Origin of the sequence: Halomonas sp. (assembly GCF_033549285.1) — a bacterium.
Lineage (GTDB): Bacteria > Pseudomonadota > Gammaproteobacteria > Pseudomonadales > Halomonadaceae > Halomonas.
Window position 1 is genome coordinate 1 of the sequence record NZ_JAWSUJ010000014.1, and the last position, 57,011, is coordinate 57,011.

Below are 57,011 nucleotides of genomic sequence, written 5' to 3' on the forward strand. Positions count from 1 at the left end.
GCCGCCGCCATGCTCCCGACCCGGACCTCTCGTCATGCTTCGCTATGCACTGCGCCGCCTGCTGCTGACCCTGCCGGTGCTGCTCGGGCTCTCGGTGATCGTGTTTCTGATCATGTCGTTGATCCCCGGCGATCCGGCGCAGGCCATCCTCGGCTCCTACGCGACCCCCGAGAACCTCGAACGCCTGCGGTCCGACCTGGGCCTCGACCTGCCGCTACCCCAGCAATACCTGGTATGGCTCGGCAACATCCTGCAGGGCGACCTGGGACGCTCCTATGCCCTCAACCGCCCGGTACTCGACGAAGTGCTCGAGCGCTTCGGTGCCACCCTGCTGCTGGCCGGGACCTCCCTGGTGCTGTGCACCCTGGTCGGGGTGGTGGCCGGCATCATCTCCGCGGTTCGCCAGTACGGCTGGGGCGACCGGCTGATCACCCTGCTCGTGCTGGTCGGCATATCGGTGCCGGCCTTCTGGCTGGGCATGCTGATGATCATGGTCTTCGCCGTGGACCTGCGCTGGTTTCCGGCCAGCGGCATGACCGCCCCCTACGGCGGTGGCGGCGTCCTCGACATCCTGCACCACCTGGTGCTGCCGGCCATTGCCCTGGCGGTGGTCGCTGCCGGGGTCATCGCCCGCTTGACGCGCTCCAACATGCTCGAGGTGCTGCGCCAGGACTACATCCGCACGGCGCGCGCCAAGCGCCTCGGCGAGCACCGCGTGGTGCTGCGCCACGCCTTCAAGGTCGCACTGGTCAACCTGATTCCGGTGATCGGTGTCCAGGCCGGCTTCGTCATCGGGGGCGCCGTCTATATCGAGACGGTGTTCCAGTGGCCCGGGATCGGCCGGATGCTGGTCAATGCCATCGCTACCCGTGACCTGCTGCTCGTCCAGGGCGGGGTGCTGGTGGTGGCGGCCGCCTATGTGCTGTTCAACCTGCTCGCCGACCTGCTCCAGCACTGGCTCGACCCGAGGATCGCTGCATGATGGCCTTCGTCACCCAGATCGCCCGTAACCGCCTGGCCGCCTTCGGCGGCGTGATGCTGGTGCTGCTTTTGCTGCTGTGCCTGATCACGCCCTGGCTGCCGCTGGTCGACCCCAACATCACCGAGACCGCCAACCGCCTGCAGCCGCCGCTCTCCGAGGGGCACCTGCTGGGCACCGACGCCCTGGGCCGCGACATCCTCTCGCGGCTGCTGTGGGGCACGCGCATCAGCCTGGCGGTGGGCATCGCCGCCTCCCTGGTGGCCGCCTTCCTGGGCTCGCTGATCGGCATCGTCGCCGGCTACTACGGCGGGCGCACCGACAACACCCTGATGCGCGGCATCGACATGCTGATGGCCTTTCCCTACATCCTGCTGGCCCTGGCCATCGTGGCGGTGCTGGGGCCGGGGCTGATGAATGCGCTCTACGCCATCGCCATCGTCAACATCCCCTTCTTTGCCCGTAACATCCGCGGCGTCACCGTGGGCATCGCCCACCGCGAGTTCGTCGACGCCGCGCGTCTCTCGGGGAAGGGGCACCTGCGCATCCTGGCAAGCGAGATCCTGCCCAACGTGCTGCCGGTGATCGTCATCACCCTGTCGACCACCGTCGGCTGGATGATCCTGGAGACCGCCGGGCTGAGTTTCCTGGGCCTCGGCGCCCAGCCCCCACAGGCCGACCTGGGCTCGATGCTCGGCGAGGGACGCAAGATGATGCTCAATGCCCCGCACGTGGCGACGCTGCCCGGCCTGGTGATCTTCCTGCTGGTGATGAGCATCAACCTGCTGGGCGACGGCATTCGCGACGCCCTCGACCCGAGGCTCAAGTCCGGGGCCCTGTCACGCCCCGCGCCCTTCACGCGCATCCGTCGTCGTCGCCCCCCGCCCGCGGGACCAGCGGACGACCAGGCGCTGCTCGCCGTCGAGGACCTGCACACCGACTTCGAGGTCGGGCGCACCACCTACCGTGCGGTCAACGGGGTCAGCTTCTCGATCCGGCCCAACGAGTGCCTGGGCCTGGTGGGCGAATCGGGCTCGGGCAAGTCGGTCACCGCGCTGTCGCTGCTGGGCCTGGTCGCCTCGCCGCCGGGCATGATCACCGGCGGGCGCATCGCCCTGGCAGGCCGTGACCTGCTCGACATGCCCCACCGCGAGATCCGCCGGATTCGCGGCAAGGACGTCGCCTATGTCTTCCAGGACCCCCTCTCCACCCTGCACCCGCTGTTCCGGGTCGGCAACCAGCTCGTCGAGGCCATCCAGCAGCATCAGCCGCTCAACCAGAGCGCGGCCCGCGAACGGGCCGTCTCGCTGCTCGGCCAGGTGCGCATTCCCAACCCCGCTCAGCGGGCCGAGCAGTACCCGCACCAGCTCTCCGGAGGGATGCGCCAGCGGGTGGGTATCGCCATGGCACTGGCCAACGATCCCCGGCTGATCGTCGCCGATGAGCCGACCACGGCGCTGGACGTCACCGTCCAGGCGCAGATCCTGTCGCTGATCCAGAGCCTGCGCGAGGAAAAAGGCAGTGCCGTGCTGTTCATCACCCACGACTTCGGGGTGGTCTCGCAGGTCTGCGATCGCGTGGCGGTGATGTATGCCGGGCGCATCGTCGAGATCGGCCCGACCGCCGAGATCCTCGACCATCCGCGCCATCCCTACACGCGCCGGCTGATCGACTGCGTGCCGCGGCTGGGCGAGCCCGACAACGAGCCCGCGGCGATCCCCGGCCTGCCGCCGGCAGCCAACGCGCTGCCCGAGGGCTGCGCCTTCGCCCCGCGCTGCGACCTGGCCGAGGACGCCTGTCGCCGGGGCGAGATCGACCTCATCGCCACCGACGCCGACCGCGAGGTGCGCTGCATCAAACCACTGGGCCTCGAGGCCCGCCAGGGAGCGATGCCATGAGTGAACCCCTGCTGGAGATCCGGGGCCTGACCCGCACCTTCGGGGGCGGCACGCGATGGTTCGGGCCCGACCGCCCCGGCGTGCATGCCGTCCAGGGCATCGACCTCGATGTCGCCCGCGGCGAGACACTGGGCATCGTCGGGGAATCGGGCTGCGGCAAGTCGACCCTGGCGCGCCTGCTGGTGGGCCTGGACACCCCGACCGAGGGCAGCATCCGCTTCGCCGGCGATGACCTCCAGGCGCTGCGCGCGCAGGACCGTCATGCCCTGTCGCGGCGCCTGCAGTATGTCTTCCAGGACCCGCTGAGCTCGCTCAACCCGCGCAAGCGGATCCGCGATATCCTGGCCGCTCCCCTGCGCTACCTGCGCGGCCTCGACGGCGACGCCCTGGAGCGCCGCCTGGGCGAGCTGATGGAGGTGGTCAACCTGCGTCCCGAGTTCATCTCGCGCTTTCCCCATGAGTTCTCCGGAGGGCAGGCGCAGCGCATCGGTATCGCCCGGGCACTGGCCGCCGAGCCCAAGCTTCTGGTGCTCGACGAGCCCGTCTCGGCGCTCGATGTCTCCATCCAGGCCCAGGTACTCAAGCTGCTGCGCCGCCTCAAGGGCGAGTTCGACCTGACCTACCTGTTCATCAGTCATGACCTGTCGGTAGTAGAGACCATCAGCGACCGCATTGCGGTGATGTACTTCGGTCGGGTGGTCGAGCAGGCGCCCTCTCGCCGGCTGTTCCACGCCCCGGCGCACCCCTACACCCGGCTGCTGCTGGAGAGTGCCCCGGTGCCGGGCGGGCCGCCGATTCGCGCCGAGTCCGGCGAGGCCGAGCTGCCCGACCCGCTGGCTCCGCCACCGGGGTGCGCCTTCGCGCCGCGCTGTCCCCGCGCTCGCGACGACTGCCGAGGCGCGATCCCCGCACTGGACAGGCCCGGCGAGAGTCGCGACCATCTTGCGGCCTGTATCCATCCCCTGCAGGGCACCTGGCAACGCCAGGCACCCCGTGACACCGAGATCCGCACGGAATGACGCGTTCGAGCCCACGCCGCAAGCGCCCCGAAGCGATCGGGGAGGCCATCAAGGACTATATCGCCGCCCACGGCCTGCAGCCCGGCGACCGCCTGCCCCAGGAAAGCCACCTGATCGAGGCGCTGGACGCCGCCAAGGGCACCATCCGCGAGGCCATGCGCGGCCTCGAGTCCCAGGGCCTGATCCACACCCGCACCGGCCCGGGTGGCGGGGCATTCCTGTCGGAGGTCAGCGACGACCGCGCCATGGAGCTGATGGGCAACTACTTCTTCTTTCGACCGCCGACCATCCACGATATCTACGAGGTGCGAAAGCAGCTGGAACCCTCCCTGGTCGCGAGTCTCGCGGGCGAGCTCAGCGACACGGATTTCCAACGGCTGGAGACGGTGATGGCCTTCTACGACCATCCCTCAGAGTCACTGGACGAGGAGCGCCAGCAGCGCATCAAGGAACTGGAGTTCCACCTGCTGCTGGTCGATCACTGCCCCAACCCGCTGCTCGCGCTGATGTGCCGCTTCCCCATTCGCCTGCTGATGAGCATGACCACCTGCCAGCGCATCTACGACCAGCCCTACCCGGAGCTGCGTCGCCGTGGCCACGACTATCAACGCCGGCTGATCGAGGCACTACGCCGCCAGGACACCGCGGCGGCGCGCGAGATCATGGCCGAGCACATGCACGCCGCCCAGGGACTGATGGAAGCCCGGGAAGCCATGCTCGAACGCACCTTCTTCAAGGCCGGCACCAGCGATATGGAGGGCCCCAGCCGCGACTATCTGGCGCTCAGCGCACACCTCGCCAACCAGCCTCAGTCGTGATCGGCAAGCCAAGAGGCCACCAGCCGCGCCAAGGCGACCAGCGAGTCACGGTGGACCCGCTCCCAGCCATGTGAGGCATCGGCACCGAAGCACGCCAGCGCGTTGCGCACGTCCATGCCGGCGCGGCTGGCCGCATCACCGTCACAGTAGTAGTAGGGAAAGCAATCCCGCGTGAAGGGGATGTCATGTCGCTCGCACAGCGCGACGAGCCGGCGAGTGGCCATGGGGTGCAAGGGGCCGAGGCTGTCCATCATGGCGATCGTCACCCCGTGCGGGCACGAGTGCTGCCCCTCGCCCTGTGCGGCAATATCCAGGTTCAGGACCTCCTTCACACCGGCCAGCAGCGGCTGGCTCATGCCCACGCCGAGCTCCTCGGCGCACGAGAACACCAGTCGGGTCCCGGTCACCTCGCTGCCGGTGCGAAGAGCCGCCAGCACACAGGCGATGGCGGCCTTGTTGTCCAGGTGGCGGGCATTGATGAAGCCGGTCTCGGTGACCACCGGCTGGCTCTCGACGCTGACCAGTGAGCCCACGCCGATCCCCATCGCCGCCAACACGACCGGTGAGGTATCGACCAGGTCGAGACGCAGGGCGATGTGTGCCCAGTCGCTCGGCTGGTGATCGACCGCTTCGTTGAATACGTGCCCCGAGGCCTTCTCCGGCAACAGGGTCCCGCTCGCGGCCACATTGCCGTCATAACCGTGCACCCGCACCCTCGCACCGCCGGCGAAGCGCGCATTCCAGTGACCGATCGGGCGCACGGCCAGGCGGCCATCACTGCGCCGGCGCACCACCATGGCCCCCAGGGTATCGAGGTGGGCCGTGACCGCGCGAGATGGCGTATCACCCGGCCGCTGGGCATACAGGTCACCGCGGGCCGTCGTCGCCACTGTCAGCCCGGCCGCCTCCAGCCGGGGCACTAGCCAGTCGACCATGGGCTGGCCATGCAGGGAGGGCGACGGGATCGCCAGCATGGCCAGCAGATCTGCCACCAGGGCATCAGTATCGATGGCAAACATCTTGCGCTCCTGTGAGGCGGGGGATTGCTCGCCTAGCGTAGGTCGCCATGGGGCCACGCCGCCACCGGATCGAGCCAGTGCCGGCATGGCACCGGCGGCAAATCTCTCCTGCTGTTCCTCTGGCTTGCAGCGCCGCACTGTGACAATCGGGGGTCTAGCCTTGGATTGGCAGTAAAGCGCGACCCTCTGGCACGCATAGCTTTTTGACGTTCACCAGCCCAACCAGCTATAATTAAAATTAATTGCAAACCACCCTCCGATTAACCGTTGGCGCATCTATGACTATCCCTCCAATCAATCGACATGCCTATCCAGAGCTCGATGCCATTCTTTGGGATCGTGCAGAGGATTATGTCGATCCCGAGATAGCGTTTCGCCTCTATGAAGAAAGATGGCGTTTTATTGATCAAAAACGGTTGAACGAGGATGAAGTCGCATTAATTAAAAAACTGGCCCGCATCTACGGTCACGGCCATCTTCTCGTGGCTTGATGACGTAATGTATAGCCGCCCTCATCATAAAGCGATCAGCAATATCCTCGCGAGCTTTGATCCTGACTTCCTTTATGAAAACAACATTTTATTCGGGGGAGGAACCCGCATCGCTCTCGAACTTGATGAGTTTCGTGAATCTGTCGACATCGATCTATTCTGTATCGGTAAAGAGGCTTACCGAGCCGCTCGCTCAACCGTCACCAACATCAGCTTTGGCAGGCTACTTCGTAAAGGCCATACGCTGACGCGCTTCGGTGATCGGGAAATTCGCGCTGACCGTGATGCTATTCGTGCCCTCCTCGAAGGACCAGGGAGGCCCATAAAACTCGAAATCATTAATTTTTCCAATGATCGATTAAAACCCGACACTCAGCAGAGACTTTTCCCCATTCCCTGTGTAAGCCGAGAGGGCTGCTTTGCCACTAAATTAACGGCCAACGCCGACAGATATCAAACCCATATCAAAGATATTCTCGACCTCTGCATGATGCGACGTGCCTGGGGACCCATACCAAAATCGTCATGGGACATCGCATGTGATGAATACGGCAGTAATGTGATATCCACCGCCTTAGGGGAAGCCTTAAGGGACCTTAAAACTCGGCAACAGATCCATATAAAGCACGCCACAGAATCGCTACACATGTCAGGCGTATTGGCAAAAACACTCATCGAAGAGCAAGCACCTGAGTGGCTCGATGAACTGATCTTGGCACAAATGGCCCAATAGCCGATGACATGACTCGGTTAACTCGGAAGCCCCCTCCGAACCAATCGGGTGGTCAATCACACGGGACCCGATAAAATAGGATCTCGGATGATCGTATCGATTCAGTGCCGACATTGTGTCGGCCGCGAGTCTCGCCTCCTCTCCTCTTCGAAAAATTTCCAGTGCCCGCGTCCGGATGGCCAGGCCCCTGCGATGCTCGCGCCAGCACGGTATGCTGATGCCGTCCATGTGACGCGTTGCTTCCCTTTCCATCTCTGTGACACGAGGCACTGCGGTCGATGCTCAACACCCGCGCCCTCTCCTACCTGAGCGAAGTGATTCGTCGCGGCTCTCTGCGTAAAGCGGCCACCTACCTTGGCATCGATGTCTCGGCGATCAGCCGGCAGATTCGCTATCTCGAGGAACAGCTCGACACCCGGCTGCTGGAACGCAATGCCGGTGGCATCAAGGTGACCGAGGCGGGGCGCCTGCTCGTCGATCATTATCATAGCCAGCAGGCGGCAGAGGACGCCGTGATCTCCCGCCTGTCGGCGCTGCAGGGACTGGTCAGCGGCCAGGTCCGGATTGCGGTGGGCGAAGGCTTCATCGCCGACCTGATCTCCGCTCCCTTGCAATCCTTCATGACCACCTACCCGGGAATCGAGCTGGAGGTGGTGATGGCCGGAGTCAACGAGGCCATGGCACTGGTCAAGGATCGCGAGGTCGAGCTCGCCCTCCTCTACGCGCCCCCCGTCGATCCACAGCTGACCTGCCATGTCGAAACACGCCAGCCACTGGACCTGATCGTCCCCACCGACCATGAACTGGCCCATTTCCCGCGGCCGGTCGCCCTGCAGGACCTGGTGCGCTGGCCGATCGGCCTGATGGACAACCCCTTCGGCATGCGCCAGATGGTCAATGCCGTGGCCCACCAGGAGCGAATCTTCCTGCAGGCGCGCCTGCACACCAACTCGGTGGCCGTATTGAAGAATTTCGTACGCTCAGGCATCGGCGTGACCTTCATGCCCGAGTTGACCGTGGCCGAGGAGATCCAGCAAGGGGATATCACCGTCCTGCCCATGGCCTATCCTGTGCTCAGCGATGCACGGGCCCAGATCGTGAGCCTCACCGGCCGCGAGCTCACGGTAGCGGCGAAGGCCTGTCTGGAGCACCTCTGCCGGGGGATGCGCTTCTTCAATGCCGATGCCCCGCGCCTGCTGGGCGCCAAGCGTTGAGGTAAAAGCAACGCTTAAGGGTTTGATTAGTCAACACATCAACGCCTAGTCTGCTCATATACCGGCCGACAGGCCGGCCGTTCCGCCAACAACAACGCCCGGAGTCCCAACATGAATCCCACTCGATCGTTTGCCATGTCCTCCCTCACCGCCGCCGTCCTGGCCGCGGGCACCCTGGCCGGCCAGGCGCATGCCGCCACGACCGTGGACCTGAGCTACAACGGCGCCCCGGATCCCGACAAGAACGCCGTGCATGTCTTCGCCACCAACCTCAAGGAGCTGGTCGAAGAAAAGACCGACGGCGACATCGAGCTCAAGCTCTACCCCAACAGCATGCTGGGGGAGGAACAGGAGCGCATGGAGCAGACGATGAACAGCCCCAGCCTGAACATCGCCTCCTTCGCCGGCATGTCTCCCCTTGTGCCGGAAGTGTTCGTGAGCGCCATTCCTTTCCTCTTCGATGACTTCGAGTCGGCACGCACCTTCTTCGACGAAGGCCAGTACTGGCAGGCCGTCGAGAACGCCCTGCGTGAGCGCACCGGCGTGGAGCTGCTGGCCGTGGTCGAGGAAGGCGGCTTTCTGGCCTTCACCAACGACGAGAAGCCCATCTCCTCGCCCAGCGACTTCGAGGGGCTGCGCTTTCGCGCCATGGACCCCAGCCAGGTCGCGCTCTACGAAGCCTTCGGGGCCTCCGGCACGCCGATCCCCTGGACCGAGGTCTACATGGCGCTGAAGACGGGCGTCGCCGATGGCCAGATGAACCCGCCGATGTACATCATCATGGGCAGCCTCTATGAGGTGCAGGACTACCTGACGCTGGCCAACATCCAGTACTCGGACCAGTTCCTGGTCGGCAACGGTGCCATGATCGACGGCTGGGACGAGGCGACACGCAAGGCCTTCATGGAGGCCGTCGAGGAGGCCAACCAGATGGCCCGCGAGCACAACGAGACCCGGGTCGACGAGCGCATCGCCTACCTCGAGGAGCAGGGCATGGAGGTGATCCGGCCCTCCGAGGACGAGCTGGCCGCCTTCCGCGAGCAGGGTCAGCCGGCCTATCTGGACTGGCTCGGCGAGCAGGACATTGATCCGTCCTTCATCGACATGGCGCTCGAGGATGCCGGGATGACACATCTGGCCGAGTAAGCCACACCGTCCCAGAGACATCCGCAGTTCGGGCAGGGGGCCACCCCCTGCCCCATGACAAATGGCAACCCTCCATGACGTTATCGAACTCTCGCGTACTGGCGATCAGCCGGTCCGTGTCACTGACTGTTGCCAGCAGCCTGCTGCTCATCGATCTGGCGGTGATCCTCTACGGCGTGTTCATGCGCTACGTGGCCGGCGGGGCCCCCATCTGGACAGACGAGTTGGCCCGCTTCCTGATCATCGGCAGCGTGCTGCTCGGGGCCGGTGCCGTCTGGGTGGAGGGCGGCCACATGCGCGTCGCGCTGATCGAGCGCCTGCTTCCAGCGCCGCTGTGCCGCCTCCTTAACCTCTACCAGTGGCTCCTTACGCTGGGCATTGCCGTCGGCGCCGCCATCATCAGTTATCGCTACGCCATGTCTGTCTCGATGTTCACCAGCCAGGGGCTGGGCATCAGCAGGACGATTCCCATGCTGTCGGTGCCGATCGGTTTCGCGCTGCTGGCCTGGCATGCCCTGTGGCATGGTCCGGCACCCCTCAAGACGCTCACGGAGGATCCCGCATGACCTTGACCATGCTGGCCATCTTCCTCGTGCACGTCCTGCTGGGGTTACCGCTGTTTATCTCACTACTTGCCACGGCAGTGGTGGGCTTCATGTTCGTCGATCCCGCGATGATCCCGCGCATGATGCCCCAGCAGTTCTTCGGCGGCATCAACGCCTTCTCGCTGATGGCCATTCCACTGTTCATCCTGGCCGGCAACCTGATGAACGTGACGCGGCTGACGGACCGTCTCATGGCCTTCGCCAAGCTGCTGGTCGGCCACCTGCGCGGCGGCATGGGCCATGTCAATGTGGTCTCCAGCATTTTCTTCGCCGGCGTGAATGGCTCCGCGGTGGCCGACACCTCGGCGCTGGGCTCGCTGCTCGTGCCGCCCATGCGCAAGGAAGGCTACTCCACCGCCTTCGCCGCGGGCCTCACGGCCGGCAGCTCGCTGATCGGGCCGATCATCCCGCCCAGCATCTTCATGATCCTCTACGCCTCGCTGACCAATACCTCGGTGGGTGACCTATTTCTCGCCGGCGTGATCCCGGGCTTGCTGCTGGGCCTGGCGTTCATGACCATGAACGCCTGGTATGCCTGGCACAAGGGGCTGGAAAAGCGTGGCGGACTCCCCTCTCGCCGGGAGCTGGTGGTCACGGCCCTGGGCGCCCTGCCCGCGCTGGTGGCACCCTTCATCATCGTCTCGGGGATCGTCATGGGCTTCGTAACGCCCACCGAATCCGGGGCGCTCACGGCGCTCTACGTGGCACTGTGCGGCCTGGCGCAGGGCAATCTGCGCCTCGCCGACTTCTGGAAGGCCATGGTCGACACCACGCGCCTGACCTCCGCGATCTTCCTGATCATGGCCGCCTCGGCCACCATCAGCTGGCTGCTCTCCTATGCCCAGGTACCCAACGAGTTCGTGGCGCTGCTGGCTCCCTACATCGAGCAGCCAGTGGTAATCCTGCTGCTGCTGAGCCTGATCACCTTCGTCACCGGCATGTTCATGGAGGAGGTCTCGGCCCTGATGCTGCTGACGCCGATCTTCTCTCCCGTGGCCATGATGGCAGGCATCGACCCGGTGCATCTGGGCATCATCATCACCTTGAACATCACGATTGCTCTGATCACCCCGCCGATGGGCGCCTGTGTGTTCGTCGCGGCCGCGGTAAGTCGGCTCGAGATCACCTCGCTGTTTCGCACCATCTGGCCGTTCGTGGTGACGGCGATCCTGGTACTGATCCTGCTCATCCTCTTCCCTTCCCTGACCCTCTGGCTACCGACCCAGCTTGGTTGACCTCATGGAGACCGTCGTGAACCGCTTCCTGTCATCGCCCATCGACCGCCACCCCGACCCCGACTGGTCGGTGGTGAGCCGCATCCCCATCACGGGAAGTGACGAGCCACTGGTTCCCTTGAGCCTGGCACCGTCGCCGATCAAGATCTTCCCGGTCTATGCCAAGCAGGACCTTCCCGGGGCAGTCAACGAATGCTATGTCCGTGAAGGGGTCTACCGGCGGCTGCTGAAGGTGGCCCGCTCCCTGCCCGCCGAGTATGGGCTGGTGGTCCTGGACGGCTGGCGCCCCTGGCGCGTGCAGCAGTACCTCTTCGATACGCTGCAGGAGGCTATCCGCTCTCACCATCCCGAACTCAGCGACGAGACACTGCTGGAGCGAACGCGGGAATTCATTTCCGTGCCCAGTCGCGAGGCGAGCTCGCCGAGCCCCCACCTTACCGGCGGTGCCGTGGATGTGACCCTGAGCGATGCCGACGGGCTGCCGCTGGACATGGGCACCCTGTTCGACGAGGCCGTGCCGGCCTCCCACTCTGTCGCGCTGGAAGAGATTCCTCGCCCGGACGCTCGACAGCGACAGGCACGCGACAACAGACGCCGCCTCTATGGCGCGATGCGGGAACAGGGCTTCACCAACTTGCCGAGCGAGTGGTGGCACTACGATGCGGGGGACCAGCTATGGGCCCATTACAGCGGCCATGCCCAGGCCCTCTATGGGCCCGCAGAGCTGGAGACCATCGAAAGCCGCTGGCGGCGACAGCTGTGAGCCATGGGCCTGCTGCGCCGCTGGCCAGACACGCGGGCAAGGGACCCATGAGGCTCAGGACTGGCGCACGTAGCTGCCCGGGGCGTCTTCGAGGGGCGGAAAGCGCTCGCTGCCCGTCGGGGGCGGCGAGATCTGGCCGGACGAATGCGAGACCAGCCAATCCTGAAAGGCCGGCCACCAGGAGCCTTCGTGTTCCGGGGCAATCTGCTGCCAGGTTTCCGGGTCCAGGTAGGGCTCGCCCTGACGCTGGGTTCGCATCTGGTAACGCCGGTGTGGGTGCTGTGGCTCGCTGACGATGCCCGCGTTATGTCCGCCGTTGGTGAGCAGGAAGGTCACCTCCTCGGCATCGGTCAGCAGATGAATCTTGTAGACCGACTCCCAAGGGGCGACGTGATCCTTGGTCGTCCCCACCGCCAACACGGGCACCCGGATGTCCTGAATCGCAATGGGTCGATGATCCACCTGATAGCGACCACTGGCCAGGTCGTTGTTCAGGAACAGGGAGCGCAGGTAGTCGGAATGCATGCGATAAGGCATGCGCGTGATATCGGCGTTCCAGGCCATGAGTGCGTTCATCGGCTGCCGCTTGCCCAGCAGGTAGTCATGCACCATGCGCGACCAGACCAGGTCGTTGGAACGCAGGATCTGGAAGGCGCCGGCCATCTGGTAGCCGTCCAGATACCCCTGGTCCCACATCATGTTCTCGAGATAGGACACCTGGCTCTCGCCGACGAATAGCATCAGCTCGCCCGCCTCGGTGAAGTCCACCTGGGTGGCCAGGGTGGTGAGCGAGGCTAGTCGCTCGTCACCGTCACGCGCCATGCCCGCCGCGGCAATCGACAGCAGGGTCCCGCCCAGACAGTAGCCCAGGCCATGCACCCTGGGCTGGCCGGTAATCGCGGTCACCACGTCCAGTGCCGCCATGGGGCCAAGCCGGCGGTAGTCTTCCAGGCTCAGGTCGCGATCCTCCGAGTCCGGATTGCGCCAGGAGATCATGAATACCGTATGACCCTGATCCACCAGGTATTCCACCAGCGACTTGCCGGGGGCCAGGTCGAGCACGTAGTACTTCATGATCCAGGCCGGCACGATCAGCACCGGCTCGGCATGGACCTGTGACGTCGTGGGCGAGTACTGGATCAACTCGATCAACCGATTACGATAGACCACCTTGCCGGGAGTGACGGCCAGGTTCTCGCCGATAGAAAATCGCTCGGCGCCTATCGGCGGCTTGCCCGAGATGTTGCGTTCCCCGTCCTCGAGGAGGTTCTGCCAGCCATCCACCAGGTTCATGCCGCCTGACTGCAGCGTGGCCGAGATCACCTCCGGATTCAGCCAGGGCAGGTTGGATGGCGACCAGTGGTCCAGCAGCTGACGGGTCATGAAGTTGACCACCCGTTCGCGAGGCGGGGACAGGCCCTCGACATCGGTCGTGGCGTTGTGCCACCACTGCTGGGTCAGCAGAAAGGACTGATAGATGACGTTGTACGGCCACTGCTGCCACGCCTCATCCGCGAAACGCTTGTCCTGCGCCATGGGCTGGATACAGGGGCTGGCCGCCGGGTCGCTGGCGACACGACTGACGTAATGGCCCAGACGCAGGCTCTTGCGCAGGGCCTTCTCGCTGAGCTCTACCTGCTTGCCCGGCGACAGTGCGAGGTGCGCCAGCCATTCGAAGTAGACGCTGACGACCCCCGCCGGGGTGATGCCCGCGGTCATCCGCGCCAGGTTCGCCTTGAAGGCGCGGTCGAGGGCATGGGTGGGATAGAACCCCGGATTCGGCCGTTCCTGCTCGGGCGGGGGTGGCGGACACGCAAGGTCTTCTGCGCCGCGGGATATCGTCCGACTCTCTTCGGTCATCGCCCTGCCCCCCTTCAACAACGAAAATGGCCAACAGCAGCGCCGTGGCTACCCTTCATGGCACTGATGCCCTGCAGCCTAGCAGATACTGCACCGCATCATGACACCTTGTCGCCGTCCAGAGCGACTCCCCTACTCCCCCGCGGAAACCGGTTGGGTGGCGTCGAGGAATTCGATCAGGCGCTCCAGGGGCATGGGACGCGCAAGGTAAAAGCCCTGGAAGAGATCGCAGCCATGGGTCATCAGCCAGTCGTGCTGCTCCTCATGCTCGATGCCTTCGGCGACCACCTTCAGCCCCAGGTGGTGTGCCATGGAGATGATGCCCTGGATGATCGCGGCGTCCTCCTCGCTGTGGGTGACCTCACTGACGAAGCTGCGGTCGATCTTCACCGTGTCGATGGGCAGGTGCTTGAGGTAGCTGAGGCTGGAAAAGCCGGTCCCGAAGTCGTCGATCGCGACGCACACGCCCATGTCCCTGAGGGCATGCAGGATGTCGATGGCACCCTCGGTATCGTTCATCAGCACACCTTCGGTCAGCTCCAACGACAGTTTCGGTGCCGGTAACCCGGTAACGGCCAGGGTCTGACGCAGGTTGCCCAGAAAGCTCGAGCGATGGAACTGCAGCGGCGAGAGATTGATGGCGACGTTCAGGATGCCCTGCCCTGCCTCGTCGAGCATTCGCAGGTCATGGCAGGCTCTCGAGAGTACCCACTCGCTGATCGGGATGATCTGGCCGGTCTCCTCGGCCAGGGGAATGAACTGAGCGGGCGAGACATAGCCGCGCAGGGGGTTTGGCCAGCGCAACAGTGCCTCCACGCCCACGACCCGCCCCTGGCGATCGATCAGCGGCTGATAGTGCAGCTCGAAGGCCTGCACATCGATCGCCTCCTGGAGCTCATTGCGCAGCGCGACGCGATCGCCCAGCCGATGGGTGATCTCGGGCGTGAACCAATGGTAGGCATTGCGCCCTTGCTGCTTGGCGAGGTACATGGCCATGTCCGCCTGCTGGATGAGCTCGTTGGGCTGGGAGAGCTCCGCATTGCTGATGGCGATGCCGATGCTGCAGGAGAGCGAAAGCTCATGCTCGCCGACCCGATAGGGCCGTGCAATGAGCGCCAGGAGCCGCTCTGCCACCTGCAGCGCCTGCTCCTCATCGTGCAGATCCGGCAGCAGCACCACGAACTCGTCGCCGCCCAGGCGCGCCAGGGTGTCACCCGCGCGCATCGCCGCGGAGAGACGCTGCGAGACCCCCAGCAGCAGCTGGTCCCCGATGGCATGCCCCAGGCTGTCGTTGATCGGCTTGAACTCGTCGAGGTCGACGAAGAGCACCGCCAGCCGATGCCCCTGACGCCTGGCCAGCTCGAAATCATGGACCAGCCGATCCTCGCGCAGCGCGCGGTTGGCCAATCCGGTCAGGGCATCGTGGCTGGCGTGGTAGGCCAGGCGGGCCTCATAGGCCTTGCGTTCGGAGATATCATGCTGGATGCCCACATAGTGGGTGACCTGCCCCTCCTCGTCGCGCACCGGGGCAATGTAGAGATCGTTCCAGAAGGAGGTGCCATCCTTGCGATAATTGCACAGGGTGACATGCACCTCGCGCTGTTGCGCCAGCTGCTGGCGAACCTGCTGCACCACCGCCATGTCGGTCTCGGTACCCTGCAGGAAGCGACAATTGCGGCCGATGATCTCGTCGCGCGTGTAGCCGGTCATGCGCTGGAAGGCGTCGTTGGCATAGATGATCGGCAGGTCGGGCTCGCCTGCGTCGGCGATCAGCACCCCGTTGACGCTGGCCTCCACGCCACGCTCGAGGATCCGCAGACGGGTCTCGTGTTCCCGGCGCTGGGTCACGTCCTTGGCGATGCCGTAGACTCCCTGGATGCGCTCGTCGACCACGATCGGCAGGTTGGTGATATCCAGGCGGCGGACCTTGCCATCCCGATGAGGAATCTGCAGTTCGTAGCGGCAGGGGTCGCCGGCCGCGGTGATCTCGAATTTCTGCTGAATATGCGCCAGGTCGTCAGGCCTCAGGAATTGCGAAAAGTGCGCGCCCAGGATCTGATCGACGGGGAAGCCGGTCAGCGCAGCGCAATGCTCATTGGCCGTGACGAAGTGTCCCCGCAGATCCAGTGAAAACACCGCATCCGGGTTATAGGCGAAGAGCGAGCGGTAGCGCTGCTCGCTCTCCCATAACGAACGCCGGTCCTGCTCGCGCTCCACCGCCAGCGCCACCAGATCCACGGCCTGACGCGTCATTTCCAGTTCGGCAGCGTCCGGCCTGGCCGGCCGCCGATAGTAGGTCGCAAAGGTACCCAGCAACCGGCCATCACTGGCGATCACCGGAAAGGACCAGCAGGCCCTGAGTCCCTCCTTCGTGGCCAGGGTCCTGAATCCCTTCCAGCGGGGGTCATGGGCGAGGTCCTCACAAACCACCACTTCACGGCCATGGGCCGAGCTGCCACAGGCGCCCATGCCGGCGCCGATGGGAATCGCGCCGATCGACTCCCGGTAGCCCACCGGCAGACTCTTCCCCGCCACCAGGCGCAGCTCTCGGCCTTCGCCGTCGGCCAGCATGATCGAGCATAACCTTTCGTGCAGCTGACCCTCGAGCATGAGGCAGATGGCGTCGAGGGTCTCACTGAGCGGGACTTCCTCGGCAATCATCGCCTGGATGGATTGCTGTTGTTCGAGTTGGACCCGCGCCGCCATCAGCTGCCGGGAGTGCCCCAGGACCAGGCGGACCATCCCCAGGCTGAAGACCAGCAGATAGGTCAGCGTCAACCCGCCAAGACCAACGGCTGAGGGCACGATAGCGGCCTGCAGCCAACTCGCCTGGGACGCGGGGTGCACGGAGGGGCTGAGCATCGGTCCGCCCGGCAGACCGATGTGGCGTGCCGCAAAGGGTGGGGATTGCGTCACATCACGTGGGACCCTGCCCGGTGCCGCCAGGGAGAGGAGCACCTCGTCATCACGGGAGAGATTGACCTGGAAGCCGCCCAGTTGAAGGCGCAGCCCACGGGCCAGGAGCGTCGCCATGTCCAGCACAACGACCAGCTGCTGGTTGCGACGCGGTACCGCGATCGCCATGATCGCCAGACCCGGGGCGCTGTTATCGGGCACGATCATGCGAGGCTGGGGAAAGGGCATGTCCAGCCAGTCGCTTACGCGCGTGGCATCCAGCCATTGCGCCAGCCAGCGCCGTGCCTCGTCGCTGCGCGCCCGATGCCAGAGCATGTCCTGGTCGCTGCCCAGCAGGCCGATGACCTCGAGGCTGGGGGTATCACGCAGGTAGTTGTCCGCATCGCGATTCAGCACGGCGGGTTCCAGGCCAAGAACGGAGGCATCCAGCCGCTCCGCCATGCGCTGCATCAGCATCAGGTGCGACCTCATCACCTGCTCGGCATTGAGACGAACGTTGTCGAGCAGATGCTCCGCCTGCTGGTCGAGCCGCTGTTGCTGCTGCCAGCCAAGCAGGTACCACGCCAGACTGCTGGCCATCACCCCGGCCAGGCCTGCCATGACGGCCGCCCTTCCCAGCTTGAGCTGTCGCTTCACCGTCCTGGCACTCGCCGCCAGCATGGCGCTGCCAAACATCAGCGCGAACAGGGCCACCACCAGCGGAGATGAGGTCATCGCCATCCACCCCGAACCATGCGCCGAGACGATGAGCATCATCCCCAGCACGACGAGCCCTAAGAGCAGCAGCAGGCACCCGCACACCTGCCACAGCCGGCGCAGCGCCTTCCGCTCGCACGCCGCCAATAGACAGGCGGCCACCACCACCAGCAGGAAGGCCAGGAGGGAGGAAACCCGCGGCTCCCCGGAGAGCCAGGAGACGCCCGCCTGGCTCCCACCGAATACGGCATTGTGCAGCAGGGTATAGCCCATCAAGGCCAGCAAGCCGCTACCTGCCAGAAGGCGCGTGCGCTGCCAGCGCTGCACCACGGCCAGCAGGCCAACACCGGACAACATGGCGGCCAGCGAGGCATCAGGGGCCAGCAGCGTTTGCGGGGGGAAGTGTACCCACTCCAGCATCCCGGCCAGCCCCATCAGCACAAAGGCCACCGACACCATCAGCAGCCAGCTATCCAGGGCGATATCGCGGGTCTTGAACGGCATGAACGGGGTGCTCCCTGCGCGTGGTCAACGAGGTATCTGGAACAGCCCGCTCCAGTGGCCTCCTTGTCGCGGTGCTCAAGATGGTGCGGTGCTACGCTTGGGAACACCAGCATCTAGTCTCATCCAATAGGCTGAGAGTCCTCAGCTTACCACTCCCGAGCCATGCTGTTGTCGGCATCCGTCCGGTCGGGCAGGGGCGATTGCCAACCGGAAGGATGTGTCGGCAGCTGCCCACTCGACTAATAACCAAAGGCTATTGGAAAAACGCTTTCTTATTCTCTAGTGTATTTTCCCAAAGACATCACGAACCCCGTGACGTCTTCCCTCATTTCAGCGAAACCACAGGAGCAACCTTATGCTCAAGCGCATAGCCCTTACCGCCCTGGCCGCGGGCCTGATGACCGCCGGCGGCCTGGCCCAGGCCGATGAGCACGCCATCAAGGTCGGCATGTCCGGCGGCTACTTCCCCTTCACCTTCGTCGAGCAGGACAAGCTCCAGGGCTTCGAGGTGGATGTCATGGAGGCCGTGGCCAAGGAGTTGGACGTCGAGGTCGAGTTCGTCACGGCGAACTTCTCGGGGCTGTTCGGCATGCTAGAGTCCGGCCGGATCGACACCATCGCCAACCAGATCACCATCACCGAAGAGCGGGCCGCCAAGTACGCCTTCACCGAGCCCTACGTCTACGACGGCGCCCAGGTCGTGGTCCGGGAAGGCAACGAGGAGATCGAGGGCGTCGAGGACCTGAAGGGCAGGACCGTTGCCGTCAACCTCGGCTCCAACTACGAGCAGTTGCTGCGCGAGCTGCCCTACGCCGACGAGATCGACATCCGCACCTACGAGAGCAACATCGAGCAGGACACCGCCCTGGGCCGCGTCGATGCCTTCGTCATGGACAGAGTGAGTGCCAGCCAGGTGATCAAGGAGAAGCCGCTGCCCCTGGCGCTGGCCGGCCAGCCCTTCTCCGAGATCCGCAATGCCCTGCCCTTCCGCGACACCGAGGAGGACCGCGCCCTGCGTGACCGCGTCGACGCCGCGCTTTCCAGCCTGCGCGAGTCGGGCGAACTCACGGCCATCTCGGAAGCGTGGTTCGGCACCGACATCACTCGCCCGTAAGGCGCTGCCATGCGCGTGCTCGACCTCGACTACATGCTGGGGCTGGTGCCCATCCTGCTGCGCTACCTGCCGCTGACCCTGCAGATGGCCGCCGTGGGAATGGCGCTGGCCCTGGTGCTGGCCTGCGGCCTCGCCGTGATCCGCGTGCTGCGCATCCCGGGCCTGAACGCCGCCACCCTGCTGTTCATCTCCTTCTTCCGCGGCACGCCGCTGCTGGTGCAGCTGTTCCTGTTCTACTACGGCTTGCCCCAGCTGCTGGCCTTCCTGACCCAGATCAACGGCATCACCGCCACCATCATGGGCCTGACCCTGCACTTCTCGGCCTACATGGCGGAATCCATCCGCGCCGCCATCGTCGGGGTCGATCGCAGCCAGACGGAGGCGGCACTCTCCATCGGCATGACCAACGGCCAGCTGATGCGGCGCATCGTGCTGCCCCAGGCCACGCGCGTGGCGGTGCCGACGCTGATGAACTACTTCATCGACATGATCAAGGCCACCTCCCTGGCCTTCACCCTGGGGGTCACCGAGCTGATGGGCGCCACCCAGAAGGAGGCCGCCGGCAGCTTCCTCTACTTCGAGGCCTTCATCACCGTGGCGATCTTCTACTGGGTGATCGTCGAGCTGCTGGCCTGGTTCCAGCGGCGCCTGGAAACCCGACTCAACGAGGCCTATCGCCGATGATCAAGGTAGAGGGACTCATCAAGCGCTTCGGCGGGACCGCCGTGCTCGACGGCATCGACCTGGCCATCGAGCAGGGCGAGATCATCGTGGTGATCGGCCCGTCAGGGACCGGCAAGTCGACACTGCTGCGCTGCCTGAACTTCCTCGAGCGGCCGGATGCGGGGCGGCTGACCATCGGCGACCTGGACGTCGACGTCACCCGGGCCAGCCGGGCCGACATCCTGACGGCACGGCGGCGCACGGCCTTCGTGTTCCAGAACTATGCGCTGTTCGCCAACAAGACGGCGCTGGAGAACATCGCCGAGGGACTGATCGTGGTCAATCGCTGGCCGAAGGCGAAGGCCCATGCGCGGGCCAGGGAGATCCTGGAGCGCATTGGCCTCGCCGACAAGGCCGATGCCTACCCCGCTTCCCTGTCCGGTGGCCAGCAGCAGCGAGTGGGCATCGGCCGCGCCATGGCGGCCCAGGCCGAGGTGATCCTCTTCGACGAGCCGACCTCCTCGCTGGACCCGGAGTGGGTCGAGGAGGTCCTGGGCCTGATGAAGCAGCTCGCCCGTGAGCGCCAGACCATGCTGGTGGTCACCCACGAGATGAGCTTCGCCCGGGACGTGGCGGACCGGGTGATCTTCATGGAAGGCGGTCGCATCGTCGAGCAGGGGCCGCCCGGCCAGCTCTTCGGCTCGCCCAAGGATCCCCGCACCCGGGACTTCCTGCGCAAGGTGCTGGCGACACAGGTATCACTGGACACACCTTCCTAATCCGAATGCCTGATGGCCGCGTTGTGGGCCCCGGCGGGCTTCCCGTATAGTGTTCGTACACTCTTCCAGGCCCACGCCCTCCTCGATGCCACAGCCACGCGTCCAGATCCGCCCTCGCCGCCGCCCTCCCCTGCACTTCCTGCCGCTGGGCGGCTGCGGCGAGATCGGCATGAACCTCAGCCTCTATGGCCTGGGTCGTGAAGAGAGGGGGCATGGAGAGAGGGGCCACGAGGCTGACTGGATCGCCGTGGACTGCGGCATGATGATCCGCCAGGACCTCCCGGATAACCCGCTCCAGGTCCCGGACCTCTCCACCCTGGAGACGCTGTCGATCCGTCCTCGGGCGCTGATCATCACCCACGGCCACGAGGACCATATCGGGGCCGCGGCCTGGCTGTGGCCGAGGTGGGGCTGTCCGATCCACGCCACCCCGCTGGCTGCCGGCCTGCTGCGGGCCAAGTTCGCCGAGCGCGGGCTGGCCACGGACGCCATACAGGTCATCGAGCCCGGCGAGGCACTGGAAACCGGCCCCTTCACCCTGCGCTTCCTGCCGCTGACCCACTCGATTCCGGAGAGCTGCGCGCTGCTGATCGCCGCCGGCGAGCATCGGGTGCTGCACACCGGGGACTGGAAGCTCGATCCCGAGCCGCTGATCGGGCCGCCGATCTCGGCCGCGACCTTCCGCGCCATTGCGCCCGTGGACCTGGTGGTGGGCGACTCCACCAATGCGCCGCTGCCCGGCCACTCGCGCAGCGAGGGCGAGGTGGCCGAGGCGCTGACCCACGCCATCGCCCGCTGCGAGGGACGCGTGGTGGTGAGCTGCTTCGCCAGCAACCTGGCACGGGTGCTGGCCATCGGCCGCGCGGCCGAGCGCTGCGGGCGCCGGGTCAGCCTGATGGGGCGCTCCATGGAGCGCATGGTGGGCGTGGCACGCCAGCTCGGCTACCTGGACGACCTGCCGCCGCTGGTGCCGGTGAGCGATCTCGGCTACCTGCCGCCGGAGGAAGTGCTGGTGATCGCCACCGGCAGCCAGGGCGAGCCGCGGGCCGCGCTGTCGCGTCTCTCCCGGGGGCGTCACCCCCATTTCGAGCTGATGGCCGACGATACGGTGATCTTCTCCGCCAAGGCCATCCCCGGTAACGAGCGACTGATCGAGCGGCTGAAACGCGGCCTCAAGCACTTCAGCGTGGCCATCCTCGACGACGAGAATCACCCCGAGCTGCATGCCTCGGGCCACCCGGCCCAGGACGAGCTGCGCACCTTCTATGGCTGGGTGAAGCCTCGCCATCTGCTGCCGGTGCATGGCGAACCTCGCCACCAGCAGGCCCACCAGGCCCTGGCCGAGGAGCTCGGCATAAAGGCGCCACTGGCGCCGGTCAACGGTGACCTGATCCGCCTGGATGCCGACGGGCTATCCCTGGAGGCGCGCCACCCGCAGCAGCCGCATATCGTCAGCCAGGATGCGGTCTCCGCCCTGCCCGGCCTGGGCAGCGGCGACGGGGGCAACCGCTCACGCCATGGCAGTCTCTATCTGGCCATCTCGGTGGCCGCCACCGCCACCGGCTGGACCCGCATCGGCCGGCTTATGCTGGACGCCAGCCAGACGAGCCCCATGGACGAGACCGCCTTCGCCGACTGGCTGGATGATTGCCTGGAGGAGATCCGGGTGGACTCCCTGGCGGAATTGCGCCTCGCCCTGCAGCCGAGGCTGCTCGGCTGGCTCGCCGACCACCTGCACCGGGTACCCGAGGTACACCTGCAGATACTGGCGGTGGAAGCCGAGATGCTGGGGAGGTAGAACGGAGAAGTCTCAGGTCATTAGTAGGAACGGTGCTTGCACCGCGAAGAGCGAGAATCGGCAGCCAATCGCCGTGCAAGCACGGCTCCCACACCAGGTTCAGATCATCAGTAGGAACCGACGGATTGGAGGTTCGACGCTTCGACTTGCACCGCGAAAGACAGGCAAACGGTAATTCGCCATGAAAGCCGAACTCTAAAACATCAAGCCTTGCTGGCATTCTTCGGCGGACGACCGCGCTTGCGCTTGGGCTGTTCGGTCACCAGGTCATCCAGGGAAAGGCCGGCTTCATTGATCTGTTCGCGGATCTCGGCGAGTTTCCTGGCCTTCTCGGCTTCCTCTTCCTGGCGCTGTACTTCCTCGTCCTTCTTCTGCTCGATCACCTCACCGATGACCTCGGCCAGCTTGTGGAGCTGTTCCATGCTCAGCTGGCGTGCCGCGGCACGAGCCACGTTCTTGTTGCGGGCGATGCGCTCCAGGGATTCGCTGGACATTGGCGGTCTCCATGCCGAAATTTGGACGGTTGCGTTGTGTAATGACACGTCAAAAGTATATGCACTCGCGTGACATTGGCAAGAAAAGTCGCGGGAAAAATCGACAGAAAGAAAGGGAAAATTGCCGCGCGCCGAGGCAGACAGCCGAGCGGGATTCGAGAAATGCCGGCTGGATTTCCCTCACCCACAAGCAAACGGGCGACATCTGGATGTCGCCCGTAGTGCGCTGATGCCGGCTTTCAGCCGGCTGGGGTAACGGCTCAGCCGCCGGTCATGTTCATGAAGCGGACCACCTGGACGTCGCCATCGGTGGTGAAGTGATGGCGCTCGGGCTTGAGCGGCATGGCACGCACGATGGCCTGCTTGAGCGCCTCGATATCGCCGGGGTAACGGCGCAGCACGGCGCGCAGGTCCACGGAGTGCTCGTTGCCGAGGCACAGCAGCAGGCGGCCTTCGACGGTGACGCGAACCCTGTTGCAGGTGTCGCAGAAGTTGTGGCTGTGGGGCGAGATGAAGCCGACCCGGGAATCGCTGTCGGGCATCATGAAGTAGCGCGAGGGACCGAGCGTCGACTCGGTGGTGGGAATCAGTTCGTGGCGGGCCTCGATCCGCTCCTGCACCTCGTCGCTGGAACAGAAGGTCTCGGCACGGGAGTGGTCCGACACGTCGCCCAGCGGCATCTCCTCGATGAAGCTGATGTCGAGGCCCTCGTCACGGGCGAAGTCGACGAGATCCAAGACCTCGTCATCGTTGCGCCCCTTGAGGATCACGGCATTGAGCTTGATGCGCTCGAACCCGGCGTCCCGCGCGGCACGAATGCCGTCGATGACCTTGTGCAGGTCGCCGGTGCGGGTGAGCCGACGGAAGCGGTCGGGATCCAGGGAGTCGAGGCTGATATTGAGACGCTTGAGCCCCCCCTCGCGCAGGCGAGAGGCGAACTTGGGCAGGCTCGCGCCATTGGTGGTCATGGCGAAATCCTTGAGCCCCGGCAGCGCGCCGATATCCGCGACGAGGCGATCGATGTCACGCCGCACCAGGGGCTCGCCCCCGGTCAGGCGGACCTTCTCCACGCCCATCTCGGTGAAGGCCCGGGCGACCATCGCCAGCTCCTCCAGGGTCAGCACCTGGGCACGCGGCAGGAAGGTCATCTCCTCGCTCATGCAGTAGACGCAGCGGAAATCGCAGCGATCGGTGACCGAGATGCGCACATAGCGCACTCGTCTGCCGAAGTCGTCGATCAGCTCATCGGTCATGAAGACATCTCCCAGCGACGGGCATCATGATGGTCCCCGTCGCGCTCCGAAACCCAGTAGTCCCCGCTGGCGGTGTGCTCCTTCTTCCAGAAAGGGGCGCGGGTCTTGAGGTAATCCATGATGAAGTCGCACGCCTCGAAGGCGGCGCGTCGATGCGCGCTGGCGACCACTACCAACACGATAGGGTCTGCAGGCGTGAGGCGTCCAATCCGGTGGATCACGGTCACGCCCTGAAGTGGCCAACGGGACTCGGCCTGCTCGACGATCTCGCCGAGGGCTGCCTCGGTCATGCCCGGATAGTGTTCCAGGGTCAGCGCCTGGACCTCGGGGCGCTCGTTGAAGTCACGCACCAGGCCGGTGAAGCTCACCACCGCTCCGATGTCGCTGCGCCCCTCGAGCAGGGCGCGCTGTTCAACGCCCGCATCGAAGACGCTTTCCTGCACGCGGATCATCGCTAGCCTCCGGTCACCGGGGGGAAGAAGGCGACCTCGTCGTTGTCGGTCAGCGGCGTGGCATCGCCGGCCATCACCTGATTGACGGCGCACAGCACGCGCCCCTGGTCGAGGCCCTCGAAGCGCGGATCCAGGGCCTTGAGCGCTGTCTTGAGGCCGGCCACGTCGGAGCTCGGCAGGCGGTCGACCGGCACCGAGACATCGCCGACCCCGAGGCGCTCGCGCAGCTCGGCCAGGCACTTGACGCGGATGCAGGGCGCGGCAATGTCGCAACGCTGCCCCACCGAGACCTCACCGGAGGTCCCTTCGCCGGTAACGATGGGCGACGGGGCGGACTCGATGACGGAGGGGGTCACTGCTCGCTCCCCCCGGGCCTCGTCGCGACGGTAGTCACCGGACTTGCCGCCGGTCTTGGTGTCGAGGTGGATGGCGCCGATCTCCATGCCCTTGTCCACGGCCTTGCACATGTCATAAAGGGTCAGGCAGGCCACCGAGACCGCGGTCAAGGCCTCCATCTCCACCCCGGTCCGCCCGTTGAGGCGGCAGGTGGCGGTGACATGGACACAGGACTCGGGCTCGTCGAGCTCGAAGTCGATGGCGACCTTCGACAGTGCCAAGGCATGGCAGAGCGGGATCAGCTCGTGGGTGCGCTTGGCGGCCTGGATGCCGGCGATGCGCGCCGTTGCCAGCACGTCGCCCTTGGGCAGGCCACCCTCGGAAAGCAGCGCCAGGGTCTCGGGCTGCATGCGGATAAGGCCCGAGGCGCTGGCCTCGCGGCGGCTCTCCGGCTTGTCGGCGACGTCGACCATGTGGGCCTCGCCGCGGGCGTTGAGATGGGTCAGGGACGGGTTGGACAGAGGCATGGGGGTCAGCGTCTCATGGCAGTCGATGAAGGGGTTGGATGCTCACCGTCTCGCCCGGGGCCGCCCCCTCGCGGTCGTCGGTGAGCTCGATCAGGCAGTTGGCCGCCACCATCGAGGAGAGGATCCCGGAGCCCTGGGCGCCGGTGCTGCGCACATGCAGGCGGCCCTCGGCGTCGGCGTGGTAGCGGCCGCGCAGGAAGTCGGTGCGCCCAAGACGACTCTTCAGGGCCTCGTCGGCGATGGCGACAAGGCGCACGGGCTCCTGCTCCGGCCTTCCCTGCAGCTTGGACAGCAGCGGCGCCACGAATTGCAGGAAGGTGACCATCACGGCCACCGGGTTGCCGGGCAGCCCCAGGAAGGGCACGCCCCGCTCCCCCAGCAGGCCACAGGCCAGCGGGCGCCCGGGACGGATGGCGATGCGCCAGAAGGCCAGGCGGCCGACCGCTTCCAGCGCCGCGCGGGTGAAGTCGGCATGGCCCACCGACACGCCGCCGCTGGTGATCACCATGTCGGCCCGCCCGGCGGCATCGTCCAGGGCAGCGACCATGGCCTCCCGGTCGTCGGGGAGGATGCCCAGGTCGATCGTCTCGGCGCCCTGCTCGGCCAGCAGGCCGGCCAGGGTATGGCGGTTGGCATCGAAGATGCCCGCCGGGGGCAGCGCCTCCCCCGGAGCGGTGACCTCGTCGCCGGTGGAGAAGATCGCCACCCGCGGGCGACGATGCACGCTCGCATCAATCAGACCCAGGGAGGCCAGCAGGCCCAGCTCGGCTGCCCCCAGCCGGGTCCCGGCACGCAGCGCCGTCTGGCCCCGGGCTATGTCCTCGCCGGCCTGGCGCACATGCTGGCCACGCCTGACGCGCTCCGCTTGGTGCACCACCACCGTCTCGCTTACCTCCTCGAGCTGCTCGAGCATGATCACGGTATCGGCCCCCGGCGGCAGTGGCGCCCCGGTAGTGATGCGTACGCACTCGCCCTCTCCCGGCGCCTCCTCGAGGCGGCTGCCGGCCAGCACCTCGCCGACCACTCGCCACTCGCCGGGCCACTCGTCGTCTGTTGGCCAGGCCAGGGCGATGCCGTCCATGGCGGCATTGGTGTTCTGGGGCACGTCGATGGGCGAAACGACATCTTCTGCAAGCACTCGGCCGTGGAGTTCGGCCAGCGCCACCCGTTCGACGGGCAGCGGCGCCTCGACGAGGCCGGCCAGACGGGCCCGCGCCTCCGCCACCGGCAGCATGCGCTCGCCAAGGTCGAAGCAGGAGAGCGTCATGGCGCGGCCCTCTCACCACGGGCACCACGGGTACGCTCGCGGGGCTGTTGACTCGCCGGCCAGCGGGCGGGCCAGGCGGCGATCCAGTCGGTCAGGGCCTCGAGGTCATTGAGGTCCAGCGCCTCGACGCCCTCGGGCAACGCGAGGCGCGCGTCACTGGCCACCGCGCGCACCCACCGGTCCTCGGCGACGCGCAGCGACTTGCCCACCTCGGGGCGATAGAGCTCGAGCTTGGGCAGCGGCCAGGCCTTGAAGCCCTCCACCAGCACCAGGTCGGGATGCTGGGGGCGCACCATGTCGATGAGCTCGGCGAGATCGGCCTCCTCGCGCCCGGGGGTCTCCATCATCAGCGCCACCCGGGCGCGGGAGGCCACCAGCATCGGCGAGGCGCCGGCCTGGCGCAGGCGGTGGCTGTCCTTGCCGGGTTGGTCGACATCGAAGGCGTGGTGGGCATGCTTGATCACCGCTACCCGCAGGCCCCGCTCGCCGAGGCGCGGCAGCAGCTGCTCCAGCAGGGTGGTCTTGCCGGTACCGCTCCAGGCGGCGATGCCGAGCAGTGGCAGTTCGTCGTCGAACGACAGGCTCTCGGGTACGCCATCGCTCATGGGCTCAGGGGCTCCTTCTTTCCTCCGGGGCCTGAGGCTCCCTCGCTCAGGGCGCGCTCGAGCCGCTGCTTCTCGTCATCGGTATTGAGGTTGGCGAAGGCGTCCGGGCAGTCGCTGACGTCCACCCGGCACCAGGCGTGGCGAGCGTACCAGCGGTCGATCTTGCGCTCGCCGTCGGCCAGGGCCGCCGCCAGGTCATCCGCCAGGGCGGTGCGGATCAGCGCCACCACCGGATGCAGTCGCTCGCCGTCGAAGGCCACGGCGATATCGCACTTGCCGATGTCGGCCACCAGGCGCTCCACCAGGTCATGGGGCAAGGCCGGGCTGTCGCAGGGCACCACCAGCAACCAGGGGGTGTGCGCGGCCCGCAGGCCGCTGTAGATGCCCATCAGCGGGCCCTGGAAGCCGCCTTCGGCATCCAGGATCACGCGGTCCGCCAGCGGTGCATAGGCCTCGGCATTGCGGTTGGCGTTGATCAGCACTTCGGCGACCCGCCCCGCCAGGCGCTCGCGAACATGGGCCACCAGCGGGCGTCCGGCGAAGGGTTCGAGCCCCTTGTCGCGACCGCCCATCCGGCGCCCCTGGCCGCCGGCCAGGATCAGGCCGGTCAGCTCGTCTCGGGTGATCATTGGCGCTCCTGACGAATCGGTCATGTCGTAGTCATGATGCCTCAGCAAGGCGGCGGGTGCCATGCCGGCCGTCCACGCTGGCGCCCTGCCCTGACGCCGGTCAAGCCGTGGCTTATCCCCGTGCCGCCAAGGAGGTACACTATGTTGAAAATATTCCACGAATGCGGCATTCACCGCGGTAAGGACCGATCCATGCAAGAGGCATTCGATGTAGGCGCCCGGCTAAAGCAGCTGAGGCTTTCGCGCGGGCTGTCACAGAGAGAACTGGCCAAACGGGCCGGCGTCACCAACAGCACCATCTCGCTGGTCGAGCAAAACAACGTCAGCCCGTCGGTGAGCTCGCTGAAGAAGATTCTGGACGCACTGCCGGTGTCGATCAGCGCCTTCTTCGCCGGCGACGAGCCCAGCCAGCCGCAGCCCTTCTATCGCCGGGACGAACTGACCGATATCGGCGATGGCAGGCTTTCCTGGCGGCTGGTCGCCGCCCGACGCCCCGACCGGCGCATGTCGATCATCCACGAGCGCTACCCGCCCGGGGCCGACAGCGGCGAGGAGATGCTGGAGCACGACGGCGAGGAAGGCGGGGTGGTGATCTCGGGGCAGATCGAGATCACCGTGAACGGCGAGGTGGGGGTGCTGGGCGCGGGCGACGCCTACTATTTCGACTCCCGCCTGCCCCACCGCTTCCGCAACCCCGGCAACGAGGAGTGCGTGATCGTCAGCGCCAGCACCCCGCCGACCTTCTCCGACGCGGGCCAGGAGCAGCATCACGCCTGAGCGGGGTCACTCCTCCTCGGCGCGGGGCAGAACCCAGTTGAGGACGATGCCCACCAGGGCGGCGAGGCTGACCCCCTGGAGGGTGAACTGGCCATTGCCGAACTGCATGCCGCCGATGCCGAAGACCAGCACCAGCGAGACCACCACCAGGTTGCGCGGCGCGGTGAGCGGCTTGCCCGCCCGCACCAGGGTGTTCATGCCCACCACGGCGATGGAGCCGAAGAGCAGGGTCATGATGCCGCCCATCACCGGCCCCGGGATGGTCTGCAGCAGCGCACCGAGCTTGCCGACGAAGGCCAGGACGATGGCGATGCAGGCGGCGACCACCATGATCCGGGGGTTGAAGGCACGGGTCAGGGTCACGGCCCCGGTGACCTCGGAGTAGGTGGTATTGGGTGGTCCGCCGAAAATCGCCGCCGCGGTGGTGGCCAGGCCATCGCCCAGCAGGGTGCGATGCAGGCCGGGCTTCTCCAGGTAGTTCCTGCGCGTCACCGAGCCGATGGCGACCATGTCGCCGATATGCTCCACCGCCGGGGCGATGGCGACCGGGATCATGAAGAGGATCGCCGCCCAGTGGAAGCTCGGCGCGGTGAACGACGGCAGCGACAGCCAGGCCGACTCCTGCACCGGGGTGAAGTCCACCACCCCCATCACCAGCGCCAGCATATAGCCCGTGACGATACCGCCCATGATCGGGATCAGGCGGATCAGGCCGCGACCGAACACCGCCAGCACCAGGGTGACCAGCAGGCTTGCCATGGAGAGGAAGATCGCCGCGCCATAGCCGATGTTCTCGCTGGTCTCGCCGGTGGCCATGTCCACCGCCACCGGGGCCAGTGCCAGGCCGATCACCATGATCACCGGCCCCACCACCACCGGGGGCAGCAGCCGATGCAGCCAGGCAGTGCCCTTGAGGCGCACGAACTGCGAGATCACCACATAGACCAGGCCGGCCGCCATCAGCCCACCCAGGGTGGCGGGAATGCCGTAGTTCGCCACCGAGCCCTGGATGGGCGCGATGAAGGCAAACGACGAGGCCAGGAAGACCGGCACGCTGACCCGGGTCACGCCATGGAAGATCAGGGTGCCGATGCCCGCGGTGAACAGCGCCACATTGGGATCCAGGCCGGTAAGCAGCGGCACCAGCACCAGGGCGCCGAAGGCCACGAAGAGCATCTGCGCCCCGGTCAGCAGGGTGCGTAACGGGGAGTCGGTGGGCATGGCGGCCGCCGCCGAGTTGTCGGTCATGGTCCAGGGCTCCGGAAAGGTCGAGGGAAACAGGTCGCGCGGCATTCTACCAGCCTGGCTGCCCCTTAGCTTCTCGTGCCTCAACGCTTTGCTGCGCTATCGCAGTAGCTGCCATCGCTCAGGGCTGACCTGTCGGCAAGCCTGCGAGGAGGCGCTGTGAATACCTCCCTGTACGCTACCGACGCCATCCATGGCGTAGGACCTCCTCTTCGGCTTGCCCCCAGCGCCCTCTCGCTTTTCGTAACTGCGATAGCCCTTTCAAAACTCAGGTGTTGCCGTCTCCAGATACTCCTGCAGGCGTGCCTCGGCCTGGTCGTCGAAGAGGATCTCGCAGGCCTCGCGCAGTCCCGGCGAGTAGCGGATGCTCTCCTCGGGCACCACCAGCGAGACCTTGGCGCGGCGCCTCAGGAAATCCTCGAGCTTGGTCACCATCTCGCGGCGCCTGGCCAGTTTCAGCTCGCAGCGCAGGTACTCGGTGCCCTCGATGAGCACCTCGCCCTGGCGCGGGTCCTGGCGGATATCCTCGAGCATCTCCAGCGCCTGGGCGCCATAGCGGCGCCAGAGTCGGGTGCTGAGCGGCTCGGAGGCCTCGGCGCGGGTCATCGCATCCAGGTCCATGAGTCGCGCCTGGTGCATGAAGGCCTCACGCACCGAGCTATCCGGCTCCCCGTACCAGCGCGCCTGCGGGTAGGGGATCTCGATGCCGAGCCGCCGGACCTCCTCCACCACCTCCTCGCCGACATTGAGACAGTCGGTCAGCTTGCCGCCGAAGATGCTCAGGTGGCGCCTCTCGCTGTCGATATCGATGGCATGCTTGCGCGACAGGTTGAGGAAATCCCGGTCGCCGCCCCCGCTGGGCTTGACGGCCAGGGGCCGCACGCCGCAGCGGGTGGCGATGATGTCCTCCTTGCCCAGCGGGGTCTCGAGCTCGAGTCGCGTATTGATGTTGTCGAGCACGAAGCGGATGTCCTCCTCCGTGGCGCCGACCTCGGGCTTCTCGACCCGGGTATCGGTGGTGCCGATGCAGGTGCGCGGCCCCATGGGGATGACGAAGAAGAGTCGACCGTCGTCGGCGAAGAAGGCCAGCACGCGCTTGCTGTCGGTCAACCTGGGCACGATCAGGTGGATGCCCTTGGAAAAGACATGATGGTGGTCGGTCTGCTGCCCCGAGAGGCTGTTGTGCTGGTCGACCCAGGGCCCGGCCGCGTTGATCAGCACCCGGGAGCGAATCTCGAAGGACCTGTCATCGGTACGATCCCGCACCGTGGTGATCCAGCAGTCGCCCTCGCGTCGCGCCCCCAGTGACTCGACGTAGTTGGCCGCCACGGTGCCGAAATCCAGCGCGCCACGCACGAAATTGAAGACGAAGCGCGCGTCATTGTCGTGCAGGTAGGCATCGGAATACTCGAAGCCTCCCTGGGCATTGCGGGTATCGATGATGGGCTCCCGCGCCTTGATCCCCTCGGGTCGCAGGTAGTTCGGCCTGCGCGTGAAGGCACTGCCCATCAACCAGTAGAGCCAGGTGCCTGCCCAGGGATAGAGCGGATGATGGCGAAATCCCCTGTTGATGGTGGTCAGGAAGCGGATCTCCTGCACCGTGGAGGGGTAGCTCCTTATCAGGTGGTTGCGACTCTTGCACAGCTTGCGCACCAGCTTGAAGTCGCCGCTCTCCATGTACTTGATGCCGCCCCACACCAGGTTGGAGGAGTGCATGCTGGTGCTGCCGGCGAAATCACCGCGGTCGATCAGGGCGACCTTGGCCCCCTTCCCGCTCAGCGCCGCCGCCGCCGAGGCGCCGTTGATGCCGCCGCCGATGACCAGTGCATCGAAGGTCTGGCCGGGGAGCTTGCGGATGTTGTTCTCTCTGAGTTGCATGTCTGGCCCTTCTTCAAAGCAACGGGCCCCACTCGGACTGCACCGAGCGGGGCCCTCCCGTTCAGGCAACCGGTTACACGGAGTGATAGTTACCCGGGCGCGCCCGGGGCAAAGGTGGGCGGGTCAGGCGACCCGCCCGCCCATCATTCGCGGGAACCGGCGGCCATCCACGCCTCCATCATCTCGTCGTAGGGAACGGTGGTACCCTGCGGCATCTCGTCATCCAGCTTCGCCTTGGGCGAACCCGGCTCGTCGAGCCATTCCTGGGGATCCCGCTCCTCGTTGAGGTTGGGGGCATAGGTCTCGAAGACACTGGCCCGTGCCAGGCGCGCCATGATGCTGTCGAGGTCCCCGGCCAGGTTGTCGAGCGCCTCCTGGGGCGTGATCTCGCCATTGACCGCCGGCGCGAGGTTCTGCCACCACAGCGGTGCCATGCGCGGGTAGTCCGGCACGTTGGTGGAGGACGGCGTCCAGTTGGACTCGTTGGGGCTGCGGTAGAACTCCACCAGGCCGCCGAGCTTGGGGGCCATCTCGCTCATCTGGTCGGAGAACACGTCCGACTCGCGGATCGGCGTGAGGCCTTCCATGAGCTTCTCCAGGGAGACCGTCTTGGAGACGGTGAACTGGGCGAACAGCCAGGCGGCGGTACGGCGATCCTCCGGGGTGGAGTCGAAGAAGGTCCAGGACCCCACGTCCTGATAGCCGACCTTCATCCCCTCTTCCCAGTACGGGCCGGTGGGCGAAGGCGCCATGCGCCACTTGGGATTGCCCTCCTCGTCGGTGACCGGGAGGGAGGGGTCGGTCATGTCGGCGGTGAAGGCGGTGTACCAGAACATCTGCTGGGCGATGTTGCCCTGGGCGGGAACCGGCCCGGCCTCGCCGAAGGTCATGCCGCTGGCCTCGGGTGGGGCGTACTTCTCGAGCCAGTCCACCATCTTGGTCACGGCGAACACCGAGGCCGGCGAGTTGGTGGCACCGCCGCGGGAGACGCTGGCGCCGACCGGCTCACTCTCCTCGTTGACGCGGATGCCCCAGTCGTCCACCGGATTGCCGAACGGCACGCCGGGGCTGCCCATGCCCGCCATGGAGAGCCAGGAGTCATGGAAACGCCAGCCCAGCGACGGGTCGCGGCGTCCATAGTCCATGTGGCCATAGACCTTGGTGCCGTCGATCTCGCCCACGTGCTCGGTGAAGAACTCGGCGATGTCCTGGTAGGCGGTCCAGTTGGTCGGCACCCCCAGGTCATAGCCGTAGATGTCGCGGAACTGTTCCTGGAGGTCCTCGCGCTGGAACCAGTCGTAGCGGAACCAGTAGAGGTTGGCGAACTGCTGGGTAGGCAGCTGGTAGATGCTGCCATCCGGGCCGGTACCGTACTGCAGGCCGATGAAGTCATCGAGATCCAGGGTCGGCAGGGTGTAGTCGGCCCACTCGTTCTCCATGGCGTTGGAGATGTTGACGGTGGTGCCGTAGCGGATATGGGTGCCGATGGCGTCGGAGTCGTTGACGTAGGCATCGTAGATGTTGCGCCCCGACTGCATCTGGGTCTGCATGTTGTTGACCACATCACCCTCGCCGATGATGTTGTGGGTCACCTCGATGCCGGTCAGTTCGCTGAACGCCTCGGCCAGCACATCCCGCTCGTAGATATGCGTGGTCAGGCCCTCGGCGACGGTGTTGATCTCCATGTCGCGGAAGGGCTCTGCCGCCTTGGCGAACCACATCAGTTCCTCGATCTGCTCCTCGCGGGAGAGCGTCGAGTTCTGGAAGTGTTCATCGACCAGGCGTTCGGCGATGGCGCGCGCGTCATGGTTGTCGGCGTGCAGGACCGGGCTTGCCAGCATGACACCGGCCGCCAGGAGAGAGAGTCGCATTGTTGTCGCTTTCATGTTGACCTCTTTGGTTGTCGTCGTCCGTCCCTGGACATTCGGCTCCATGCGTTTCTGTCAGCCCCAGCGCATCAGGACCAGTAGCCAGAGCACCGATGCCCCCAGGGCCAGCCAGATGCTGAGCGGGGTGAAGCCCACCACCACCAGGTGGATATAGGCCGCGGAGAGCAGCCCGATGAAGAGCCGGTCACCGCGGGTGGTCGAGATCGGCAGGAAGCCCTTGCGCTCGACCGTCGGCGAGATGACCTCCCAGGCCGTCATGCCGGCCAGCATGGCGGCGATGACCGCGAAGAAGACCGTGGTGGGAGTGGTCCAGACCATCCATTCCATGTCGCGTCCTCCTCAGGTCCGGCCCAGGGCAAAGCCCTTGGCGATGTGGTTGCGCACGAAGTAGACCACCACGATGCCCGGCAATATCGTCAGCGTGCCAGCGGCGGCCAGCGCCCCCCAGTCGATCCCGGAGGCGCCCTTGGTCTGTGTCATCACCGAGGCGATGGGCTGGGCGCCGGTGGAGGTCAGGGTGCTGGCCAGCAGCAGTTCGACCCAGGAGAACATGAACAGGAAGAACAGGGTCACGCCGATGCCCGAGCTGATCATGGGGATGAAGATCTTCACGAAGAACTTCGGGAAGCTGTAGCCATCGATGAAGGCCGTCTCGTCGATCTCCTTGGGGACTCCGCTCATGAAGCCCTCGAGGATCCAGACCGCCAGCGGGATGTTGAACAGGCAGTGGGCCAGCGCCACCGCGACATGGGTGTCGAACAGCCCGACGGTGTAGTAGAGCTGGAAATAGGGCAGCAGGAAGACGGCCGGCGGCGCCATCAGGTTGGTCAGCAGCCAGAAGAACAGGTGCTTGTCGCCGATGAACTTGTAGCGGCTGAAGGCATAGGCGGCCGGCAGCGCCACCGCGATGCTGATCAGCATGTTCATCAGCACGTAGGTGATCGAGTTCACGTAGCCCATGTACCAGCTGGACTGGGTGAGGATCTTGGCGTAGTGCTCGAGGGTGAAGTTCTCGGGCCAGAGGGTCAGTCCGCCGAGGATCTCGGTGTTGGACTGGAAGGACATGTTGAGCAGCCAGTAGATCGGCAACAGCACGAACACGATATAGGCGGTCATGAGCCCCCGGCGGCGCCATTGGCGGGAGGCCGGGCGCGCCTTGCGACGACGCCGGTTGTCGGCGGCCGCGGCCCGCTGGCGAACGGCGTCGGGGGTCGTGGGCAATGCATCACTCATGTCATGCCTCCTGGTTGTTGTCGTCTTTCTGCATGTTCATGATCGCGGTGTAGAACACCCAGGTGACCAGCAGGATGATCAGGAAGTAGATCAGCGAGAAGGCGGCCGAAGGGCCCAGGTCCTGCTGGCCGATGGCCATGGTCGTCAGCGACTGGCTGAGGAAGGTGGTGGAGCTGCCGGGGCCCCCGCCCGTGAGCACGAAGGGCTCGGCGTAGATCATGAAGGAGTGCATGAAGCGCAGCAGCACGCCGATCACCAGCACGTTGGTGAGCTTGGGCAGCTGGATGTAGCGGAACACGGCCCACTTCGAGGCGCGGTCGATGCGCGCCGCCTGGTAGTAGGCATCGGGAATCGAGCGCAGGCCGCTGAAGCAGAGCAGCGCGATCAGCGGCGTCCAGTGCCAGACATCCATCAGGATGATGGTCGCCCAGGCATCCACCGGGCTCGCCGTGATGTTGTAGCCATAGCCGAGCTCACGCAGGCTCCAGCCCATCAGGCCGATATCGCCCCGGGTGAAGATCTGCCAGATGCTGCCCACCACGTTCCAGGGAATCAGCAGCGGCATGGTCACGAGGATCAGCACGGCCGAGGCCTGCCAGCCCTTCTTGGGCATGATCAGGGCGATGCCGATCCCCAGCGGCACCTCGATGGCCAGCACCGTCAGCGAGAAGGCAAACTGGCGCGCCAGGGCGGCCTGCAGGGCCGGGTCGTTGAGCATCTCCTTGAACCACTCGGTGCCCGTGAAGAAGCGCGTATTGGCATCGAAGACGTCCTGGACCGAATAGTTCACCACGGTCATCAGCGGGATGACGGCCGAGAAGGCCACCAGCAGCAGCATGGGCAGGATCAGCCACCATGCGCGGTTGTTGTAGACCTTGTTCATTGTTCGATCTCCACGCGGTACTCGTCGACGTAAAGGCCGAGTCGCTCGTCGGGAAAGCGCAGCCATGCCTTGCCGGTGGGCGTCGCCTGGTCCTCCTCGATGCGCGCCTTGAGGGCCATGCTGCCCAGCGTCAGATAGACGATCGAGTAGGTCCCCAGGTCCTGGGCGTGATCCACCCGGGCCTCCATGCCCCCCTCGACCGGTTCGGCATGCACCTCGATGAATTCGGGACGGATACCCAGCTTGATGTTGGTGGTACGGGCACGGGCCACGGCGTCATGGACGCCCTGCCCGACCGCAAGCGGGGTGTCACCGGCCATCACGCGCCCCTCTCGGGTCGTCACCTCCAGGAAGTTCATGCCCGGACTGCCGATGAAGTAGCCCACGAAGGTGTGGTTGGGCCTCTCGAAGAGCTCCCTGGGCGTGCCGAACTGCACCACCTGGCCCTCGTACATCACGGCGATCTTGTCGGCGAAGGTGGAGGCCTCGAGCTGGTCGTGGGTCACGTAGACCATGGTGATCTCGAAGCGCTGGTGGATCTCCTTGAGCTTGCGGCGCAGCTTCCACTTGAGCTGGGGGTCGATGACGGTGAGCGGCTCGTCGAAGAGGATCGCCGAGACGTCCTCGCGCACCAGCCCCCTGCCCATGGAGACCTTCTGCTTCTCGTCGGCGGTGAGGTTCTTGGCCTTGCGCTTGAGCTGGGCGGTGAGCTCCAGCACGTCGGCGACTTCCATGACCCGCTCGTGGACCCGGGCCTCGGGGGTCTTCACGTTGCGCAGCGGAAAGGCCAGGTTGTCGTAGACCGTCATGGTGTCGTAGATGACGGGGAACTGGAAAACCTGGGCGATGTTGCGCGCCTCGGGGGGCAGCGAATTGACCACTTCCCCGTCGAAGAGCACCTCGCCGCTGGAGGGTTCCAGCAGGCCCGAGATGATGTTGAGCAGGGTCGACTTGCCGCAGCCCGAGGGCCCGAGCAGCGCATAGGCCCCCCCCTGGTGCCAGACATGGTCCATCTCGCGGATGGCATAGTCCTCCGGCGACTGGGGGTCGGACAGGTAGGTATGGGCCAGGGATTTCAGGGTGATCTCTGCCATGTCACATTCCCCCCAGGTGCGTCGGTATATGCACCACCGCCCCCTGGCGGTCGAAGGCATAGACCTTGTGGGTCGGGAAGTAGAGCGTCACGGGCGCATCGACGTCGAACTCGTGGACCCCCTCGAGGTGCACCGTCATGTGGAAGAGGTCGTTGTGCACGTGAAGGAAGGTCTCGGAACCGCTGATCTCCGCCAGGTCGACGGTCATCTTCACCTCGATGTCATCCTTGGCCCGGGGGGTGAGCGAGATATGCGAGGCGCGCACACCGAACCGGTACTCACCCGGTGCCAGGCTGCGCAGGTCGTCGTTGATGGGGAAATGCAGCGTCTTGTCGAAGGTCACCTCGGTCCCGGAGATGATCCCCTTCACGATGTTGATCGGGGGCTCGGAAAACATCTCGGCGGTCAGGATGTCGCCCGGACGGTGGTAGACATCTTCCGTCCGGCCATACTGCAGCAGGCGCCCTTCATGGAGCACGGCGGTGTTGCCCCCCAGGGCCAGGGCCTCGGCGGGCTCGGTGGTGGCATAGACGGCGATGCAGTTGCGTTCGCTGAACACGCTGCGCAGCTCGTCGCGGAATTCCTCGCGGAGCTTGTAGTCGAGGTTGACCAGCGGCTCGTCGAAGAGCACGACATCGGCATCCTTCACCAGCGCACGCCCCATGGCGGTCCGCTGCTGCTGACCACCGGAGAGCTCGAGGGGCAGGCGATCGAGCAGGTGCTCGATATGCAGCATCTCGGCAACTTCCCGCACCCGCCGGTCGATCTCGGCGCGCGCGACCTTGGCAAGCTTCAGGGGCGAGGCGATGTTGTCGTAGACGGAGAGGGCCGGATAGTTGATGAACTGCTGGTAGACCATGGAGACGTTGCGCTTGCGCACCGAGCGCCCGGTCACGTCTTCGCCGTCCATCAGGATTCGCCCCCGGGTCGGGGTATCGAGGCCCGCCATCAGCCGCATCAGAGTGGTCTTGCCGGCCAGGGTCCTTCCCAGCAGGACGTTGAAGGAGCCCGGCTGGAGCTCCAGGTTCACGCCCGAGATGTGAGTGGCGCCACCGACCACATGGTCGATGTTATCTAGGATCAAGGACATACAGATCTCGACGGTTCGTTGTTATGTGATGGGTTCGGAGACTGCTGAACACAACCTAGTCGAGATTCGCTTTCAAACACAAATGTCGCCAACCGAAAATACCGGGGATCGGCGCAACAATTGCTTAAAGAGCAGATTAAAACTCTGTTTTTGATGGTCTTTACTTTTCCCTTGAACTTTTGTCTAACGGGCTGGATCAGGAAGAGGGAAAATACGGATAGAGGTAGCGTGTCAATAATGATCGAAAACGAACATTCGCCAACATCGCGAGACGCTCAGCGACAGGTGGGAGGGTAAACGACAATGCCATCCCCCGCGACAGGGGGACTCGTCGCGGAGGCTGGCGTCAGGAAGGCGTTCGGGGTGGAGACGTAGCGCCGTTCAGCGGGTACCGAAGATCTTGTCGCCCGCGTCGCCCAGGCCGGGGACGATATAGCCGTTCTCGTCCAGGTGGTCATCCACCGCCGCGGTGTAGAGCTCGATGTCCGGATAGCTGTCCTGAACCCGCTTGATACCCTCGGGGGCGGCCACCAGCACGATGACCTTCATGTGCTTGCAGCCGCGCTCGCGCAGCATGTCCAGGGTGGCGACCATGGTGCCACCGGTGGCCAGCATGGGGTCGATGACGATGGCCATGCGCTCGTCCAGGTCGCCCGCGAACTTGGCGAAGTAAGGCACCGGCTCCAGCGTCTCCTCGTCACGGTAGAGCCCCACCACGCTGACCCGGGCACTGGGGATCAGGTCGGTGACGCCGTCGAGCATGCCCAGCCCCGCGCGCAGGATCGGCACGATGGTGACCTTCTTGCCCTTGAGCAGCTGCACGGGGATCTTCTCGCCGCTCCAGCCGTCGATCTCCTGCTCCTGGAGCTCCAGGTCGCTGGTCGCCTCGTAGGTGAGCAGCTTGGCCAGCTCGCCGGCCAGTTCGCGGAAGCTCTTGGTGCTGATGCCGGCTTCGCGCATCAGGCCGAGCTTGTGCTGGACCAGGGGATGCTGGATGGCATGGACGCTCATGGGGGACCTCTTGGACGGCGGTAAGTACGTGGCGACTATCGTCGGATGGACAGCAACGACAAATTGCCGGCCATTCTAACCGCATCCCGCGTTGAGGTTAAGGCTGAGCGGGAAGCTGCCAGTCGATGGGCGCGCGCCCGTGCTCGGCCAGAAAGGCGTTGGCCCGGGAGAAGTGGTGGTTGCCGAAGAAGCCGCGGTGGGCGGAGAGCGGCGAGGGATGCGGAGATTCCAGCACCAGGTGGCGCGAGGTATCGACCAGCGCCTTCTTCTTGCGGGCCGGGCTGCCCCACAGCAGGAACACCGAGGGCTCGGCATGCTCGCTCACCGTGGCAATGGCACGGTCGGTGAAGGTTTCCCAGCCCTTGCCGCGGTGCGAGCCGGCATCGCCCTGCTCCACCGTCAGCGAGGTGTTGAGAAGCAGCACCCCCTGGCGCGCCCAGGACTCGAGATTGCCATGATCCACCGGCGTGAAGCCCACATCCGCCTGCAGCTCCTTGTAGATGTTGACCAGCGACGGGGGGACGCGCACGCCGGGGCGCACCGAGAAGCACAGCCCATGGGCCTGGTTCGGCCCGTGGTACGGGTCCTGCCCGAGGATCACCACCTTGACCCGGTCCAGCGGGGTCAGGTCGAAGGCGCGGAACCAGTCGGCCGAGTGCGGGTAGATCACCTTCCTGGCGGCCTTCTCGGCCGCGAGGAAGTCGCGCAGCGACTGCATGTAGGGCGCCTCGAACTCGTCGCCCAGCCACTGCTGCCAGCTGTCGGGAAGCGGACAGGCCATGGCTCAGCGCTTCGCCTGGTCGACCAGCGGCTCGACGTAGGCCACGCCCATGTCCCAGGGGAACTGGATCCAGCAGTCCTGGGCGACCTCGGTGAGGTACTGGTCGACCAGCGGCTTGCCCTCGGGCTTGGCATAGATGGTCACGAAGTGGGCCTTCGGCAGCATCTCGCGCACGGCCTTGGCGGTCCGGCCGGTATCGACCAGGTCGTCGACCAGCAGCCAGCCCTCGCCCTCGTGGTCGACCCCCTTCATCACCTCCAGGCCGCCCTGATCCATGTGGTCGTAGCTCTTGACGCAGACGGTATCGATCAGGCGCACGTTGAGCTCGCGGGCGATCAGCGCCGCGGGAATCAGCCCTCCGCGGGTGATGGCGATGATGCCCTTGAAGTCACGCTCGATCAGCCGGTGGCAGAGCTCGCGCACGTCGCGATGCAGCTGGTCCCAGGAAACGGTGAAGTGCTGGTGGTAGCGATGGGTACTCATGACGTTCACTCGTCCTCGGTGAAGGAGCAGACCGAGAAGACCCCGTAGCCCGCCTCACGGATGCGCTCGGAGCCACCGAGATCCGGCAGATCGACGATGGTGGCGGTCTCCACGACCTGTCCGCCGCTGCGGGTGATCAGCTTGGCCGCGGCCAGCATGGTGCCGCCGGTGGCGATCAGGTCGTCGACGATCAGGATGCGATCTCCCTGCTGGAAGGCGTCGGAGTGCAGCTCCACCTCGGCCTCGCCGTACTCAAGGGTATAGGTCTCGCTGATCGTGCGGAACGGCAGCTTGCCCTTCTTGCGCACCGGCACGAAGCTGCAACCCAGTTCGTAGGCGAGCGGTGCGCCGATGATGAAGCCGCGGGCATCGATGGCGGCGATGGCGTCGAGGTCCATCTCCTGGTAACGATGCACGAAGCTGTCGACCAGCTTGCGGAAGGCCGCGCTGTTCTGCAGCAGCGGCGTGATGTCGCGGAAGTTGACGCCCGGCTGCGGCCAGTCGGGAACCGTGCGGATCACGGACTTGATGTAGTCGCCGTAGATGCTCATCAATACGAGTCTCGGTGAGTGAGTGCAATCAGTATGGTTCAGTCGAGGAACAGGAACTTGCCGGCAAACAGCAGGGCCAGCACGATCACCGCGGGATTCAGGTCCTTGAAGCGCCCGGAGAGCGTCTTGATCGCGGTGTAGCTGATGAAGCCCAGCGCGATGCCCTCGGCGATCGAGAAGGTCAGCGGCATGGCAAGCGCAGCGATCAGCACCGGCGCGGCGTCGGTCGGGTCCTCCCAGTTGGCGTGGGCCAGGCTGCCGGCCATCAGCACCGCCACATAGAGCAGGGCCCCGGCGGTGGCGTAGGCCGGGATGGAGCCCGCCAGCGGCGCGAAGAACAGGCTGATCAAAAACAGCACCGCCACCACCACGGCGGTCAGGCCGGTGCGCCCGCCCGAGGCGATACCGGCGGTCGACTCGATGTAGCTGGTGGTGGTGGAAGTCCCCAGCACGGCCCCCGCCATGGACGCGCCACTGTCGGCCATCATCGCGCGACCGATGCGCGGCAGCTTGCCGTCCTTGTCCAGCAGGCCGCCCTTGTGGGCCACGCCGACCAGGGTGCCGGAGGTATCGAAAAGGTCGACGAACAGGAAGGCGAAGATCACGCTGAGCATCGCCACGTCCAGGGCGCCGGCCAGGTCCAGGGCCATGAAGGTCGGCGCGATGGAGGGCGGCATGGACATGAAGCCGCCGAACTCGTTGTGACCAAGGAGCATCGCCAGCACGGTGACGCCGAGGATGCCGATCATCACCGCCCCGGTGACCTTGAGGTAGGCGAGCGCGGTGATCACGAAGAAGCCCAGCAGCGCATAGAGAGCAGCGGGTTCGGAGAGATCCCCGAGTGCCACGTAGGTGGCCTCGTTGGCCACCACGATGCCGGCATTCTTCAGCGCGATCATCGCCAGGAACAGGCCGATGCCCGCGGCTATCCCTAAGCGCAGGGAGAGCGGGATCGAGTTGATGATCCACTCGCGAACCCGGAAGATGCTGAGCAGGAAGAAGATGAAGCCGGAGAAGAAGACCGCGCCCAGCGCCGCCTCCCAGGTGTAGCCCATGCCCAGCACCACGCCGTAGGTAAAGAAGGCGTTGAGGCCCATGCCGGGCGCCTGGGCGATGGGGTAGTTGGCCCACAGCCCCATGATCAGGCAGCCCACCGCGGCGGCCAGACAGGTGGCGACGAACACGGCACCATAGTCCATGCCGGCCTGGGAGAGGATGCTCGGGTTGACGAAGATGATGTAGGCCATGGTCAGGAAGGTGGTGATCCCGGCGATGACCTCGGTCTTCACATCGGTCTTGTGCTCGACCAGCTTGAACTGGTTGTCGATCAGGCGTTTCAGCATGGTTGTCGTTCCTGCGCGCGTGGACATTGCGATGGTCCCTGGGTGCGAGAAAGCCCGCGAGAAAAGCCGCCTATGGTACCCAAAGCCTTCGCATGTGGCGAGGCACCCGGGTGACCACAGGCAGCACGGTCCCACCCAGTTAAGCAACTTGCGGACCATTATCCACCCGACCCACCAACGCAGACTTGACGGGGCGGTCAGGTTCTTTCGTATCGCGTCACACGCCACGCGCTTCCAGCACCCGCTCCACCGTCTCGACGATGGCCTGGGTCTGGGGGTCGATCTCGATATTGATGGCGTCTCCCGGGACCCGATCCACCAGGATGGTACGGGCCAGGGTCTCGGGGATCAGGTCGACGCAGAAGCGCGGGCCGTGGTCAGTGGTGGCCGGTTGCACCTGACCGATGGTCAGGCTGATGCCGTCCACTCCTATATAGCCCTTGTCGAACAGGAACCGGCCCAGTGCATGGGGCACCTCGAACCAGAGGCGGCGATTGTTGGGGGCCTCATCGAGCTCGACCAGCTCGGCCAGCGCCATCACGTGGCCGGACATCGCATGACCGCCGATCTCGTCGCCGAAACGCGCCGCCCGCTCGATATTGACGCGGTCGCCCACCGTCACCGCACCGAGATTGGTCACCCGCAGGGTCTCGCGCATCAGGTCGAAGCTCACCCGCTCGCCATCGATGGCGGTGACCGTGAGACAGACGCCGTTGTGGGCTACCGAAGCGCCCAGCGCCAGCCCCTCGCGCAGCGCTGCCGGCAGCGCCAGCACATGGGTGCGAAAGGCCTCCGCCTCATGGATGGCCACCACCTCGGCGGTGCCCTGTACGATGCCTGTGAACATGAACGCTCCTCGTGCTGGCCGGCCGCGACCGGGTCGGGGAAAGAGCGCCAGTCTAGGAAACCCCGGGGACGACGTCCATGGCAGCAAGGGGCAAGGGGCAAGGGGCAAGGGGCAAGGGGCAAGGAGAAAGGAGTGAGATGCGAAGAGCAAGTGCCAGCCTCCAACGACAGCCACGCCACCGCGAATATGTTCCAGCATTATGCCGCTAGACAGGAAATCCCACCAAACCAAAGCGTTCTTAACGGCATCATCTCCCATTCTCATTGACATACGCTCGTTCGAAACCTAGGATAGGCGGCTACATTTTGAAGGCGCCGATTTGTACCCGGATTGCGGGCGCCGACGTCGCGGACGGCCCCTAGGCAGCCCACGGCGTGAAGTGCAGCTAAAAGGGTGTGTCCAGCGTTGATGGCCACCCGCCAGGGTGGCCTTTTTTTCGTGCCCACCCACTGCCCTGCCCGCCCGACGCTCGACCGGCGCCCCACCGGCGGCTGTGATGATTCGACTCCACGACGTTTCCAAGACCTACTACCCCAGGGGGCGGCGCAGCGGTACCGCGGCCGTGACGGCACTCAAGCATGCCGACCTCCACGTACCAAAGGGCCAGATCCACGGCGTGATCGGCCTCTCCGGCGCCGGAAAGTCCACCCTGATCCGCTGCGTCAACCTGCTCGAGCGACCCACGACCGGCACCGTCACCGTGGACGGCCAGGAGCTGACCGCCCTCTCCGGGGCGGCCCTCAACCAGGCTCGCCACCGCATCGGCATGATCTTCCAGCACTTCAACCTGCTGACCTCGCGCACCGTCTTCGCCAACGTGGCCCTGCCGCTGGAGCTGATGGGCATGAAGCGCGGCGAGATCCGCGAGCGGGTCGCCCCCCTGCTGGAACTGGTGGGCCTGGACGACAAGGCGCGCCAGTACCCGGCACAGCTCTCGGGCGGCCAGAAGCAGCGCGTGGCCATCGCCCGGGCACTGGCCAGCCGCCCCAAGGTGCTGCTCTGCGACGAGGCCACCTCGGCACTGGATCCCCATACCACCGGGTCGATCCTGGACCTGCTGCGCGACATCAATCAGAAGCTCGGCCTTACCATCCTGCTGATCACCCACGAGATGGAGGTGGTGAAGTCGATCTGCCACCGGGTCAGCCTGATCTCCGACGGCGAACTGGTCGAGGAGGCCGACGTGGGCGATTTCTTTACCGCGCCACGCACCCGGCTGGGGCGCGACTTCCTCAATGACTTCCTGGAGCTCGACCCGCCGCGCGCCCTGATCGAGCGCCTCGAGGAGACCCCCGGGCCACACAGCCATCCGGTGGTTCGCCTGGCCTTCTCGGGCGATGCCGTCTCGACCCCGCTGATCTCGCGACTGGCCCGGGAGTGCGGCGTGGATGTCAGCATCCTCCAGGCCAAGGTGGAGTCGATCCAGGAGCGCACCCTGGGACTGATGATCGCCGAACTGATGGGCCCGGCAGAGAAGACCCGCGAGGCCATCGACTATCTCGAATCCCACGACCTGCAGGTGGAGGTGCTCGGCCATGTCCAGCGCGATGATTGACCTGATCCTCAAGGCCACCCTGGATACGCTCTATATGGTAGGCGTGTCGGGAGTGATCTCGGCCCTGGTGGGCATCCCGCTGGGCGTGCTGCTCTACGTCACCCGGCCGCGTCAGATACTCGCCGAGCCGACGCTCAACCGGGTACTGGGGGCGATCACCAACATCGGTCGCTCGATCCCCTTCATCATCCTGATGGTGGCGATCATCCCCTTCACGCGGATGCTGGTCGGCTCGTCGATCGGCACCAATGCCGCCGCCGTGCCCCTGACCATCGCCGCCATCCCCTTCGTGGCGCGCCTTGTCGAGGGCGCCCTCAACGAGATCCCCCCGGGACTGGTCGAGGCCGCCCAGTCCATGGGCGCCACGCCCTGGCAGATCATCACCAAGGTGCTGGTCCCCGAGGCACGCGGCGGCATCTTCACGGCGCTCACGGTGACGGCGGTCACCCTGGTCAGCTACTCGGCCATGGCCGGCGCCGTGGGCGGCGGTGGCCTGGGCGACCTGGGCATCCGCTACGGCTACAACCGCTTCAACCCCACCATCATGCTGATCACCGTGGTGATCCTGGTGGTGATGGTCCAGGGCTTCCAGAGCCTGGGGGACTACTTGGTACGCAAGAGCGACCACAAGTAAAAGGGTTCTGATTTCCTGCTGCGCTCGACATCCCGGCCGCCGGCGCTGCTCGCTCTCCTCATGTAGCAGGCTACACTCCGGGAGCTGCGCCGCGGCGGCGGCCGGCCTGACTTCGCTCGCTACGTAAATCAGCCCCTTTTTCGCAACCATTCAATAGCATTTTGCTATTTAAATTCCATTTATTATTCCACTATCATCACCCCATCATTCGAGGAGACCCTTCATGCGCACGACACTGATCAGCACCCTGGCGGCTTCCGCCCTGACCCTCGGCGCCGGCACCGCCCTGGCCGACGAGCACGCCATCAAGGTCGGCACCGTGGCCGGCCCCGAGACCGACGTCATGCAGGTAGCCGCCGAGATTGCCCAGCGCGAGTACGGCCTCGAGGTCGAGATCATCGAGTTCACCGACTACGTGACGCCCAACGCCGCCCTGGCCGACGGCAGCCTGGATGCCAACGCCTACCAGCATGAGCCCTACATGCGCTCCATGGTCGAGGACCGCGGCTACGACTTCGCGATCGCCGGCTACACCTTCGTCTATCCGATCGGCGCCTACTCCGAGAAGTACGACAGCATCGAGGAGCTCCCGGACGGGGCCACCATCGCCCTGCCCAACGACCCCTCCAACGAGGGCCGCGCGCTGATCCTGATGCACAACGAGGGGCTGATCGAGCTCACCGATCCGTCGTTCCTGGAAGCCACCCCGCTGGACATCGCCGAGAACCCGCATGACTTCGAGTTCCGCGAGATCGAGGCCGCCCAGCTGCCCCGCGTGCTGCCCGACGTGGACATGGCCTTCATCAACAACACCTTCGCCCAACCGGCCGGGCTGAGCCTGGATGACGCTCTGATCAAGGAGGGCGCGGAATCTCCCTACGTCAACCTGATCGTGGTGCGCGGTGGTGACGAGGACCGCGAGGCCATCCAGCAGCTGGTCAAGGCCTACCAGACCGAGGAGGTCGAGGCCAAGGCGGAAGAACTGTTCGGGCCGCAGGCGGTGCCCGGCTGGAAGTGAGGAAAACCCGATTCCCTGCCGCGAAGGGCGCCGGGGGCAAGCCGAAGAGGAGGTCCTACGCCAGGGGTGAGAAGCACTGCTTCGAACGGGCTGGCCATGGATGGCCAGCTCTGGTCCTGCAAGCGGAGCGGGACGCGAGAGCGAAGCAGGGCGTCGGTAGCGCCCAGGGATGGGTTCACAGCACCTCCTCGATGGTCCGGCACCCCGGGGCTTGACGACGGATGAGCCCTGAGTGAAAAACGATTAGAGATAGCCAAAGGGCCGGCCGCTGTGCCGGCCCTTTCGTTAAAGGAGCCGCCATGACACCCGACTATCCCCTGCTGGCCCGCCAGCTCGAGGCCCTGCTCGATACCCGCGACTGGCTGACCAACAGCGCCCAGACCTGCGCCTTCCTGATGCAGGAACTCCCCGACCTCAACTGGGTCGGCTTCTACCTGCAGCGCCAGCCCGACCTACTCTGCCTGGGCCCCTTCCAGGGCAAGCCGGCCTGCCATCCCATTCCCTTCTCGAAGGGCGTCTGTGGAGCCGCCGCCCGCACGCGCGAGACCCAGCGCGTGGCGGACGTGCATGCCGTGGCCGACCATATCGCCTGCGATGCGGACTCTCGGGCCGAGCTGGTGGTACCCATCGTGGCGAATGACCGGCTGTGGGGCGTACTGGACCTGGACAGCCCGAGGCAGGCGCGCTTCGGCGACGCCGACCAGGCGGGCATCGAGCGGCTGGTGGCGGTGTTCATCGAGAAGACCGACCTGGAATGAAGAACGCCCCCGCAGCCAAGGGCTGCGGGGGCGTTCCGGTATCTGGTAGGACCAGGCGGATTTGAACCGCCGACCTCCACGATGTCAACGTGGCGCTCTAACCAACTGAGCTATGGTCCTGAAGCTGTCGTCATCGGGCGAATTCTGGTAGGACCAGGCGGATTTGAACCGCCGACCTCCACGATGTCAACGTGGCGCTCTAACCAACTGAGCTATGGTCCTGCTTCACCGCCGCGGCATGACTTCGCCGTGGCAACGGATGCGTATTCTACCCATCCGCCCCGGAAATGCAAGCTCTGATGGCCACTCCGAGAGCTCGACATAGCCCTTGGGGTCTGACCCGAATGGCACTTACTTAAGCTTTTTCGGATGACCTTGTTGCCGAATTTGCTCACGAGCCTGATGCCGGTGCGTTTTCAATAACCGATGGGGTCGGGGCCGCCGCTTGATGGCTCTTGGCTCCAGCCGGTCCGGCCGCTGGCCCACTCGAATTGCTGTAACTTGCCCCATGATGCGCTGGCGCTCCTCATCCGTTAGCGGTGAACGTGTCGCTATCTGCCGGAAAATCTGCACTGTGTGCTTGAAACTGACGTGCTGGGGTAACCGGTCCGCCCACTCGCTGGAATGCGCCATCACCCGGCGGATCAGGTTATAGGCCAACAGATACACCCAGACTTCCTTCTCCACCATCGCGGGCGTCTTGCAACGTAGCACCTCCATGCCCAGGGTCGTCTTGATATCCCGGAAGCTCAGCTCGATCTGCCAGCGCGCCTTGTAGAGCGTCTGTATCTGCTGGCGGGGCGCCTGCCGGGAGGAGCACAGGGTCGTGACGATGACCATGTTCCCTGCGGCCAGCTCCCGCACCGGCAAAGTGTCGGGCAAGGCATCGAAGGCCTCCTGGCTCATCCACTCGTGCCGTTTCTTCGGTTTCTGCCAGGTGGCGATGTGATCCTTGTAGCCCAGCCTCTTGCCTGTCTGAAAGTCGCTCTGGCGACCGAAGTGTTGGCGCATGACCACATCGACACCGCGGGCGTTCAACTCGGCGATGAGCGCGTAGGAGGGGTAATAGCGGTCGGCGATGACGATGTCACCCGCTGCAAAGGTATCGAGCATCTCCCGTAGCAAGGCATGCTCTCCCGTGCCCTTGCCTTTCACGGGCCCCATCGCCGCATTGAGAATGGCCCCGCTACTCAAGTCCATGATGGCCACCAGCCGGGCGATCGGGAACCCGAGCCCAGGCTTCTGGCTGGTTTGCTGAGGAAAGCGCTGTTGGTTCTCGGGCGTATCCGGCATCGACACCGTGGTACCGTCGATCAGCTTGATCGGCCGGCCCTGCCAGGTCCAGACAGACGGCACCTCCTCCGCCAGGGTGCGTCCCAGATAGCGCGTCAGGTCGGCCACTACCGCCCCCGGCAAGCGCTGGCGAGCGCGGCAATAGGCACCGGTGCGGACACTCCCCGGGCGCTGCCGGTTCAGCATGAGGCGATTGACGGCTTGCTGGCAGGAGGCATCGGCATCCAGAACTTGCGCGATGAAGGTCTCCAGGGTGGCAACAGGAGGAAAGAGCCGGTGGCGACAAGCCGGCAGCGTCTCATCAAGATCGGAAGAGGCGAAGGCCGCATGGAGTTGAGCGCACAGCTCGGTATGGTCCGGACGGCGGGCATGATGCGCGACACGGCGCTGTTGGCACTGATGAAGTGGAGCAGTAGGATAGGTCATGAAAGCGGACGTTGGATCGGCGGTTTGTGTGTGGTTTCGCGACTTACACAATACCGCAATCCATCGTCCGTTTTCATTAATATCAGAGGGTTACGCCATCGTCGATGCCTTAAGTAAGTGCCATTCGGGTCTGACCCCCAGGTCGTTTACTGCTCAGTAGTATCAGAGGGTTGGCGCAACACGCTCGGCAGCGGGGTCAGACCCGAATGGCACTTACTTAAGCTTTTTCGGATGACCTTGTTGCCGAATTTGCTCACGAGCCTGATGCCGGTGCGTTTTCAATAACCGATGGGGTCGGGGCCGCCGCTTGATGGCTCTTGGCTCCAGCCGGTCCGGCCGCTGGCCCACTCGAATTGCTGTAACTTGCCCCATGATGCGCTGGCGCTCCTCATCCGTTAGCGGTGAACGTGTCGCTATCTGCCGGAAAATCTGCACTGTGTGCTTGAAACTGACGTGCTGGGGTAACCGGTCCGCCCACTCGCTGGAATGCGCCATCACCCGGCGGATCAGGTTATAGGCCAACAGATACACCCAGACTTCCTTCTCCACCATCGCGGGCGTCTTGCAACGTAGCACCTCCATGCCCAGGGTCGTCTTGATATCCCGGAAGCTCAGCTCGATCTGCCAGCGCGCCTTGTAGAGCGTCTGTATCTGCTGGCGGGGCGCCTGCCGGGAGGAGCACAGGGTCGTGACGATGACCATGTTCCCTGCGGCCAGCTCCCGCACCGGCAAAGTGTCGGGCAAGGCATCGAAGGCCTCCTGGCTCATCCACTCGTGCCGTTTCTTCGGTTTCTGCCAGGTGGCGATGTGATCCTTGTAGCCCAGCCTCTTGCCTGTCTGAAAGTCGCTCTGGCGACCGAAGTGTTGGCGCATGACCACATCGACACCGCGGGCGTTCAACTCGGCGATGAGCGCGTAGGAGGGGTAATAGCGGTCGGCGATGACGATGTCACCCGCTGCAAAGGTATCGAGCATCTCCCGTAGCAAGGCATGCTCTCCCGTGCCCTTGCCTTTCACGGGCCCCATCGCCGCATTGAGAATGGCCCCGCTACTCAAGTCCATGATGGCCACCAGCCGGGCGATCGGGAACCCGAGCCCAGGCTTCTGGCTGGTTTGCTGAGGAAAGCGCTGTTGGTTCTCGGGCGTATCCGGCATCGACACCGTGGTACCGTCGATCAGCTTGATCGGCCGGCCCTGCCAGGTCCAGACAGACGGCACCTCCTCCGCCAGGGTGCGTCCCAGATAGCGCGTCAGGTCGGCCACTACCGCCCCCGGCAAGCGCTGGCGAGCGCGGCAATAGGCACCGGTGCGGACACTCCCCGGGCGCTGCCGGTTCAGCATGAGGCGATTGACGGCTTGCTGGCAGGAGGCATCGGCATCCAGAACTTGCGCGATGAAGGTCTCCAGGGTGGCAACAGGAGGAAAGAGCCGGTGGCGACAAGCCGGCAGCGTCTCATCAAGATCGGAAGAGGCGAAGGCCGCATGGAGTTGAGCGCACAGCTCGGTATGGTCCGGACGGCGGGCATGATGCGCGACACGGCGCTGTTGGCACTGATGAAGTGGAGCAGTAGGATAGGTCATGAAAGCGGACGTTGGATCGGCGGTTTGTGTGTGGTTTCGCGACTTACACAATACCGCAATCCATCGTCCGTTTTCATTAATATCAGAGGGTTACGCCATCGTCGATGCCTTAAGTAAGTGCCATTCGGGTCAGACCCTGAGGCCTCCCCACGAATAGAATAAGAAAATCAGTATATTAGGATTGAAAAAAGTCTGCATGGGCAGGCATGTTGTTAATCGCCAAAGAAACAATATGCCGAGGAGCCCATGCAGACGTCCCGATTCTTGCACAGGATCCTGATGACTTCAGCCTCCCTCCTGCATTCAGCCCGCTTCAATGCTCTCGCCACCTGCGTCGAGGCCTTGCTGTCGGGGCAACGCCTGTCCCTGACGGCGATCGGCCGTCAGCTCCCGCGCCAGGCGCAGCCCAAGCACGCGATCAAGTGCGTCGATCGCCTGCTCGGTAACCCTCACCTGCAGCGCGAGCGACGTTGGCTCTATGCGGATGTCGCTCGCCTGCTGGTGGGCTCTCAGCGACATCCCATCATCCTGGTCGACTGGTCACCGATCGACGACCGGGGGCGTCATTTTCTGCTGCGTGCCGCGATCCCCTTCGGGAAACGATCGTTTCCGATCCATGAGCGCGTGCATCACAAGGACGCCTGTCCCCGTTGCCAGAAAGCGCTCCTTGCGGACCTGGCGTGGATGTTGCCGCCGCAGGCCAAGCCCATCCTGATCACCGATGCCGGCTTCAAGACCCCCTGGTTGCGGGCTGTTGAGGCGTATGGCTGGTACTACATCGGTCGCGTGCGTGGGGCGACTCAACTGCGGCACGACGGCGAATCCGATTGGCGCCGCCTGGAATCGCTGTTTCCTCTGGCGACCCGCGAGCCAGCGTCGCGTGGTCTCGTCACGCTGGCCAAGACGCGCTCACTGGCGACCCGTCTGTACCTGTACCGCGCGCCCTACCGAGGGCGCAAAGACCGCAACAAGAACGGCGGTGCCTCGCGTGCTGCCCGAAGTCGCAAGGTGGCCAAGGGGCACCGAGAACCCTGGGTGCTGGTCAGTAACCTGACACCGCGCCACAACCTCGCCGCCAAAGTCGTCAAACGCTACGCCAAGCGCATGGAAATCGAGGAGGGGTTTCGGGATATCAAGAGCGAGCGCTTCGGGTTTGCGTTCAACTTGCATGGTACCCGATATGCACGCCGGATCGAGATCCTGCTTCTCATCGCGATGCTGGCCAGCTTCCGGCTCCTGGCCAGCGGCCTTTCCCTCGATAGAGCGGGGAGGGCACCGGCCTATCAAAGCAATACGCGTCGATCACGGCGGGGCGTCTCGCTGTGGCGACTTGGTTGTGAAGCCATTCTGGCCCGCTATCCTGCGGGCCGAATGGACAGACTCCTCCGGCTCATGCGACAAGAAGCCGAGTTGGGGGTCACCGTATGATTCGTGGGGAGGCCTCAGGGTCTGTCCCTTATTATTTCTCGAAAGAGGGCACGGTTTACTCTGCCGATCTGGTCTCCGAAATGTCACCCCGGGCGTTGGCTGTACCGGACAGGTTATCCACCTCATAGATGGCGACACCCGTCTGAGGTGGCAGGCTGGCAGTCCAGGGCCGTGCCCGCAAGATGAGGTTTCCATCATGGCGCCCTGAGCCACGATGATCCTCCAAGGTCTGACGCAGAAAGGTAAAGTCCTTTGCCCAGGAGCGATATGCCTGACCCCGGTAAATAAAATGGACGATCTTTATCTCGGACGTACAACACTCCTCGGCTAGCGCCTGGACTACCGGATCCTGTTTCTCGCTATCGGGCAAACGTCTATAGAACTCGTAGAGCGCGTGTCGGAGGTTATGCACCATGCGATGGCTATCGATCTGGGCAGTGGAGCTACTGGCATAGATCACGTCTTTGCGCCTGTCCTCGAGCTCATCAAGGTTGCCTGGCCGCCAGCCTTCGGGGTCAAAGAGATCCACCATGAAGCATAGGGTACTACGGCGCGGATGTTCGTTTAGTACAATGTCCAGCGGCCTGTTGGAGAGCACGCCACCGTCCCAGTAGCGACAGCCTTCAATCTCTATGGATGGGAAGGCTGGAGGCAGGGCGCCGCTGGCCATGACGTGGCGCGCGCTAATGGTTTGACGGTGGTTGTCGAAAAAGACATGCTCGCCGCTTTCCACGTTAACCGCACCCATGCTCAACCGCGTATGCCCGCTGTTGAGATAATCAAAATCGATTACCTTTTTCAGCGTGTCCTCAAGTAGTGAAACATCATAAAGACTCACGTCCGGGTTGTGCTGGACAAGAAAATCCCAGGGCATCGGCACTCGCGGCTGGAAGAAGCCCGGCTGGCCTAACACCATGGTCCACAGCGCGGAGCCGATGTTGGTGGCCTTGCGCATGGGATCTTCCGGCCCCGGCACCGGCACCCATTGGGGCCAGGTGATGCGCTCCCAAAAGGCCTCCAGTTGCTCCAGGCGGTGCTCCGGCGGGTTTCCGGCGAGAATCGCCGCCTGAATGGCACCAATGCTGGTTCCGGCAAACCAGTCAAACTCGATGCCACCCTCGGCAAGGGCCTCGTAGATTCCATGGTGATAAGCGCCCAGCGCTCCACCACCCTGCAGCAGCAAGGCGGTGCGATTGCATCCCGAGCCGTTGCCATGCCCCTTTTCTTGAGTCGCCATGATAGTAGGCTACCTCGCGCGATATGCTTTCAATGTAGTGGAGCCCCCCCTGTTGGTCGCGGCCCGGAGTCGATATCGAGACGCTCCGGTGTTACCCGCCCCCTGAGCGACTCCCGGAACCTGAACACCCTCCCGCAGCATCCGCCACGATAGTACGGTTGGCAGGATGCGCCGTAGTCGTAGTGGGAGATGCCGTCGATCGAGCAACGGGTAGAACTCAGTCGCCTCACTGCCGTGCACCTTACTCCGGCTTGTAGTGATTGAAGTCATTCAGGCCGAATATAAAGACATGCCTCTTGTTCGTGGGGGCTCCTCATGACGACGAAGAATGTTCGTGACGGCACCGGCGGCCGGCATCAATGTATCGAAGAAGTCGGCTCCGATATGTACCCCGCGATCTGCTCGTGTCAGCCTCAGGAGTCGGGGCCCGACCCTGACTGCTGGAGGCCGCCGTCCTGCCCGACTGGAAGGCTAGCAAGGTGGCGCCTTCGACGCCTACGTGGCCTTGACTTCCAGCCTCTCGTCGATTGGCCTGCACACCGCCTTCCGTCCTGGACTGGCGGATTCCCCGTCACGTGAAGGGCGGACACCATGCAGCCACGCCACTTCACCATCAACGACTATCCCGAGGGCATGCTGGACCGCGCGAGTTCGAGCTGCGCGAGGCCGAGCTGCTCGATCTAGTCCAGGGCGAGGTGATCGAGTCGCGGAATGCGCGCCACGCCGTGGGCGACAGGGTGCGCCACATGGCCGGCTGGCGGGACTTCGCCCAGCTTCCCGGCAACCGGGTGGAGCGCCTGCCGGGCATCCAGGTCCCTGAGCAGACCGATCTCGGCCATTGCAAATACCGTCGCCATAGACCGAGGAGGCATTCCCGAAAGGCGTAGAGAAACTGCTTGGGAGTTGACTTGCAGGAACACCAGTCAAGGTGACCATCATGCCAGAGACAGAAAACCCGCCACGCGGGCGGGTTTTCAGACGGCTGTCACAACGCGCGCCTCATTCCCATTCGATGGTCGCGGGCGGCTTGCTGCTCACATCGTAGGTCACGCGGGAGACGCCGGTGATCTCGTTGATGATGCGGTTGGAGACCGTCTCCAACAGCTCGTAGGGCAGGTGTGCCCAGCGGGCGGTCATGAAGTCGATGGTCTCCACGGCGCGCAGGGCGATCACCCACTCGTAGCGGCGGGCATCGCCGACCACGCCGACGGAGCGCACCGGCAGGAAGACGGCGAAGGCCTGGCTGGTCTTGTGGTACCAGTCTGCGCGGTGCAGCTCCTCGATGAAGATGGCGTCGGCCTCGCGCAGGATGTCGGCGTACTCCTTCTTCACCTCGCCGAGGATGCGCACGCCCAGGCCCGGCCCGGGGAAGGGGTGGCGGTAGACCATGTCGTAGGGCAGGCCGAGCTCGACGCCGAGCTTGCGCACCTCGTCCTTGAAGAGCTCGCGCAGCGGCTCGACGAGCTTGAGCTTCATGGTCTCGGGCAGGCCGCCCACGTTGTGGTGCGACTTGATCACGTGGGCCTTGCCGGTCTTCGCCGCGGCAGACTCGATGACGTCCGGGTAGATCGTGCCCTGGGCCAGGAAGTCCACGCCCTCGATCTTGGCGGCCTCGGCGTCGAAGACGTCGATGAAGGTGTTGCCGATGATCTTGCGCTTGGCCTCGGGGTCGGCCTCGCCTTTCAGCTTGTCGAGGAACAGCGCCTCGGCGTCCACGCGGATCACCTTCACGCCCATGTGGCGGGCGAAGGTCTCCATCACCTGGTCGCCCTCGGCCTTGCGCAGCAGGCCGTTGTCGACGAACACGCAGGTCAGCTGGTCGCCGATGGCACGGTGCAAGAGCGCCGCCACCACCGAGGAGTCCACACCGCCGGAGAGGCCGAGCAGCACGTGGCGGTCGCCCACCTGCTCGCGCACGCGGGCGATCTGGTCCTCGATGATCTGGGCCGGGGTCCAGAGGCGCTCGGCGCCGCAGATCTCCAGCACGAAGTGCTCGAGAATGCGCAGGCCCTGCAGGGTGTGGGTCACCTCGGGGTGGAACTGCACGCCGTAGAATCGCTTCTCCTCCCAGGCCATGGCGGCGATGGGGCAGCTCGGGGTGGAGGCGGTGACGGTGAACTCGCTCGGCACGCGGGATACCTTGTCGCCATGGCTCATCCAGACGTCGAGCAGGTTGCGGCCGGTCTCGTGGTCGATGTGGTCCGAGATGTCGCGGAACAGCGCCGTCTCGGCGTCGAGACGGATCTTGGCGTAGCCGAACTCGTGGACGTGGGAGCCCTCCACGGCACCGCCGAGCTGCTCGGCCATGGTCTGCATGCCGTAGCAGATGCCCAGCACCGGCAGGCCCATCTCGAACACGCACTGGGGGGCGCGGGGCGAGTCCAGCTCGGTGACGGATTCCGGGCCACCGGCGAGGATGATGCCGTTGGGGGCATACTCGCGGATCTCGGCCTCGGTGATGTCGAAGGCGCGAACCTCGGAGTAGACGCCGATCTCGCGCACCCGGCGGGCGATCAGCTGGGTGTACTGGGAGCCGAAGTCGAGGATCAGGATCTTGTGGGCGTGAATGTCGGTCATCTGGCCTTTCCTTTGAGAGGCGAACGGCCCGGAAACACGAAAGCTGGAAGCGGCGCGGCCACTTCCAGCTTCAAGCTTCCGGCTTCAAGCGTGTATCAGCCCGCGCGGTAGTTCGGGGCTTCCTTGGTGATCTGCACGTCGTGCACGTGGGACTCGTTGAAGCCGGCCCCGGTGATCTGCACGAACTGCGGCTTGGTGCGCATCTCCTGGATGTCGCGGCAGCCGGTGTAGCCCATGGAGGCGCGCAGGCCGCCCATCAGCTGGTGGACGATGGCGCTCATCATGCCCTTGTAGGGCACCCGGCCCTCGATACCTTCCGGCACCAGCTTCTCGGCGCCCTCGCTCTTGTCCTGGAAGTAGCGGTCGGCGCTGCCCTGGGTCTGGGACATGGCGCCCATGGAACCCATGCCGCGGTAGGCCTTGTAGGTACGGCCCTGGAAGAGCTCGATCTCGCCCGGGGATTCCTCGGTGCCAGCCAGCAGGCCACCGGCCATCACGGTGCTGGCGCCGGCGGCCACGGCCTTGGCCAGGTCGCCGGAGAAGCGCACGCCGCCGTCGGCGATCAGCGGGATGTCGTAGGGCTCCAGCGCCGCGGCGACGTTGGAGACGGCGGTGATCTGCGGCACGCCCACGCCGGCCACCACGCGGGTGGTGCAGATGGAGCCAGGGCCAATGCCCACCTTGACGGCATCGGCACCCGCTTCCGCGAGCGCCTTCGCGGCCTCCGCGGTGGCGATGTTGCCGCCGATCACCTGGATCTGCGGGAAGTGCTCCTTCACCCAGCGCACGCGCTCGATCACGCCCCTGGAGTGGCCGTGGGCGGTGTCGACCACCACCACGTCGACCCCGGCCTCGGCCAGGGCGGCCACACGGTCCGGCGTCTCGGGGCCGGTGCCCACGGCGGCGCCGACCAGCAGTCGGCCGTCGGCATCCTTGGCCGCCAGGGGGAAGGTGCGGGCCTTCTCGATGTCCTGGAAGGTGACCAGGCCGCGCAGGCGGAAGTCGTCATCCACCACCAGCATCTTCTCGATGCGGTGCTCCTGCATCTTGCCCTTGATGATGTCGAGGCTGGTGCCCACCGGTACGGTGACGAGCTTCTCGCCGGGGGTCATGATGTCGGCCACGCTGTCGCCGTGGTTGGGCTGGAAGCGCATGTCGCGCTGGGTCACCAGGCCCACCAGGGTCTCGCCCTCCACCACCGGGAAGCCGGAGAAGCCGTGCTCCTCGGCCATCGCCAGCAGATCCGCCAGCTTGGCCTTGGGCCCCACGGTGACGGGGTCCTTGACGATCACGCTCTCGTGCTTCTTGACCTTGCGCACCTCGGCCGCCTGGTGGGCGATGGTCATGCTCTTGTGGATGATGCCGATGCCGCCTTCCTGGGCCATGGCGATGGCCAGGCGGGCTTCGGTGACGGTGTCCATGGCGGCGGAGACGAGCGGGATGTTCAGGAAGAGGTCGCGGGTCAGGCGGGTCCGGAGGCTGACCTCGTTGGGCAGGACGTCGGAATACCCGGGCACGAGTAATACGTCATCGAACGTAAGAGCTTCTTGGGCCATACGTAGCATATGCGGCAACACCCAGTGAAC

Annotated in this window: 51 protein-coding genes and 2 tRNA genes; 21 read left to right on the top strand and 32 right to left on the bottom strand. The window is 65.1% G+C overall.

What is annotated here, in order from left to right:
* Positions 1-34: 34 nt before the first annotated feature.
* From SCI24_RS04955 to SCI24_RS04970, 4 genes are read left to right on the top strand one after another with little or no spacing between them, the layout of a single operon-like run.
* Positions 35-982, top strand: coding sequence for an ABC transporter permease (locus tag SCI24_RS04955; RefSeq protein ID WP_318724325.1), 948 nt, complete (start codon positions 35-37; stop codon positions 980-982).
* Complete coding sequence (locus SCI24_RS04960) at positions 979-2,877, top strand: dipeptide/oligopeptide/nickel ABC transporter permease/ATP-binding protein (RefSeq protein WP_318724326.1); 1,899 nt, start codon at positions 979-981, stop codon at positions 2,875-2,877. Before SCI24_RS04955 ends, SCI24_RS04960 begins: the two co-directional genes overlap by 4 nt.
* Positions 2,874-3,896: an ABC transporter ATP-binding protein gene (locus SCI24_RS04965; protein ID WP_318724327.1), complete on the top strand. Its 1,023-nt coding sequence runs from the start codon at positions 2,874-2,876 to the stop codon at positions 3,894-3,896. Before SCI24_RS04960 ends, SCI24_RS04965 begins: the two co-directional genes overlap by 4 nt.
* The gene (locus tag SCI24_RS04970; RefSeq protein WP_318724328.1) at positions 3,893-4,714 is read left to right on the top strand and encodes a FadR/GntR family transcriptional regulator; all 822 of its coding nucleotides are present in this window, start codon (positions 3,893-3,895) and stop codon (positions 4,712-4,714) included. Before SCI24_RS04965 ends, SCI24_RS04970 begins: the two co-directional genes overlap by 4 nt.
* Here the strand turns inward: SCI24_RS04970 and SCI24_RS04975 are convergent.
* Positions 4,705-5,733, bottom strand: a complete 1,029-nt coding sequence (locus SCI24_RS04975) for an osmoprotectant NAGGN system M42 family peptidase (RefSeq protein WP_318724329.1) — start codon at positions 5,731-5,733, stop codon at positions 4,705-4,707. The two genes, SCI24_RS04970 and SCI24_RS04975, sit on opposite strands and share 10 nt — an antisense overlap.
* A 242-nt stretch (positions 5,734-5,975) precedes the next feature.
* On the opposite strand from SCI24_RS04975, the gene SCI24_RS04980 reads away from it, so the two are divergent.
* The 7 genes from SCI24_RS04980 (at position 5,976) to SCI24_RS05010 (ending at position 11,920) form a co-directional block, all read left to right on the top strand.
* Positions 5,976-6,224, top strand: coding sequence for a hypothetical protein (locus SCI24_RS04980; protein ID WP_318724330.1), 249 nt, complete (start codon positions 5,976-5,978; stop codon positions 6,222-6,224).
* Between the two features lie 7 nt (positions 6,225-6,231).
* A complete protein-coding gene (locus SCI24_RS04985; RefSeq protein WP_318724331.1) occupies positions 6,232-6,957 on the top strand; it encodes a nucleotidyl transferase AbiEii/AbiGii toxin family protein in 726 nt (241 codons plus the stop codon).
* A 278-nt stretch (positions 6,958-7,235) separates the two neighbouring features.
* The gene (locus tag SCI24_RS04990; RefSeq protein ID WP_318724332.1) at positions 7,236-8,171 is read left to right on the top strand and encodes a LysR family transcriptional regulator; all 936 of its coding nucleotides are present in this window, start codon (positions 7,236-7,238) and stop codon (positions 8,169-8,171) included.
* Between the two features lie 135 nt (positions 8,172-8,306).
* Positions 8,307-9,317, top strand: coding sequence for a TRAP transporter substrate-binding protein DctP (gene dctP, locus SCI24_RS04995; RefSeq protein ID WP_412929070.1), 1,011 nt, complete (start codon positions 8,307-8,309; stop codon positions 9,315-9,317).
* A 116-nt stretch (positions 9,318-9,433) separates the two neighbouring features.
* Positions 9,434-9,883 carry a TRAP transporter small permease gene (locus tag SCI24_RS05000; protein ID WP_318724334.1) on the top strand — a complete coding sequence of 150 codons (450 nt, stop codon included), beginning with the start codon at positions 9,434-9,436 and terminating at the stop codon, positions 9,881-9,883.
* Entirely contained in the window at positions 9,880-11,157 is a 1,278-nt protein-coding gene (locus tag SCI24_RS05005; protein WP_318724335.1) for a TRAP transporter large permease, read from the top strand. The genes SCI24_RS05000 and SCI24_RS05005 overlap by 4 nt, the downstream gene beginning before the upstream one ends.
* Positions 11,158-11,173: 16 nt before the next feature.
* Positions 11,174-11,920, top strand: a complete 747-nt coding sequence (locus SCI24_RS05010; RefSeq protein ID WP_318724336.1) for a M15 family metallopeptidase — start codon at positions 11,174-11,176, stop codon at positions 11,918-11,920.
* 54 nt (positions 11,921-11,974) lie between these two features.
* Here the strand turns inward: SCI24_RS05010 and SCI24_RS05015 are convergent, their stop codons facing one another.
* Positions 11,975-13,780 carry a PHA/PHB synthase family protein gene (locus tag SCI24_RS05015; protein WP_318724337.1) on the bottom strand — a complete coding sequence of 602 codons (1,806 nt, stop codon included), beginning with the start codon at positions 13,778-13,780 and terminating at the stop codon, positions 11,975-11,977.
* 132 nt (positions 13,781-13,912) lie between these two features.
* A complete protein-coding gene (locus SCI24_RS05020) occupies positions 13,913-17,896 on the bottom strand; it encodes an EAL domain-containing protein (RefSeq protein ID WP_318724338.1) in 3,984 nt (1,327 codons plus the stop codon).
* Positions 17,897-18,251: 355 nt separating this feature from the next.
* Here SCI24_RS05020 and SCI24_RS05025 point away from each other — a divergent pair, with 355 nt between their 5' ends.
* From SCI24_RS05025 to SCI24_RS05040, 4 genes are all read left to right on the top strand, one after another.
* Positions 18,252-19,010 (top strand): amino acid ABC transporter substrate-binding protein, encoded by a 759-nt coding sequence (locus SCI24_RS05025; RefSeq protein ID WP_318724339.1) that lies wholly within the window; start codon positions 18,252-18,254, stop codon positions 19,008-19,010.
* A gap of 9 nt (positions 19,011-19,019) precedes the next feature.
* Positions 19,020-19,694: an amino acid ABC transporter permease gene (locus SCI24_RS05030; RefSeq protein WP_318724340.1), complete on the top strand. Its 675-nt coding sequence runs from the start codon at positions 19,020-19,022 to the stop codon at positions 19,692-19,694.
* The gene (locus tag SCI24_RS05035; protein WP_318724341.1) at positions 19,691-20,452 is read left to right on the top strand and encodes an amino acid ABC transporter ATP-binding protein; all 762 of its coding nucleotides are present in this window, start codon (positions 19,691-19,693) and stop codon (positions 20,450-20,452) included. The genes SCI24_RS05030 and SCI24_RS05035 overlap by 4 nt, the downstream gene beginning before the upstream one ends.
* Before the next feature lie 169 nt (positions 20,453-20,621).
* Positions 20,622-22,250, top strand: a complete 1,629-nt coding sequence (locus tag SCI24_RS05040; RefSeq protein ID WP_412929072.1) for a ribonuclease J — start codon at positions 20,622-20,624, stop codon at positions 22,248-22,250.
* A 203-nt stretch (positions 22,251-22,453) separates the two neighbouring features.
* Here the strand turns inward: SCI24_RS05040 and SCI24_RS05045 are convergent, their stop codons facing one another.
* The 7 genes from SCI24_RS05045 to mobA all read right to left on the bottom strand — a co-directional run bounded on the left by SCI24_RS05045 (position 22,454) and on the right by mobA (position 27,813).
* Positions 22,454-22,744: an H-NS histone family protein gene (locus SCI24_RS05045; RefSeq protein ID WP_133633719.1), complete on the bottom strand. Its 291-nt coding sequence runs from the start codon at positions 22,742-22,744 to the stop codon at positions 22,454-22,456.
* A 260-nt stretch (positions 22,745-23,004) separates the two neighbouring features.
* Positions 23,005-23,997: a GTP 3',8-cyclase MoaA gene (gene moaA / locus SCI24_RS05050; RefSeq protein ID WP_318724343.1), complete on the bottom strand. Its 993-nt coding sequence runs from the start codon at positions 23,995-23,997 to the stop codon at positions 23,005-23,007.
* On the bottom strand, positions 23,994-24,449 hold the full coding sequence (gene moaE, locus SCI24_RS05055) for a molybdopterin synthase catalytic subunit MoaE (protein WP_318724344.1): 456 nt from the start codon (positions 24,447-24,449) through the stop codon (positions 23,994-23,996). Before moaE ends, moaA begins: the two co-directional genes overlap by 4 nt.
* A 2-nt stretch (positions 24,450-24,451) precedes the next feature.
* Positions 24,452-25,312 (bottom strand): cyclic pyranopterin monophosphate synthase MoaC, encoded by an 861-nt coding sequence (gene moaC / locus SCI24_RS05060; protein WP_318724345.1) that lies wholly within the window; start codon positions 25,310-25,312, stop codon positions 24,452-24,454.
* 13 nt (positions 25,313-25,325) lie between these two features.
* Positions 25,326-26,579: a gephyrin-like molybdotransferase Glp gene (glp, locus tag SCI24_RS05065; protein ID WP_318724346.1), complete on the bottom strand. Its 1,254-nt coding sequence runs from the start codon at positions 26,577-26,579 to the stop codon at positions 25,326-25,328.
* Complete coding sequence (mobB, locus tag SCI24_RS05070) at positions 26,576-27,184, bottom strand: molybdopterin-guanine dinucleotide biosynthesis protein B (RefSeq protein WP_318724347.1); 609 nt, start codon at positions 27,182-27,184, stop codon at positions 26,576-26,578. Before mobB ends, glp begins: the two co-directional genes overlap by 4 nt.
* Positions 27,181-27,813: a molybdenum cofactor guanylyltransferase MobA gene (gene mobA, locus SCI24_RS05075; protein ID WP_318724348.1), complete on the bottom strand. Its 633-nt coding sequence runs from the start codon at positions 27,811-27,813 to the stop codon at positions 27,181-27,183. The genes mobB and mobA overlap by 4 nt, the downstream gene beginning before the upstream one ends.
* A gap of 192 nt (positions 27,814-28,005) precedes the next feature.
* Between mobA and SCI24_RS05080 the strand changes: the two genes are divergently transcribed.
* Complete coding sequence (locus SCI24_RS05080) at positions 28,006-28,590, top strand: cupin domain-containing protein (protein ID WP_318724349.1); 585 nt, start codon at positions 28,006-28,008, stop codon at positions 28,588-28,590.
* Between the two features lie 6 nt (positions 28,591-28,596).
* Here SCI24_RS05080 and SCI24_RS05085 read toward each other — a convergent pair whose 3' ends face one another.
* The 14 genes from SCI24_RS05085 to SCI24_RS05150 form a co-directional block, all read right to left on the bottom strand.
* Complete coding sequence (locus SCI24_RS05085; RefSeq protein ID WP_318724350.1) at positions 28,597-29,838, bottom strand: uracil-xanthine permease family protein; 1,242 nt, start codon at positions 29,836-29,838, stop codon at positions 28,597-28,599.
* Positions 29,839-30,096: 258 nt separating this feature from the next.
* Positions 30,097-31,713, bottom strand: a complete 1,617-nt coding sequence (locus tag SCI24_RS05090) for a glycerol-3-phosphate dehydrogenase/oxidase (RefSeq protein WP_318724351.1) — start codon at positions 31,711-31,713, stop codon at positions 30,097-30,099.
* A gap of 143 nt (positions 31,714-31,856) precedes the next feature.
* Positions 31,857-33,599: an ABC transporter substrate-binding protein gene (locus SCI24_RS05095; RefSeq protein ID WP_318724352.1), complete on the bottom strand. Its 1,743-nt coding sequence runs from the start codon at positions 33,597-33,599 to the stop codon at positions 31,857-31,859.
* 57 nt (positions 33,600-33,656) lie between these two features.
* Positions 33,657-33,929, bottom strand: coding sequence for a DUF2160 domain-containing protein (locus SCI24_RS05100; RefSeq protein ID WP_133637362.1), 273 nt, complete (start codon positions 33,927-33,929; stop codon positions 33,657-33,659).
* A 12-nt stretch (positions 33,930-33,941) separates the two neighbouring features.
* Positions 33,942-34,835: a carbohydrate ABC transporter permease gene (locus tag SCI24_RS05105; RefSeq protein ID WP_318724353.1), complete on the bottom strand. Its 894-nt coding sequence runs from the start codon at positions 34,833-34,835 to the stop codon at positions 33,942-33,944.
* 1 nt (position 34,836) lies between these two features.
* Positions 34,837-35,718, bottom strand: a complete 882-nt coding sequence (locus tag SCI24_RS05110; RefSeq protein ID WP_318724354.1) for a sugar ABC transporter permease — start codon at positions 35,716-35,718, stop codon at positions 34,837-34,839.
* Positions 35,715-36,812: an ABC transporter ATP-binding protein gene (locus tag SCI24_RS05115; protein WP_318724355.1), complete on the bottom strand. Its 1,098-nt coding sequence runs from the start codon at positions 36,810-36,812 to the stop codon at positions 35,715-35,717. Before SCI24_RS05115 ends, SCI24_RS05110 begins: the two co-directional genes overlap by 4 nt.
* A gap of 1 nt (position 36,813) precedes the next feature.
* Positions 36,814-37,902, bottom strand: a complete 1,089-nt coding sequence (locus SCI24_RS05120) for an ABC transporter ATP-binding protein (protein ID WP_318724357.1) — start codon at positions 37,900-37,902, stop codon at positions 36,814-36,816.
* Between the two features lie 381 nt (positions 37,903-38,283).
* Positions 38,284-38,913 (bottom strand): uracil phosphoribosyltransferase, encoded by a 630-nt coding sequence (upp, locus tag SCI24_RS05125; RefSeq protein WP_318724358.1) that lies wholly within the window; start codon positions 38,911-38,913, stop codon positions 38,284-38,286.
* A 97-nt stretch (positions 38,914-39,010) separates the two neighbouring features.
* The gene (gene ung, locus SCI24_RS05130; RefSeq protein ID WP_318724359.1) at positions 39,011-39,694 is read right to left on the bottom strand and encodes a uracil-DNA glycosylase; all 684 of its coding nucleotides are present in this window, start codon (positions 39,692-39,694) and stop codon (positions 39,011-39,013) included.
* Between the two features lie 3 nt (positions 39,695-39,697).
* Positions 39,698-40,177, bottom strand: a complete 480-nt coding sequence (gpt, locus tag SCI24_RS05135) for a xanthine phosphoribosyltransferase (RefSeq protein ID WP_318724360.1) — start codon at positions 40,175-40,177, stop codon at positions 39,698-39,700.
* Positions 40,178-40,182: 5 nt separating this feature from the next.
* Positions 40,183-40,728, bottom strand: coding sequence for an adenine phosphoribosyltransferase (locus tag SCI24_RS05140; protein WP_318724361.1), 546 nt, complete (start codon positions 40,726-40,728; stop codon positions 40,183-40,185).
* Positions 40,729-40,766: 38 nt separating this feature from the next.
* Complete coding sequence (locus tag SCI24_RS05145) at positions 40,767-42,071, bottom strand: NCS2 family permease (protein WP_318724362.1); 1,305 nt, start codon at positions 42,069-42,071, stop codon at positions 40,767-40,769.
* Between the two features lie 217 nt (positions 42,072-42,288).
* Positions 42,289-42,918: a riboflavin synthase subunit alpha gene (locus tag SCI24_RS05150; protein WP_318724363.1), complete on the bottom strand. Its 630-nt coding sequence runs from the start codon at positions 42,916-42,918 to the stop codon at positions 42,289-42,291.
* Positions 42,919-43,414: 496 nt separating this feature from the next.
* Between SCI24_RS05150 and SCI24_RS05155 the strand changes: the two genes are divergently transcribed.
* The 4 genes from SCI24_RS05155 (at position 43,415) to SCI24_RS05170 (ending at position 46,883) form a co-directional block, all read left to right on the top strand.
* The gene (locus SCI24_RS05155) at positions 43,415-44,473 is read left to right on the top strand and encodes a methionine ABC transporter ATP-binding protein (protein ID WP_318724364.1); all 1,059 of its coding nucleotides are present in this window, start codon (positions 43,415-43,417) and stop codon (positions 44,471-44,473) included.
* Entirely contained in the window at positions 44,454-45,107 is a 654-nt protein-coding gene (locus SCI24_RS05160; protein ID WP_280548073.1) for a methionine ABC transporter permease, read from the top strand. The genes SCI24_RS05155 and SCI24_RS05160 overlap by 20 nt, the downstream gene beginning before the upstream one ends.
* 223 nt (positions 45,108-45,330) lie before the next feature.
* Entirely contained in the window at positions 45,331-46,125 is a 795-nt protein-coding gene (locus SCI24_RS05165; RefSeq protein WP_318724365.1) for a MetQ/NlpA family ABC transporter substrate-binding protein, read from the top strand.
* A gap of 299 nt (positions 46,126-46,424) precedes the next feature.
* Positions 46,425-46,883: a GAF domain-containing protein gene (locus SCI24_RS05170; RefSeq protein ID WP_318724366.1), complete on the top strand. Its 459-nt coding sequence runs from the start codon at positions 46,425-46,427 to the stop codon at positions 46,881-46,883.
* Positions 46,884-46,926: 43 nt separating this feature from the next.
* On the opposite strand, the gene SCI24_RS05175 is transcribed toward SCI24_RS05170, so the two are convergent.
* The 4 genes from SCI24_RS05175 to SCI24_RS05190 form a co-directional block, all read right to left on the bottom strand.
* A tRNA-Val gene (locus SCI24_RS05175) sits at positions 46,927-47,003 on the bottom strand.
* Positions 47,004-47,028: 25 nt separating this feature from the next.
* Positions 47,029-47,105: transfer RNA gene (locus SCI24_RS05180), tRNA-Val, on the bottom strand.
* A 129-nt stretch (positions 47,106-47,234) separates the two neighbouring features.
* Entirely contained in the window at positions 47,235-48,602 is a 1,368-nt protein-coding gene (locus tag SCI24_RS05185) for an IS4 family transposase (protein ID WP_318724367.1), read from the bottom strand.
* 213 nt (positions 48,603-48,815) lie between these two features.
* A complete protein-coding gene (locus SCI24_RS05190; protein ID WP_318724367.1) occupies positions 48,816-50,183 on the bottom strand; it encodes an IS4 family transposase in 1,368 nt (455 codons plus the stop codon).
* Between the two features lie 246 nt (positions 50,184-50,429).
* Here SCI24_RS05190 and SCI24_RS05195 point away from each other — a divergent pair, with 246 nt between their 5' ends.
* Positions 50,430-51,611 carry an IS4 family transposase gene (locus tag SCI24_RS05195; protein ID WP_318724368.1) on the top strand — a complete coding sequence of 394 codons (1,182 nt, stop codon included), beginning with the start codon at positions 50,430-50,432 and terminating at the stop codon, positions 51,609-51,611.
* Positions 51,612-51,666: 55 nt separating this feature from the next.
* Here the strand turns inward: SCI24_RS05195 and SCI24_RS05200 are convergent, their stop codons facing one another.
* The 4 genes from SCI24_RS05200 to guaB form a co-directional block, all read right to left on the bottom strand.
* Entirely contained in the window at positions 51,667-52,848 is a 1,182-nt protein-coding gene (locus SCI24_RS05200) for a patatin-like phospholipase family protein (RefSeq protein WP_318724369.1), read from the bottom strand.
* A 680-nt stretch (positions 52,849-53,528) separates the two neighbouring features.
* A complete protein-coding gene (locus SCI24_RS05205) occupies positions 53,529-53,705 on the bottom strand; it encodes a hypothetical protein (protein WP_318724370.1) in 177 nt (58 codons plus the stop codon).
* 142 nt (positions 53,706-53,847) lie between these two features.
* On the bottom strand, positions 53,848-55,425 hold the full coding sequence (gene guaA, locus SCI24_RS05210) for a glutamine-hydrolyzing GMP synthase (RefSeq protein WP_318724371.1): 1,578 nt from the start codon (positions 55,423-55,425) through the stop codon (positions 53,848-53,850).
* Positions 55,426-55,520: 95 nt separating this feature from the next.
* Entirely contained in the window at positions 55,521-56,990 is a 1,470-nt protein-coding gene (gene guaB, locus SCI24_RS05215) for an IMP dehydrogenase (protein WP_318724372.1), read from the bottom strand.
* Between the last annotated feature and the right edge of the window lie 21 nt (positions 56,991-57,011).

Excerpts from the sequence above, each read along its gene's own strand:
- SCI24_RS04955 (WP_318724325.1), top strand. The coding sequence starts at position 35 with ATGCTTCGCTATGCACTGCGCCGCCTGCTGCTGACCCTGCCGGTGCTG.
- SCI24_RS04960 (WP_318724326.1), top strand. The coding sequence starts at position 979 with ATGATGGCCTTCGTCACCCAGATCGCCCGTAACCGCCTGGCCGCCTTC.
- SCI24_RS04965 (WP_318724327.1), top strand. The coding sequence starts at position 2,874 with ATGAGTGAACCCCTGCTGGAGATCCGGGGCCTGACCCGCACCTTCGGG.
- SCI24_RS04970 (WP_318724328.1), top strand. The coding sequence starts at position 3,893 with ATGACGCGTTCGAGCCCACGCCGCAAGCGCCCCGAAGCGATCGGGGAG.
- SCI24_RS04975 (WP_318724329.1), bottom strand. The coding sequence starts at position 5,733 with ATGTTTGCCATCGATACTGATGCCCTGGTGGCAGATCTGCTGGCCATG.
- SCI24_RS04985 (WP_318724331.1), top strand. The coding sequence starts at position 6,232 with ATGTATAGCCGCCCTCATCATAAAGCGATCAGCAATATCCTCGCGAGC.
- SCI24_RS04990 (WP_318724332.1), top strand. The coding sequence starts at position 7,236 with ATGCTCAACACCCGCGCCCTCTCCTACCTGAGCGAAGTGATTCGTCGC.
- dctP (WP_412929070.1), top strand. The coding sequence starts at position 8,307 with ATGTCCTCCCTCACCGCCGCCGTCCTGGCCGCGGGCACCCTGGCCGGC.
- SCI24_RS05005 (WP_318724335.1), top strand. The coding sequence starts at position 9,880 with ATGACCTTGACCATGCTGGCCATCTTCCTCGTGCACGTCCTGCTGGGG.
- SCI24_RS05015 (WP_318724337.1), bottom strand. The coding sequence starts at position 13,780 with ATGACCGAAGAGAGTCGGACGATATCCCGCGGCGCAGAAGACCTTGCG.
- SCI24_RS05020 (WP_318724338.1), bottom strand. The coding sequence starts at position 17,896 with ATGCCGTTCAAGACCCGCGATATCGCCCTGGATAGCTGGCTGCTGATG.
- SCI24_RS05025 (WP_318724339.1), top strand. The coding sequence starts at position 18,252 with ATGCTCAAGCGCATAGCCCTTACCGCCCTGGCCGCGGGCCTGATGACC.
- SCI24_RS05030 (WP_318724340.1), top strand. The coding sequence starts at position 19,020 with ATGCGCGTGCTCGACCTCGACTACATGCTGGGGCTGGTGCCCATCCTG.
- SCI24_RS05035 (WP_318724341.1), top strand. The coding sequence starts at position 19,691 with ATGATCAAGGTAGAGGGACTCATCAAGCGCTTCGGCGGGACCGCCGTG.
- SCI24_RS05040 (WP_412929072.1), top strand. The coding sequence starts at position 20,622 with ATGAACCTCAGCCTCTATGGCCTGGGTCGTGAAGAGAGGGGGCATGGA.
- SCI24_RS05045 (WP_133633719.1), bottom strand. The coding sequence starts at position 22,744 with ATGTCCAGCGAATCCCTGGAGCGCATCGCCCGCAACAAGAACGTGGCT.
- moaA (WP_318724343.1), bottom strand. The coding sequence starts at position 23,997 with ATGACCGATGAGCTGATCGACGACTTCGGCAGACGAGTGCGCTATGTG.
- moaE (WP_318724344.1), bottom strand. The coding sequence starts at position 24,449 with ATGATCCGCGTGCAGGAAAGCGTCTTCGATGCGGGCGTTGAACAGCGC.
- moaC (WP_318724345.1), bottom strand. The coding sequence starts at position 25,312 with ATGCCTCTGTCCAACCCGTCCCTGACCCATCTCAACGCCCGCGGCGAG.
- glp (WP_318724346.1), bottom strand. The coding sequence starts at position 26,579 with ATGACGCTCTCCTGCTTCGACCTTGGCGAGCGCATGCTGCCGGTGGCG.
- mobB (WP_318724347.1), bottom strand. The coding sequence starts at position 27,184 with ATGAGCGATGGCGTACCCGAGAGCCTGTCGTTCGACGACGAACTGCCA.
- mobA (WP_318724348.1), bottom strand. The coding sequence starts at position 27,813 with ATGATCACCCGAGACGAGCTGACCGGCCTGATCCTGGCCGGCGGCCAG.
- SCI24_RS05080 (WP_318724349.1), top strand. The coding sequence starts at position 28,006 with ATGCAAGAGGCATTCGATGTAGGCGCCCGGCTAAAGCAGCTGAGGCTT.
- SCI24_RS05085 (WP_318724350.1), bottom strand. The coding sequence starts at position 29,838 with ATGACCGACAACTCGGCGGCGGCCGCCATGCCCACCGACTCCCCGTTA.
- SCI24_RS05090 (WP_318724351.1), bottom strand. The coding sequence starts at position 31,713 with ATGCAACTCAGAGAGAACAACATCCGCAAGCTCCCCGGCCAGACCTTC.
- SCI24_RS05095 (WP_318724352.1), bottom strand. The coding sequence starts at position 33,599 with ATGAAAGCGACAACAATGCGACTCTCTCTCCTGGCGGCCGGTGTCATG.
- SCI24_RS05100 (WP_133637362.1), bottom strand. The coding sequence starts at position 33,929 with ATGGAATGGATGGTCTGGACCACTCCCACCACGGTCTTCTTCGCGGTC.
- SCI24_RS05105 (WP_318724353.1), bottom strand. The coding sequence starts at position 34,835 with ATGAGTGATGCATTGCCCACGACCCCCGACGCCGTTCGCCAGCGGGCC.
- SCI24_RS05110 (WP_318724354.1), bottom strand. The coding sequence starts at position 35,718 with ATGAACAAGGTCTACAACAACCGCGCATGGTGGCTGATCCTGCCCATG.
- SCI24_RS05115 (WP_318724355.1), bottom strand. The coding sequence starts at position 36,812 with ATGGCAGAGATCACCCTGAAATCCCTGGCCCATACCTACCTGTCCGAC.
- SCI24_RS05120 (WP_318724357.1), bottom strand. The coding sequence starts at position 37,902 with ATGTCCTTGATCCTAGATAACATCGACCATGTGGTCGGTGGCGCCACT.
- upp (WP_318724358.1), bottom strand. The coding sequence starts at position 38,913 with ATGAGCGTCCATGCCATCCAGCATCCCCTGGTCCAGCACAAGCTCGGC.
- ung (WP_318724359.1), bottom strand. The coding sequence starts at position 39,694 with ATGGCCTGTCCGCTTCCCGACAGCTGGCAGCAGTGGCTGGGCGACGAG.
- gpt (WP_318724360.1), bottom strand. The coding sequence starts at position 40,177 with ATGAGTACCCATCGCTACCACCAGCACTTCACCGTTTCCTGGGACCAG.
- SCI24_RS05140 (WP_318724361.1), bottom strand. The coding sequence starts at position 40,728 with ATGAGCATCTACGGCGACTACATCAAGTCCGTGATCCGCACGGTTCCC.
- SCI24_RS05145 (WP_318724362.1), bottom strand. The coding sequence starts at position 42,071 with ATGCTGAAACGCCTGATCGACAACCAGTTCAAGCTGGTCGAGCACAAG.
- SCI24_RS05150 (WP_318724363.1), bottom strand. The coding sequence starts at position 42,918 with ATGTTCACAGGCATCGTACAGGGCACCGCCGAGGTGGTGGCCATCCAT.
- SCI24_RS05155 (WP_318724364.1), top strand. The coding sequence starts at position 43,415 with ATGATTCGACTCCACGACGTTTCCAAGACCTACTACCCCAGGGGGCGG.
- SCI24_RS05160 (WP_280548073.1), top strand. The coding sequence starts at position 44,454 with ATGTCCAGCGCGATGATTGACCTGATCCTCAAGGCCACCCTGGATACG.
- SCI24_RS05165 (WP_318724365.1), top strand. The coding sequence starts at position 45,331 with ATGCGCACGACACTGATCAGCACCCTGGCGGCTTCCGCCCTGACCCTC.
- SCI24_RS05170 (WP_318724366.1), top strand. The coding sequence starts at position 46,425 with ATGACACCCGACTATCCCCTGCTGGCCCGCCAGCTCGAGGCCCTGCTC.
- SCI24_RS05185 (WP_318724367.1), bottom strand. The coding sequence starts at position 48,602 with ATGACCTATCCTACTGCTCCACTTCATCAGTGCCAACAGCGCCGTGTC.
- SCI24_RS05190 (WP_318724367.1), bottom strand. The coding sequence starts at position 50,183 with ATGACCTATCCTACTGCTCCACTTCATCAGTGCCAACAGCGCCGTGTC.
- SCI24_RS05195 (WP_318724368.1), top strand. The coding sequence starts at position 50,430 with ATGCAGACGTCCCGATTCTTGCACAGGATCCTGATGACTTCAGCCTCC.
- SCI24_RS05200 (WP_318724369.1), bottom strand. The coding sequence starts at position 52,848 with ATGGCGACTCAAGAAAAGGGGCATGGCAACGGCTCGGGATGCAATCGC.
- SCI24_RS05205 (WP_318724370.1), bottom strand. The coding sequence starts at position 53,705 with ATGGCGACGGTATTTGCAATGGCCGAGATCGGTCTGCTCAGGGACCTG.
- guaA (WP_318724371.1), bottom strand. The coding sequence starts at position 55,425 with ATGACCGACATTCACGCCCACAAGATCCTGATCCTCGACTTCGGCTCC.
- guaB (WP_318724372.1), bottom strand. The coding sequence starts at position 56,990 with ATGCTACGTATGGCCCAAGAAGCTCTTACGTTCGATGACGTATTACTC.